The 55311-nt window shown below is 71.3% G+C and carries 46 protein-coding genes and 4 pseudogenes (1 of these 50 cut by a window edge); 26 read left to right on the top strand and 24 right to left on the bottom strand.

The genetic code is table 11. From position 1 onward, the window contains the following. The 3 genes from uvrA to NGK70_RS01255 form a co-directional block, all read left to right on the top strand. Positions 1-5217, top strand: partial view of an excinuclease ABC subunit UvrA gene (gene uvrA, locus NGK70_RS01265; protein ID WP_251971575.1) — the 3' portion only. The gene continues 702 nt to the left of window position 1, outside the view; only the last 5217 of its 5919 coding nucleotides appear in the window; its start codon lies beyond the left edge, outside the window; the stop codon is at positions 5215-5217. Between the two features lie 132 nt (positions 5218-5349). After that, positions 5350-6006, top strand: coding sequence for a PEP-CTERM sorting domain-containing protein (locus NGK70_RS01260; RefSeq protein ID WP_251971574.1), 657 nt, complete (start codon positions 5350-5352; stop codon positions 6004-6006). A gap of 183 nt (positions 6007-6189) precedes the next feature. Then, on the top strand, positions 6190-6480 hold the full coding sequence (locus tag NGK70_RS01255) for a cupin domain-containing protein (protein WP_251971573.1): 291 nt from the start codon (positions 6190-6192) through the stop codon (positions 6478-6480). 28 nt (positions 6481-6508) lie between these two features. On the opposite strand, the gene NGK70_RS01250 is transcribed toward NGK70_RS01255, so the two are convergent. Continuing rightward, entirely contained in the window at positions 6509-6874 is a 366-nt protein-coding gene (locus NGK70_RS01250; RefSeq protein WP_251971572.1) for a c-type cytochrome, read from the bottom strand. Between the two features lie 213 nt (positions 6875-7087). Between NGK70_RS01250 and NGK70_RS01245 the strand changes: the two genes are divergently transcribed. The 3 genes from NGK70_RS01245 (at position 7088) to NGK70_RS01235 (ending at position 12446) form a co-directional block, all read left to right on the top strand. Beyond that, positions 7088-8815, top strand: coding sequence for an MBL fold metallo-hydrolase (locus tag NGK70_RS01245; protein WP_251971571.1), 1728 nt, complete (start codon positions 7088-7090; stop codon positions 8813-8815). Positions 8816-8876: 61 nt separating this feature from the next. Further along, the gene (locus NGK70_RS01240; protein ID WP_251971570.1) at positions 8877-10670 is read left to right on the top strand and encodes a hypothetical protein; all 1794 of its coding nucleotides are present in this window, start codon (positions 8877-8879) and stop codon (positions 10668-10670) included. Positions 10671-10748: 78 nt separating this feature from the next. Further along, on the top strand, positions 10749-12446 hold the full coding sequence (locus tag NGK70_RS01235; RefSeq protein WP_251971569.1) for a hypothetical protein: 1698 nt from the start codon (positions 10749-10751) through the stop codon (positions 12444-12446). 22 nt (positions 12447-12468) lie between these two features. On the opposite strand, the gene NGK70_RS01230 is transcribed toward NGK70_RS01235, so the two are convergent. The 6 genes from NGK70_RS01230 to NGK70_RS01205 form a co-directional block, all read right to left on the bottom strand. Continuing rightward, positions 12469-12852 (bottom strand): type II toxin-antitoxin system VapC family toxin, encoded by a 384-nt coding sequence (locus NGK70_RS01230; RefSeq protein ID WP_251971568.1) that lies wholly within the window; start codon positions 12850-12852, stop codon positions 12469-12471. Next, entirely contained in the window at positions 12849-13058 is a 210-nt protein-coding gene (locus NGK70_RS01225) for a type II toxin-antitoxin system VapB family antitoxin (RefSeq protein ID WP_251971567.1), read from the bottom strand. The genes NGK70_RS01230 and NGK70_RS01225 overlap by 4 nt, the downstream gene beginning before the upstream one ends. A gap of 82 nt (positions 13059-13140) precedes the next feature. Beyond that, on the bottom strand, positions 13141-14937 hold the full coding sequence (locus tag NGK70_RS01220) for a T6SS phospholipase effector Tle1-like catalytic domain-containing protein (protein WP_251971566.1): 1797 nt from the start codon (positions 14935-14937) through the stop codon (positions 13141-13143). An 11-nt stretch (positions 14938-14948) separates the two neighbouring features. Then, positions 14949-15401: an acyl-CoA thioesterase gene (locus NGK70_RS01215; RefSeq protein ID WP_251971565.1), complete on the bottom strand. Its 453-nt coding sequence runs from the start codon at positions 15399-15401 to the stop codon at positions 14949-14951. A gap of 46 nt (positions 15402-15447) precedes the next feature. After that, a complete protein-coding gene (locus NGK70_RS01210; RefSeq protein ID WP_251971564.1) occupies positions 15448-16632 on the bottom strand; it encodes an iron-containing alcohol dehydrogenase in 1185 nt (394 codons plus the stop codon). Beyond that, entirely contained in the window at positions 16629-18947 is a 2319-nt protein-coding gene (locus NGK70_RS01205; RefSeq protein ID WP_310742570.1) for a tetratricopeptide repeat protein, read from the bottom strand. Before NGK70_RS01205 ends, NGK70_RS01210 begins: the two co-directional genes overlap by 4 nt. A gap of 284 nt (positions 18948-19231) precedes the next feature. Between NGK70_RS01205 and NGK70_RS01195 the strand changes: the two genes are divergently transcribed. The 3 genes from NGK70_RS01195 (at position 19232) to NGK70_RS01185 (ending at position 22437) form a co-directional block, all read left to right on the top strand. Next, positions 19232-19939: a response regulator gene (locus tag NGK70_RS01195; protein ID WP_251971563.1), complete on the top strand. Its 708-nt coding sequence runs from the start codon at positions 19232-19234 to the stop codon at positions 19937-19939. Then, positions 19936-21558: an ATP-binding protein gene (locus tag NGK70_RS01190; protein WP_251971562.1), complete on the top strand. Its 1623-nt coding sequence runs from the start codon at positions 19936-19938 to the stop codon at positions 21556-21558. The genes NGK70_RS01195 and NGK70_RS01190 overlap by 4 nt, the downstream gene beginning before the upstream one ends. A 183-nt stretch (positions 21559-21741) precedes the next feature. Beyond that, positions 21742-22437 (top strand): hypothetical protein, encoded by a 696-nt coding sequence (locus NGK70_RS01185; protein WP_251971561.1) that lies wholly within the window; start codon positions 21742-21744, stop codon positions 22435-22437. Here NGK70_RS01185 and NGK70_RS01180 read toward each other — a convergent pair. From NGK70_RS01180 to NGK70_RS01150, 7 genes are all read right to left on the bottom strand, one after another. Beyond that, positions 22403-23359, bottom strand: a complete 957-nt coding sequence (locus NGK70_RS01180) for an alpha/beta fold hydrolase (protein WP_251973645.1) — start codon at positions 23357-23359, stop codon at positions 22403-22405. The genes NGK70_RS01185 and NGK70_RS01180 overlap by 35 nt on opposite strands. A 22-nt stretch (positions 23360-23381) precedes the next feature. Continuing rightward, positions 23382-24221 carry a pantoate--beta-alanine ligase gene (gene panC / locus NGK70_RS01175; RefSeq protein ID WP_251971560.1) on the bottom strand — a complete coding sequence of 280 codons (840 nt, stop codon included), beginning with the start codon at positions 24219-24221 and terminating at the stop codon, positions 23382-23384. A gap of 43 nt (positions 24222-24264) precedes the next feature. After that, entirely contained in the window at positions 24265-25137 is an 873-nt protein-coding gene (gene panB / locus NGK70_RS01170; RefSeq protein ID WP_251971559.1) for a 3-methyl-2-oxobutanoate hydroxymethyltransferase, read from the bottom strand. Positions 25138-25283: 146 nt separating this feature from the next. Beyond that, complete coding sequence (gene ribA / locus NGK70_RS01165) at positions 25284-25904, bottom strand: GTP cyclohydrolase II (protein WP_251971558.1); 621 nt, start codon at positions 25902-25904, stop codon at positions 25284-25286. Positions 25905-25966: 62 nt separating this feature from the next. Continuing rightward, a complete protein-coding gene (locus NGK70_RS01160; protein WP_251971557.1) occupies positions 25967-26776 on the bottom strand; it encodes a pseudouridine synthase in 810 nt (269 codons plus the stop codon). Between the two features lie 15 nt (positions 26777-26791). Beyond that, positions 26792-30964 (bottom strand): PAS domain S-box protein, encoded by a 4173-nt coding sequence (locus NGK70_RS01155; protein WP_251971556.1) that lies wholly within the window; start codon positions 30962-30964, stop codon positions 26792-26794. A gap of 12 nt (positions 30965-30976) precedes the next feature. Next, positions 30977-31723: a substrate-binding periplasmic protein gene (locus NGK70_RS01150; protein ID WP_251971555.1), complete on the bottom strand. Its 747-nt coding sequence runs from the start codon at positions 31721-31723 to the stop codon at positions 30977-30979. 312 nt (positions 31724-32035) lie between these two features. On the opposite strand from NGK70_RS01150, the gene NGK70_RS01145 reads away from it, so the two are divergent. Continuing rightward, positions 32036-32224 carry a hypothetical protein gene (locus NGK70_RS01145; RefSeq protein ID WP_251971554.1) on the top strand — a complete coding sequence of 63 codons (189 nt, stop codon included), beginning with the start codon at positions 32036-32038 and terminating at the stop codon, positions 32222-32224. Positions 32225-32271: 47 nt separating this feature from the next. Continuing rightward, positions 32272-32802 carry a flavodoxin family protein gene (locus tag NGK70_RS01140; protein WP_251971553.1) on the top strand — a complete coding sequence of 177 codons (531 nt, stop codon included), beginning with the start codon at positions 32272-32274 and terminating at the stop codon, positions 32800-32802. Here the strand turns inward: NGK70_RS01140 and NGK70_RS01135 are convergent. Beyond that, positions 32788-33463: pseudogene (locus NGK70_RS01135) on the bottom strand (LysR family transcriptional regulator). The gene NGK70_RS01140 and the pseudogene NGK70_RS01135 sit on opposite strands and share 15 nt — an antisense overlap. A gap of 124 nt (positions 33464-33587) precedes the next feature. On the opposite strand from NGK70_RS01135, the pseudogene NGK70_RS01130 reads away from it, so the two are divergent. The 3 pseudogenes from NGK70_RS01130 to NGK70_RS01120 form a co-directional block, all read left to right on the top strand. Further along, positions 33588-34358: pseudogene (locus tag NGK70_RS01130) on the top strand (isocitrate/isopropylmalate family dehydrogenase); the annotation flags it as partial. Beyond that, positions 34355-35149 (top strand): annotated as a pseudogene (locus NGK70_RS01125) (tripartite tricarboxylate transporter substrate binding protein); the annotation flags it as partial. The pseudogenes NGK70_RS01130 and NGK70_RS01125, both read left to right, overlap by 4 nt. Beyond that, positions 35149-36307, top strand: a pseudogene (locus NGK70_RS01120) (glycerate kinase type-2 family protein). The pseudogenes NGK70_RS01125 and NGK70_RS01120, both read left to right, overlap by 1 nt. Before the next feature lie 9 nt (positions 36308-36316). On the opposite strand, the gene NGK70_RS01115 reads toward NGK70_RS01120, so the two are convergent. Beyond that, positions 36317-36727: a hypothetical protein gene (locus tag NGK70_RS01115; protein WP_251971552.1), complete on the bottom strand. Its 411-nt coding sequence runs from the start codon at positions 36725-36727 to the stop codon at positions 36317-36319. Between the two features lie 283 nt (positions 36728-37010). On the opposite strand from NGK70_RS01115, the gene NGK70_RS01110 reads away from it, so the two are divergent. Beyond that, complete coding sequence (locus NGK70_RS01110; RefSeq protein ID WP_251971551.1) at positions 37011-37883, top strand: DUF6544 family protein; 873 nt, start codon at positions 37011-37013, stop codon at positions 37881-37883. Positions 37884-37923: 40 nt separating this feature from the next. On the opposite strand, the gene NGK70_RS01105 is transcribed toward NGK70_RS01110, so the two are convergent. The 5 genes from NGK70_RS01105 to NGK70_RS01085 are packed head-to-tail and all read right to left on the bottom strand — an operon-like array spanning position 37924 to position 41519. Further along, positions 37924-38193 (bottom strand): type II toxin-antitoxin system RelE family toxin, encoded by a 270-nt coding sequence (locus NGK70_RS01105; protein ID WP_251971550.1) that lies wholly within the window; start codon positions 38191-38193, stop codon positions 37924-37926. Further along, positions 38177-38404 (bottom strand): type II toxin-antitoxin system RelB family antitoxin, encoded by a 228-nt coding sequence (gene relB, locus NGK70_RS01100; protein ID WP_251971549.1) that lies wholly within the window; start codon positions 38402-38404, stop codon positions 38177-38179. The genes NGK70_RS01105 and relB overlap by 17 nt, the downstream gene beginning before the upstream one ends. Positions 38405-38452: 48 nt before the next feature. After that, positions 38453-39958, bottom strand: a complete 1506-nt coding sequence (locus tag NGK70_RS01095) for a LutB/LldF family L-lactate oxidation iron-sulfur protein (protein WP_251971548.1) — start codon at positions 39956-39958, stop codon at positions 38453-38455. Then, positions 39955-40689 (bottom strand): LutC/YkgG family protein, encoded by a 735-nt coding sequence (locus NGK70_RS01090; RefSeq protein WP_251971547.1) that lies wholly within the window; start codon positions 40687-40689, stop codon positions 39955-39957. Before NGK70_RS01090 ends, NGK70_RS01095 begins: the two co-directional genes overlap by 4 nt. Positions 40690-40715: 26 nt before the next feature. Continuing rightward, complete coding sequence (locus tag NGK70_RS01085; RefSeq protein ID WP_251971546.1) at positions 40716-41519, bottom strand: (Fe-S)-binding protein; 804 nt, start codon at positions 41517-41519, stop codon at positions 40716-40718. Positions 41520-41656: 137 nt separating this feature from the next. On the opposite strand from NGK70_RS01085, the gene NGK70_RS01080 reads away from it, so the two are divergent. Next, positions 41657-42382: a FadR/GntR family transcriptional regulator gene (locus NGK70_RS01080; RefSeq protein ID WP_251971545.1), complete on the top strand. Its 726-nt coding sequence runs from the start codon at positions 41657-41659 to the stop codon at positions 42380-42382. Between the two features lie 24 nt (positions 42383-42406). On the opposite strand, the gene NGK70_RS01075 is transcribed toward NGK70_RS01080, so the two are convergent. Further along, positions 42407-43396, bottom strand: coding sequence for an alpha/beta fold hydrolase (locus tag NGK70_RS01075; RefSeq protein ID WP_251971544.1), 990 nt, complete (start codon positions 43394-43396; stop codon positions 42407-42409). Positions 43397-43575: 179 nt separating this feature from the next. Between NGK70_RS01075 and NGK70_RS01070 the strand changes: the two genes are divergently transcribed. Further along, positions 43576-44169: a class I SAM-dependent methyltransferase gene (locus tag NGK70_RS01070; RefSeq protein WP_251971543.1), complete on the top strand. Its 594-nt coding sequence runs from the start codon at positions 43576-43578 to the stop codon at positions 44167-44169. Positions 44170-44203: 34 nt separating this feature from the next. Here NGK70_RS01070 and NGK70_RS01065 read toward each other — a convergent pair whose 3' ends face one another. Then, a complete protein-coding gene (locus NGK70_RS01065; RefSeq protein WP_251971542.1) occupies positions 44204-45172 on the bottom strand; it encodes a LysR family transcriptional regulator in 969 nt (322 codons plus the stop codon). A 209-nt stretch (positions 45173-45381) separates the two neighbouring features. Between NGK70_RS01065 and NGK70_RS01060 the strand changes: the two genes are divergently transcribed. Together NGK70_RS01060 and NGK70_RS01055 are read left to right on the top strand one after the other, a co-directional pair. Then, positions 45382-45744, top strand: a complete 363-nt coding sequence (locus NGK70_RS01060) for a DUF4148 domain-containing protein (protein WP_251971541.1) — start codon at positions 45382-45384, stop codon at positions 45742-45744. A gap of 93 nt (positions 45745-45837) precedes the next feature. After that, complete coding sequence (locus tag NGK70_RS01055) at positions 45838-46032, top strand: helix-turn-helix domain-containing protein (RefSeq protein WP_251971540.1); 195 nt, start codon at positions 45838-45840, stop codon at positions 46030-46032. A gap of 88 nt (positions 46033-46120) precedes the next feature. Here the strand turns inward: NGK70_RS01055 and NGK70_RS01050 are convergent, their stop codons facing one another. Then, positions 46121-47311 carry a class I SAM-dependent rRNA methyltransferase gene (locus tag NGK70_RS01050; protein ID WP_251971539.1) on the bottom strand — a complete coding sequence of 397 codons (1191 nt, stop codon included), beginning with the start codon at positions 47309-47311 and terminating at the stop codon, positions 46121-46123. Positions 47312-47609: 298 nt separating this feature from the next. Between NGK70_RS01050 and NGK70_RS01045 the strand changes: the two genes are divergently transcribed. The 7 genes from NGK70_RS01045 to NGK70_RS01015 all read left to right on the top strand — a co-directional run bounded on the left by NGK70_RS01045 (position 47610) and on the right by NGK70_RS01015 (position 55295). Further along, entirely contained in the window at positions 47610-48923 is a 1314-nt protein-coding gene (locus tag NGK70_RS01045) for an ABC transporter substrate-binding protein (protein ID WP_251973644.1), read from the top strand. Positions 48924-49094: 171 nt separating this feature from the next. Then, positions 49095-49976 (top strand): carbohydrate ABC transporter permease, encoded by an 882-nt coding sequence (locus NGK70_RS01040; protein ID WP_251971538.1) that lies wholly within the window; start codon positions 49095-49097, stop codon positions 49974-49976. A 131-nt stretch (positions 49977-50107) separates the two neighbouring features. Beyond that, positions 50108-50938: a carbohydrate ABC transporter permease gene (locus tag NGK70_RS01035; RefSeq protein WP_251971537.1), complete on the top strand. Its 831-nt coding sequence runs from the start codon at positions 50108-50110 to the stop codon at positions 50936-50938. A gap of 135 nt (positions 50939-51073) precedes the next feature. Further along, positions 51074-52105, top strand: a complete 1032-nt coding sequence (locus NGK70_RS01030) for an ABC transporter ATP-binding protein (RefSeq protein ID WP_251971536.1) — start codon at positions 51074-51076, stop codon at positions 52103-52105. 33 nt (positions 52106-52138) lie between these two features. After that, positions 52139-52876, top strand: coding sequence for an SDR family oxidoreductase (locus NGK70_RS01025; RefSeq protein ID WP_251971535.1), 738 nt, complete (start codon positions 52139-52141; stop codon positions 52874-52876). A 39-nt stretch (positions 52877-52915) separates the two neighbouring features. Continuing rightward, on the top strand, positions 52916-54334 hold the full coding sequence (gene dalD / locus NGK70_RS01020; RefSeq protein WP_251971534.1) for a D-arabinitol 4-dehydrogenase: 1419 nt from the start codon (positions 52916-52918) through the stop codon (positions 54332-54334). A 22-nt stretch (positions 54335-54356) separates the two neighbouring features. Next, the gene (locus tag NGK70_RS01015) at positions 54357-55295 is read left to right on the top strand and encodes an AraC family transcriptional regulator (protein WP_251971533.1); all 939 of its coding nucleotides are present in this window, start codon (positions 54357-54359) and stop codon (positions 55293-55295) included. The last annotated feature ends 16 nt before the right edge of the window (positions 55296-55311 follow it).

Below are 55311 nucleotides of genomic sequence, written 5' to 3'. Positions count from 1 at the left end.
GTGATCGAGGCGCTGGAGGCTGCGCTCAAGCGCGGCAGCGGGCGGTGCACCGTCTACGCGCTGGGCGTTCTCCCCCCCTTTGAAAAAGGGGGGCCAGGGGGGATTTCTTCTGCCGGCGAGGAGGGGCAAATCCCCCCCGTCCCCCCTTTGTCAAAGGGGGGAGAAATACCGGCGGCGCAGGATCAACTCTGGCGCTACAGCCAGGGCCTGCACTGCCCGGAGAGCGACCGCCGCTACAGCGCGCCGCAGCCGGCGATGTTCAGCTTCAACTCGGCCTACGGCGCCTGCGAGACCTGCCGCGGCTTCGGCCGGGTGATCGGCGTGGACTTCGGCCTGGTGATCCCGGATGTGCGCAAAACGCTGCGCGGCGGCGCGATCAAGCCGCTGACCACGCCGGCCTGGAAGGAGTGCCAGGACGACCTGATCAAGTACGCCGGTGACGCCGGCATCCCGCGCGACAGCGCCTGGGCGCAGCTCACGCCATCGCAGCAGAGCTGGGTGATCGACGGCTCGCCGAACTGGAACGGCAAGTGGAACCAGCAGTGGTATGGCATCCGGCGCTTCTTCGAGTACCTGGAGAGCAAGGCCTACAAGATGCACATCCGTGTGCTCTTGTCCAAGTACCGCAGCTACACACCCTGCGGTGACTGCGGCGGTGCGCGGCTGAAAACCGAATCGCTGCTGTGGCGGCTCGGCACGAAGGAGGGTGCGGATGCCGTCCTGCCGCCGGGCAAACGCTTCCTGCCCCAGGGTGTGGGCTGGTCGCGCACCCAGCTCGAAGCCCTGCCCGGCCTGGCGCTGCACGACCTGATGCTGCTGCCGATCCACCGGCTGCGGCGCTTCTTCGACACCCTGGCACTGCCCAGCACGATGCTCGACGATGCGCTGGAGCTGCTGCAGGGCGAGATCCGCACCCGGCTGAAGTACCTCTGCGACGTCGGCATCGGCTACCTGACGCTGGACCGGCAGAGCCGCACGCTCTCGGGTGGCGAGGTGCAGCGCATCAACCTGACCACCGCCCTGGGCACCTCGCTGGTCAACACGCTGTTCGTGCTGGACGAGCCCAGCATCGGCCTGCACCCGCGCGACATGCACCGCATCAACGAGGCCATGCTGCGCCTGCGCGATGCGGGCAACACGCTGGTGGTGGTGGAGCACGACCCGGCGGTGATGCTGGCGGCCGACCGCGTGATCGACCTCGGCCCCGGACCGGGCACGCAGGGCGGACGCATCGTCTTCGACGGCACGCCGGAGGACCTCAAGGCCGCCGAAACGCTCACCGGCGCCTACCTGGGCGCGCGCCGCAGCATCAGCCTGGGCATGAGCCGGCCGGTGCTGGACAGCACGCCGCGGCTGATCCTGGAGGGCGTGCGAGAGCACAACCTGCGCAACGTGACGGTGGAGTTCCCGCTGCAGCGGCTGGTCTGCGTGACCGGCGTGAGCGGCTCGGGCAAGTCCACGCTGATGCAGGACGTGCTCTACCCGGCACTGGCCCGCCACTTCGGCCAGGCCACCGAGAGCCCGGGCGAGCACGACCGCCTGCTGGGCGCGGACTGGCTGGCCGATGCGGTGTTCGTCGACCAGAGCCCCATCGGCAAGACGGCGCGCTCCAACCCGGCCAGCTTCGTCGGTGCTTTCGACGCGGTGCGCGAGCTGTTTGCCGCGCTGCCCGCCGCGCGCGAGCGCAGCTACACCGCGGGCATGTTCAGCTTCAACGCCGGCGACGGCCGCTGCCCGACCTGCGGCGGCTCGGGCTTCGAGCACGTCGAGATGCAGTTCCTCAGCGACGTCTACCTGCGCTGCCCGGACTGCGACGGCACCCGCTACCGCGCTGAGCTGCGCGAGATCAAGCTCAGCCGCGGCGGCAAGGAACTCAGCATCGCCGACGTGCTGGAGCTGACCGTAGCCGACGCGGTGCGGCTGTTCGCCGCCGATCGCGAGGTGGTGCGCGCGCTGCAGCCGCTGGCCGATGTGGGGCTGGACTACGTCAAGCTCGGCCAGCCGGTGCCCACGCTGTCGGGCGGCGAGGCGCAGCGGCTCAAGCTGGCCGGCTTCCTCGCCGAAGCCGCCAAGAGCAGCAGCGCCAGCCGCCAGAGGCTGGCGAAGAAGGGCACGCTGTTCTTGTTCGACGAGCCCACCACCGGGCTGCACTTCGACGACATCGCCAAGCTGATGCGGGCTTTCCGCAAGCTGCTGGAGGCGGGCCACTCGTTGCTGGTGATCGAGCACAACCTGGACGTGGTGCGCGCGGCCGACTGGATCGTCGACCTCGGGCCTGAGGGTGGTGAGGACGGTGGCGAGCTGGTCGCCGAGGGCACGCCGGCCGACCTGCGGGCTCACCCGCGCAGCCACACCGGGCAGGCGCTGCGCGAGTACGACCTCTCGCTGGGCAGGGGTGGTCTGGCGGTGGAAGAATGCCGAGAGGGCCGGCCGCTGCAGGCGCTGCTGCGGAAATCCCCCCCCAACCCCCCCTTCTTCAAAGGGGGGGAGGCGCATGGCGCAGGGTGTGGGTGCATTTCGATCGTGAATGCGCGCGAGCACAACCTGAAGGGGTTGAGCGTGGACATCCCGCGCGGCCAGTTCAGCGTGGTGACGGGCGTGTCCGGCTCGGGCAAGTCCACGCTGGCCTTCGACATCCTCTTCAACGAGGGCCAGCGCCGCTACCTGGAGAGCCTGAACGCCTACGCGCGCAGCATCGTGCAGCCCGCGGGCCGGCCGGAGGTGGACGCGGTCTACGGCATTCCGCCGACGGTGGCCATCGAGCAGCGTCTGTCGCGCGGCGGGCGCAAGTCCACCGTGGCCACCACCACCGAGGTCTGGCACTTCCTGCGCCTGCTGTATGTGAAGCTGGGGCTGCAGTACTGCCCGAAGTGCAGCGACTTCCATGCCGATCCGGACCAGTGGGTGGCCGTGCAGCCGCAGACGCCCGAGCAGATCGCCGCGCAGCTGCTGCGCCCGGTGGAAGAAGGCGGCTACCGCGGCCAGCACATCGGCCTGCTGGCGCCGCTGGTGATCAACCGCAAGGGCCTGTACACCGACCTGGCCAAGTGGGCCAAGGGCAAGGGCTACACCCACCTGCGGGTGGACGGCGAGTTCCTGCCCGTGGCGCCCTGGCCCAAGCTGGACCGCTACAAGGAGCACACGCTGGAGTTGCCGGTGGCCGACCTGGTGGTGGACGTGGCCAACGAGGCCCTGTTGCGCGCCAAGCTGGCCGAGGTGCTGGAGCACGGCAAGGGCGTGCTGCACCTGCTGACCCCGCTCAAGGGCCTGCAAACCGCGATGGCCGCCGGCCAGAGCGGGCGCATCGGCCGCACCAAGGTGTTCTCGATCAAGCGCGCCTGCCCGGCCTGCGGCAGCAGCTACCCCGAGCTGGACCCGCGCATGTTCAGCTACAACAGCAAGCATGGCTGGTGCCCTGACTGCGTCGGCACCGGCCTGACGCTGACGAAGGAGCAGCGCCGTGCGCTCGACGACAGCCAGGCCGAACGTGACCCGGGTGGCCGCGAGAAGACCTTTGCCGAGCCCGAGGTGGAGGACGTGGCCGACACGCCCTGCAGCAGCTGTGGTGGTGCGCGGCTCAACCCCGTCTCGCGGGCGGTGCGCTTCCGCGGCGAATCCATCGCGGCGCTGGCGGCGCTGTCGGTCAACGACGCGGCACGCTGGATTGCCAAGCAGAAGCTCGACGGCCGCGAGGCCGCCATCGCCCGCGACGTGGTCAGCGAGATCCGCAGCCGCCTGAGCTTCCTCGACGAGGTCGGCCTGGGCTACCTGACGCTGGACCGCGCCGCGCCCACGCTCTCGGGCGGCGAGGCGCAGCGCATCCGCCTGGCCGCGCAGCTGGGCAGCAACCTGCAGGGCGTGTGCTACGTGCTGGACGAGCCGACCATCGGCCTGCACCCGCGCGACAACCAGGTGCTGCTGGACGCGCTGCACAAGCTCGGCGCGGCCGGCAACACGCTGGTGGTGGTGGAGCACGACGAGGACACCATCCGCCGCGCCGACCACATCATCGACATCGGCCCCGGCGCCGGCAAACGCGGCGGCCGCATCATGGCCGAGGGCACAGCCGCGCAGCTCATGCTCAATGCCGACTCGATCACCGGCCGCTTCCTGAACGCGCCGCTGAAGCATCCGCTGAAGGCGCGCCGCCCCGTGGAGGCCGACTCACCCAGCCTGACTTTGCGTGGCGCCAACTTGCACAACCTGCAGGGCGTGGACGTGGAGGTGCCGCTGGCCCGGCTGGTGGCGGTGACCGGCGTGTCCGGTTCCGGCAAGTCCACGCTGGCGCGCGACGTGCTGCTGGCGAACGTGCAGGCCATCGTCGCGCACAAGATGCTCGGCCGGAAGGCCGAGACGACACCCCGCCCCGCCTGGGTCGGCTGCACCGGGCTGGAAGGCTGGAGCAACGTCGACCGTGTGCTCGAAGTCGACCAGACCCCCATCGGCAAGACGCCGCGCTCCTGCCCGGCCACCTACATCGGCTTCTGGGACCCCATCCGCAAGCTCTTCACCGAGACGCTGGAGGCCAAGGCGCGCGGCTACGCGGCCAACCGCTTCAGCTTCAACACGGGGGCCGGTCGCTGCCCGGGCTGCGAAGGCCAGGGCCTGCGCACCATCGAGATGGCCTTCCTGCCCGACGTGAAGGTGCCCTGCGACCTCTGCCACGGCGCGCGCTTCAACCCCGAGACCCTCGCCGTCACCTGGCGCGGCCGGAGCATCGGCGACGTGCTGCAGATGGAGGTCGATGAGGCGGTGGAGTTCTTCGCCAGCATGCCCAGCATCGCCCACCCGCTGCAACTGCTGCAGGACGTGGGCCTCGGCTACCTGACGCTGGGCCAGCCTTCACCGACGCTCTCCGGCGGAGAAGCCCAACGCATCAAGCTGGTCACCGAACTCAGCAAGGTGCGCGACGACATCACCCGCCGCGGCAACCGCGCGCCGCACACGCTCTACGTGCTCGACGAGCCGACGGTCGGCCTGCACATGGCCGACGTGGAAAAGCTCATCCGCGTGCTGCACCGCCTGGTCGACGCCGGCCACAGCGTGGTGGTGATCGAACACGACCTGGACGTGATCGCCGAAGCCGACTGGGTCATCGACCTGGGCCCGGAAGGCGGCACCGGCGGCGGCCGGGTGGTGGTCACCGGTACGCCGGAGCAGGTGGTGAAGAGCCGGAGCCACACGGGGGTGGCGCTGAAGGGGGTGCTGGCGCGGTGAGTCCGGCTGGACCCGAAAAGAACCTGAGCGTTGTGTCAACGCCAAGGCAACCCGCCCCCAGGATGAGGGCTTGCGGGCCGGGATGATCGGCGTAGAAATGAAAGTCCCACATTTCTTAGGGAGTTTCTTGCCATGAAAACCCACCTCCGCCCTGTCATTGGTGCGGCGCTCCTTGCCGTTGCCGCGCTCGGGTCCGACGCGATGGCCTCGGTGCTCGCCGTCGGGCTCTATGACACTGGTGTTGACAACAGTGACGTCGTGCTGGCCAACGGGACGACGGACGCGCACTACCTCCTGGGCAGTAGCCCAACCTATGCAGTCGATGACGCCGAGGGCTACGGTGGCGTCTGGATGGCCCCCAGCGCCAATTCCAGTTGGATCACCCCTCTGGTGGGGCCTGGCAACACGGGTTCAGGCACGACGGCGATCGGGGACTACACCTACTCGACGACGTTCGACCTCACCGGGTATGAGACGGGCTCTGCCGTCATCAGCGGCTTGGTCAGCGCCGACAATTCGGTCACCAGCGTCCTGATCAATGGCAACGCGATCTCCTTTTCCGCCCACTCCGACTACAGCTCGTTCGCGTCGTTCACGGTCTCGTCCGGGTTCGTTGCCGGCTTGAACACGTTGTCCTTCGTGGTGAACAACAGCGGGGGTCCGACCGGGCTACGCGCCGAACTGGATGGCAGCTTCACTGCCGCGGTTCCTGAACCCGAAACCTACGCCATGCTGCTCGCCGGCCTGGGCGTGCTGGGCTTCGTGGGACGGCGCCGCAAGGCCGGTTGATCCGCCCAACGCATCAACTCATCAACGCTTCAAGGCCGGCACTGCCGGCCTTGGTCGTTCTGGCGGCTCCCCATCATGAACCAGGCGGCGGTCGGCATTTCCCCAGGTCGGTGTGGCTGGGTTTCTGGGTTCACACTCCGACTGTTGTACTTGCCCACCGGATCCATCGCCTTGACCGCTGCCATGCCCGACACCCCCACCGATTTCCAACGCTTCCAGCAGGCTGCCCTCGCCCGCGGCTTCGACGAAGTGACCGAGCGCCGCTGGGCGCCGGATACGGTGCTCGACACCCACACCCATCCCTTCGCGGTGGAGGCGGTGGTGGTGCAGGGCGAGATGTGGCTGAGCTGCGGCGATGAGACCCGCCACCTGCGGCCGGGCGACCGCTTCGAGCTGGCGCGCGAGGTGCCGCACGCCGAGCGCTACGGTGCCGAAGGCGTCACCTACTGGGTGGCGCGGCGGCACGCTGGCTGAACGCCGGCGACCGGGCCGGAGCGTGCGGTCAGGGCACCAGCACCAGCAGCCAGTTCACCAGCATGCGCGCTTCGTCGGCGCTGATGGTGGCGGCGTTGGGCGGCATCGTGGCCGCGCCAACGCGGCCGGCCCAGTGGCGTGCCTTGGGGTCGGCGCCGGTGATGACCGTGTCGGTGAGCTTGCGGTAGGCCACCGGGTCGTCGCGGTATTTCAGCGCCACTTCGCGCCAGGACGGGGCGATCGGCGGCAGGCCGTCGGCGCGCTTCGGCTTGGGGTCGATGCTGTGGCAGGCCATGCAGCCCTTGTCGGTGGCCAGTTGCAGCATCGCCGCGTTGTTCTCGGCCGGATTGGCGTGGGCGCTCGCAACGAGGCCGGCGAACAGGGCGGCGGACAAGGGCGCGGACCAGCGCGCGGAAAACAGGGCGTTCAGACGAAGAGGGCGCATGGGGGACGACGGTTCGGCCGGGGCAACAGGCCCGATGGTACGTGCCGCGGCCGGGGGGACCGTCACGACGCAGCCGCGATGCAGCGGCGACGCAGCGGCGACTGCGCGTTTGCCGGCCCGGTGGAAGAATCGCGCTCCCCGCCTGCTCCTCCGCTCGCCCCGATGACCCGCTCTGACGCTCCCACGCCGGCTCCGCTGCGCCCCTCCGCGACCCTGCTGCTCGCCCGCGACACCGAGGCCGGCCCGCAGCTGCTGATGCTGCGGCGCGCCGACCGGGGGGACCAGAACAGCCACGCCTGGGTCTTCCCCGGCGGGCTGCTGGATGCGGCCGATCGGGCGGCGCACCCGCACTGCGCCGGGCTGGACGACGTGGCGGCGAGTGAGCGCCTCGGGCTGGCCGCCGGCGGGCTGGACCACTGGGTGGCGGCGCTGCGCGAGTGCTTCGAAGAGGCCGGCCTGCTGCTCGCGGTGGAGGCCGATGGCGGCGAGCCCGATCCTGGCGAGCTGGCGGTCCTGGCCGATGACTGGCGCCTGGCGTTGCAGCGCGGTGAGCGCACGCTGGCGCAGCTCTGCGAGGCGCTGGGTTGGCGGCTCGCGGTGGACCGGCTGCACTGGATCGCCCACTGGGTGACGCCGCTGGGCATGCCCAAGCGCTTCGATGCGCGCTTCTTCCTTGCCCGCGCACCGCAGGGCCAGGAGGCCCGGCACGACGGCAGCGAGATGGTCGACCTGCGCTGGCTGGGCGCGGCCGAGGCGCTTTCCGGGGCGGCGGGTGTGCAGGTCACCGGCCCGGCGCGCTCATTGCTGGACCAGCTGGCCGGCTTTGCCGATGTGGCCGAGATGCTGGCCTGGGCGGGGCAGCTGGGCCCGATCAGCCCGATCCAGCCCCGCCTGGGCCGGCTGGGGCCGCTGGATCCCCAGGGGGGCGGTCGGCTGGCGCCCATCCCGCCGCAGCACCCGGCCTACCCGGAGATCGGCCGCATCGACCCGCAGGGCGCCGGGCATGCGCTGGCCCACATCGCGCCGGGCGTGGCCGTGCCGCTGTCGCCGGATCGGCGCGTGCTGCGTGTCACCGCGCCCAACGGCAGCGTGATGACCGGCCCGGGCACCAACAGCTACCTCTTGCGCAGTGGCGGCCGCGGCCCGGCGGACGAGGCCGGCTGGGCGGTGATCGACCCCGGTCCCGACGACCCCGCGCACGTGCAGTCGTTGCTCGCGGCGGCGCCAGGGCCGATCCGCTGGATCCTGGTCACGCACACCCACATCGACCACTCGCCCGCCGCCCGCGCGCTGCAGGCCGCCACCGGTGCGCAGGTCCTTGGCCAGCGGCCGGCGCACCCGGAGTGGCAGGACACGGCCTTTGCGCCCGATCGGCCACTGGCCGGCGGCGAGCTGCTGGAACTCGGCCCGGAGCTGACGCTGGAGGTCATCCACACCCCCGGTCACGCCGCCAACCACCTCTGTTACCGCCACGTGCAGGAGCGCCTGCTCTTCACCGGCGACCACGTGATGCAGGGCTCCACCGTGGTCATCAACCCGCCCGATGGCGACATGGCGGCCTACCTGGCCTCGCTGCGCGCGCTGGCCGATCGGGTCGAGGGGCCGCAGGGCTTCGAGTGGATCGCGCCGGGCCATGGCTTCCTGATCCCGCAGCCGGCGCGGGCGCTGGAGCTGCTGATCCGCCACCGCCGGCGCCGGGAGGCCGCCACGCTGGCCGCGCTCATCCGGCTGGGGTCCAGCCCGCTGGAGGCGCTGCTGCCGGTGGTCTACCACGACGTGCCGCCGCAGCGGCACCCGGTGGCGGCTCGCTCGCTGCGCGCCCACCTGCTGCACCTGCAGGGTCAGCTGCGCGTGGCCGAGGCGCAGGGCCGATGGCACGTGCTGCCTTGACGGGCGAGGCCGGGAACCAGGCGTGACAAGCCGTTGCGGAACGCGTCGTTACAATTTAACGATGCACCGCGCGCTGTTTCGCTGTCTGGCCCTGGTCGCGGCCCTGCTCTGGGCTGGCCCGGGGGTTGCCGCTGCCAAGGCGAAGGATCCGTCGGCGCTCCGGCTGGCGCAGAAGGCCGCCGCCAGGGCGTCCGCCCCAGCCCCCGCGCTCCCCGCCACGCCGCGCACGGTCTGCACCATCACGGTCAACTCGGCCGATGAGAAGGAGGCCTTCCGTCGCCACCTGGGCGAGCCGGGATTCCGCTTCGTCGAGCTGGTCGAGCGCGGCCGGCGCGACTGGCTGGCCTCCGCCTGCCAGGCCGGGGTGCGCTGCGACGTGCTGGTCGTTTCCGGCCACTTCGACGGCCGCAACGAGTTCTTTGCCGACGACCCCGACCTGCGCGAGAACCTGACGGTCGACGAGCTGGAGCGCGTTTCCTGCAGCGCCTCTTGCCCCGGCCTGTTCGAGCAGCTCAAGGAGGTCTACCTCTTCGGCTGCAACACCCTCAACCCCCACGCGCTCGGCAGTGCCGCGGGCGAGGTGATGCGCGAGCTGGTGCGCGACGGCCACTCCCGCGCCGAGGCCGAGCAGTACCTGCGCAGCCTGGGCGAACGCCAGGGCGAGAGCAGCCGCGACCGCATGCGCCAGGTCTTTCCGGGCGTGCCGGCGATTTTCGGCTTTGCCTCTTTCGCACCGCTCGGCCCGGTGGCCGGCGAGGTGCTGGAGCAGGTCTTCAAGGCCGGCGGTGCGCGCGAGATCGGCCAGGGCCGGCGCAGCCCGAAGCTGCTCAGCGCCTTTGGCGGCTACGGCCTGACGGCGGTCTCTGGCGTCAGCCCGCAGGACGCCCGGGCCGGTTCGCGCCAGGACATGTGCCAGTTCGCTGACGACCGCCGCAGCGTGGCCCAGCGCCTGGCCTTCATGCAGCTGCTGCTGCAGCGGCCGATCGGCGAGCTGCGACTGCACATCGAGCGTGTCGAGCGCACGCTGCAGCAGCTCGACGATGCCACCCGCCGGGACCCCGAGGTGGCGCGGCGGCTGGACGCCATCGCCAACGACCTGGGCGCGCGCTCGCGCTTCCTCACGCTGGCGCGCGACAGCAGCGCCTACGAGCGCGTGCGCCTGCTCGACCTCGGTCGCGGCCTGGGCTGGTTGACCGACGAGCACCGCTGGCGCGAGCTGGCGCTGATGCTTGGCGAACTGCAGGACCGCAGCGAGATCGGCCCCGGCGACGTCGACCTGGCCTGCACGCTGAACCGCTCACATGACCTCGATGGCGCCTTTCACCGCCGCATGGCGCCGGGCACCGACGACGTGGCCCACGCCGCACTGCGTGCCTGCCTGGCCAGTGGCGAGGGCCGCCAACGCACCCTGGCCGGCCTGGCCAGCCCGGCGCTGGCCGACGTGCAGGCCGCCCAGGCCTACCTGCGCCACCACCCGATCACCGACCCCGCCGAGCTGCGCAGCGTCGCCGAGGCCATCGCCGCGATGGCGCCCTCCGACGCGCAGGCCCACGCAGTCGAATCGCTCGGCCGGCTCTACCTTTCCGATCGCAGCGTGCTGAACCGGCTGGTGCGGCTGTACGCCGAGACGCCCTCGCCTGCGGTGCAGGCCGCCGTGGCCGGCACCCTGCTGCGCGCCGATCCGCGCGTGATCCGCTCGGCCAGCGGCAGCGACCGGGCCGAGCTGCTGCGCCTGCTGCGCGAGCAGCGCCGCCCTCTCGGCAACGGTCACGGCAAGGGCGGCGCAAGCAACGGTGGTGCAGCCAACGGCGGCGGCATCATCGACGCGCTGATCCGCCAGCTCGAGAACTCCTGACGGAGCGTGCCGGCAAGCCGCCGGCCGCGCATTCACAACCCGTTGCAGCGCCTTGCGCGGCTGTGAAACACTGGCCGGATGCGCCGCAGCCGTATCCCGACGCCCTTGCCTGATCGCACGCCCCGCTGGGTGGGGCTGGCCCTGTTTGCTGCCGCGCTGGCGATCGCCGCCCCGGCCCGGGCCGCCGAGCCGCGCACCGTCTGCGCCATCACCATCAACTCCTCCGACGAGAAGGAGGCCTTCGAGCGGAACCTGCCGCGCGACCAGTTCCGCGTCGTCGAGCTGGTGCAGCGCGGCCGAAAGGACTGGTTCGAGGCCGCCTGCCGCAGTGGTGTGCGCTGCGACGCGCTGATAATCTCCGGCCACTTCGACGACGGCAGCGAGTTCTACGCCGACCAGTCCGATTTCCGCGATTTCCTCACCGTGCCGCAGCTGCAGCAAGCCGCCTGCAGCGCCTCCTGCAGCGGCCTGTTCGCCCCGCTGCGCGAGGTCTACCTGTTCGGCTGCAAGACCCTGGGCACCGAGCCGCGCCAGGTGGCTGCCGCCGAGGTGCGCCGCAGCCTGCAGCGCGACGGGCGCAGCCCCGAGGAGGCCGAGCGCATCGCCAGCCAGCTCAGCGCGCGCTACGGCCAGAGCAACCGCGACCGCATCCGCCACATCTTCAAGGACGTGCCGGTGATCTACGGCTTCTCCGGCCAGGCGCCGCTGGGCCGCTACGCCGGCCCGCTGGTGGAGCGCTACTTCCGCAGCACCACCGGCAGCATCGAGATTGCCAGCGGCCAGCCCAGCCCCACGCTGCTGGCGCTGTTCGCGCCGGTCTCGATGGTCAGCGCCCCCGGCCTGACCGATGCGGACCCCCACGCCAGCTTCCGCGCCGAGCTCTGCCGCCTCGCCGACGACCGCGCCGGCCTGGCCGGCAAGCTCGCCTTCGCCCACGAGCTGCTCAGGCGCGATCCCACCGAGGTGCGCATGCTGCTCGACCACCTGGAGCACCTCGCCAGCCAGTTGAGTGCCAGCCAGCGCCTGCAGCCCGATGTCGAGGGTGCGCTGCTGGCCATCAGCCGTGATGCGCCGGCCCGCGCGCGCTACCTCGACTTTGCCCGTGACGCCGACGAGGCCGGCGTGCACACCCGCATGATGGCGCTGGCGCGCCAGCTCGGCTGGCTCAGCCCCGAGCAGGAGCGCGACGAGTTTGCCCGCATGGTCGAGCAGCGCCTGCGCGAGGGCCGCCTCGGCAAGCATGAGATCGACCACCTCTGCGCCGCCCGCCCCGAGCCCGATCTGCCGCTGGCCGGCCAGCTCGTCGCCAGCGGCGCCGCCCGGCCCGGCGTGGTCGCCCACAGCGCCGTGCTTGCCTGCCTGGGCGACCCAGCGGCGCACCAGCGCACCGTGCTGGCCCTCACGTCCAGCCAGGACACCGATGCCGAGATCGCCCAGGTCTACCTGCGCCACCGCCCGCTGGCCGACGCCGCCGAGCAGCGCGCCCTCGCCGAAGCCATCGCCCGCCTCAGCGCCCCCGGCCCGCAGCTGCGCGCCCTCCAGGCCCTGGCCCGCCAGCGCCTGACCGACCCCGCCAGCCTCCAGGCCATCGCCCGCATCTTCCCGCAGGCCCGCTCGCTGGAGGTGCAGCGCACCATCGCCGGCATCCTCCTGCGCGCCGACACCCAGCCGCTGGCCCGCGCCGACCTGGCCCGCAGCCTGCGCAAGCACCGCCTGAAGTCCCCCGACGGCAGTGACGTGATCGACGCGCTGATCAGGGTGTTGCAGGCGGGGTGAGAGGCTGGCCGAGCGCCAAGCGTCAGTGCAGCGTGTCTGCGTAGGCGACTTGCAGCCGCAGTGCCAGGGCGTGCAGCTTCTTGTCGAGGGTCCAGAGCCGTGCCCCCGCCGTCAAGCGCGCCGACGCAAGCAAGGCGACGTCCACTGCGCCACAGCCAGCGTCGTAGAGCCGCTCCCGCTCCACCATGGCCAGGGTTTCGTCGATGGTGGCCACCGCTGCTCGCTCCAACGAACGCAGGTGGGCGAGCGAGCGATCCCGCGGTGCGGGAGGCGTTCCGCAAGCCAGTTCCAGCACGACCAACGGATGGCAGAGCACTTGATCCGTGGCCAGCAAGGCCTGCAGGGCAGGCAACGCCTGCCGGAAGTGGGCCACCCAGACGGAGGTGTCGACCAACACCCCGGTCATGACTGAGGGGATGGCTCAGGCTGGCGGCGAGGCACCTCGGCCATCTCCGGCGCGGCTCCGCCCAACGCCGCCAAGCGCTTGCCGGCCTGTACTCGCACGAAGGTCCTCATCGCTTCCCGGATGAGGTCCGCCTTTTCCGTGCCCGGGTCGGCCAGCTCCAGGGCCCTGTCGTAGAGATCGTCGTCAATGGTGACCGTGGTGCGCATGCCGACTCCTGCGTCAATATAGATGCCAGTATGCATCAATTGGCGCATCAATGCGGTTGTGGTGCATGGCCTTTCGCAGAGGTCAGAGTGGGCCTCTCGTGTCTTCAGAACGCACCCGCATCACCATCCCCCAACCCACCAGCACCGTGCACCCAGCCAACCCCGCCCACTTCAACGCACTCGCCCCGCTCATCAGCAGGCCGAACAGGTACTCCGCGCCGGGCAGGTCGTCGCTGCCGGCGCTGAGGTGGACGAGCCAGGTGACGAGGTTCTCGGCCAGGTCGGCCGCCACCGCGATGCCGGCGGCACTGCCCAGCCCGTTCAGCAGGCGCGCTCGTTTCGGTGCGGGGCCGGCGCGGCGCAGGCGGGCGGCGCGGGCGAAGGCCCAGCTGGTGGCGCGGGCGAGCAGGTAGGCGTAGCTGGTGATCAGCAGGCCGTCGGCCAGCAGGGCGCGGCCGAGGTGGCGCATCGGGACGGGGGCGGTGGCGGCGGCTTCCAGCGGGGCGGGCCAGGGCCATTGGGAGAGGTGGCTCCAGGGGATCCAGCCGAGCTGCCACTGCGCCAGGGCCAGGTTGGCATTCCAGGCGGCGGTGAGCTGCTCGCGCAGGCTGGCTGTGAAGGCCGCCATGCTGGAGAAGTCCAGCGCAGCGGTCCTGGGGGCGAGCATCAGGCCGGCCAGCAGGTCGAACACCAGCAACCCCAGCAGGGCCCAGAGCAGCGGGCCAGGGGCGCGATGGCGCGACCAGACGGTGTTGGCGGCGAAGTGCAGCGGCTGCTGGCCGACGCTGGGGTGCTCCACCGGCTGCACGGGTTCGGCGAGGCGGTTCCAGTCCGGGTTGGCCGTGGGGTCGCGCAGCTTCAGGCCGGCCAGGGCCCACCAGGGGGTGTCGTAGGTTTCGCTGTGCAGCTGCCGGCAGGGGGCAGCGGCCGTGCTTCCAGCGCTCGTGCTGGCAGGGATGGAGCGCTGCGCGAGGCGTTCGCCCAGGGCGAGGTCATCGAGTTCGCCGCGGGCGTTCAACAGGGCGGGGTCGATGCGCAGGCCGCAGGCAACGGACTCCTGCAGCATCCAGCGCAGCGCGTCGTTGGCCAGGCCGGCCTCGGCATGGAGGTAGCCGCCGCCCACGTCGCAGTGCGAGCCGCTGAACCAGGCCTGGCCGATGCTCTGGCCGTGCGCGGCGTAGTCGTGGCCGGGCTCGACGATGTAGGGCCGCGGCTCGAAGGCGCGGCGGTGCTCGTCCAGCGCCAGGGCCTGGCGCACATGGTGGCAGCGCTTGCCGGCGATGCTGGGCCGTGCGGTGATGGTCTGCTGGCTCAGCAGCGGGAAGCCCACCGAGGCCACGGTGTCCCACACGCCGACGAACCACACCGGCACCTCGCGGCGGTCCTGGCTGCAGAAGAGGGCGCTGACCTGGGCGGTGACGTCCCGGTAGCGCTGGCTCTCGCGCCGGTCGGCGAAGTAGGTGTGCAGCAGGGAGGGCAGCAGCGCCTGGTTCTCGGGCCGCAGCAGGCCGAACTGGGCGACGAGCCCGCCGATGCTGCGCGCCGTGAAGGCGCCGCGCGAGAAACCGTAGAGGAAGATCTGGTCGCCTTCCTGGTAGTGCTGCATCAGGAAGGCGTAGCCCTCGGCGATGTTCTCGAAGATGCCCTGGCCGAAGGCCAGCCCGGTGAGGCGCTGGACTTCGCGCTTGATGCTGTCCAGCCGGGTGGTGCCCGGCAGCTGGCCGGGGTTCCCGACGCCGGGGTCGTAGTACAGCCGCTGGTGCTGGCCGTCGGGGTCGAGCAGCTCGCAGAGCTTGGTGACGTTGGTGTCGTTGAGCCGCCCGGTGAGGTTGTTGTTGGTGCCGTCGCAGCAGACGATCAGTTGCCGGGGCGCGCTCATCGGGCCGGCCCTCAGCCGCCCTGCGCCGGCCGCACCAGCCGCACCAGCGCGGCGCGCAGCGGCGCGGGGATCGGCACCGGCCGGTTGGTGGCGGTCTCGACGAAGACGTGCACCATGCTCGCCAGCGCGCAGGGGGCGTCCTCGCCGGGCTTGAACAGGCCGACCGCGTAGGTCACCGAGGAGTTGCCCAGCTTGGCCACGGCGACGCCGATGTCCACATCGCCCGGGTAGGTCACCGGCGCGAAGTAGTCGCACTCCGAGCGCACGATGAAGCCCACCACGTCGCCGCGGTGGATGTCCAGGCTGCCCTCCTCGATCAGGTAGCGGTTGATGACGCTGTCGAAGTACTGGTAGTAGATCGCGTTGTTGACGTGGCCGTAGATGTCGTTGTCGGTCCAGCGGGTGCTGACGGGGCGGACGTAGCCGAAGTCGGCGCGGGTCGGGCGGGCGGTGGGTTCGGTCATGGCGGGAGCGATGCAGGGGAGCCGGTGGCGCGGCCGGTAACGAGGGTCACCAGGCGGCCTGGTAGATGGCCAGCGCGTCGGCCTCGGTGACGGGGCGGGGGTTGTTCTGGAGCAGGCGCTGCTGGCCCATGGCCTGGCGGGCCAGTTCGGGCAGCGCGTCGGCGGGGATGTGGCAGTCGCGCAGGCGTGCCGGCAGGCCGGTGCGCGCGCACAGGCCATCGGCGTAGGTGAGCAGGGCGTCGCAGCGGCTGGCGTCGTCACCTCCTGCGCCGGGCAGCAGTACCTCGGCCAACTCGGCGTAGAGCGGCTCGGCGGCGGGGCGGTTGAAGCGCAGCACGTGCGGCAGCACCAGCGCGTTGCTCAGGCCGTGTGGCAGGTGGTAGACGCCGCCCAGCGGGTAGGCCAGGGCGTGCACCGCGGCCACCGGCGCGTTCTCGAAGGCCATGCCGGCCAGCATCGCGCCGATCAGCATCTGCTCGCGCGCGGTCACGTCGCTGCCCTGTTCGACGGCGCGCAGCAGGTGGGCGCCGAGCAGGCGCAGGGCCTCGCGGGCGAGCAGGTCGGACAGCGGGTTCTTCTTCAGCGCGCTGGTGTAGGCCTCGATGGCGTGGACCATCGCGTCGATGCCGGTGGCGGCGGTCACGGCCGGCGGCAGGCCCAGCGTCAGCGTGGCGTCGAGCAGCACGTGGTCGGCCAGCAGGGCGCTGTTGACGATGCCGGCCTTGGTGTGCTCGCCGGTGGTCAGGATGGCGATGCGGGTCACCTCCGAGCCGGTGCCGGCGGTGGTGGGCAGCTGGATCAGCGGCAGGCGCTCGGCGCGCACGCTCTCGACGCCGTAGAGCTGGGCCAGCGTCAGCGTGTTCCCGGGGCGGGCCAGCACGGCGACGACCTTGGCGGTGTCCATGCTGCTGCCGCCCCCAAAGCCGATCACCAGGTCCACGCCCCGGGCCAGCTCCGCGGCGGCGAGCACCACGGCCTCGGAGGGGTCGGGCAGCACGCCGTCGTACACGCGCACCTGCCAGCCGGCGGCGGCGAGCGACTGCAGCGCCGGGGCGAGCAGGCCGCTGCGGTGCAGGAAGGCATCGGTGACCACCAGCGCCTGGGCCGGGCCGCTGGCGGGCTTCCAGGCTTGGGCGGTGTCGCCGAGGCGGGCGCTGGCGCCGGCGGCCACTTCGAGGCGGCGCACGGCGTTGAAGAGGAAGGACGGGCTGGGGCTGCTGCGGCTGCTCATCGGGCTTGTCTCCGGCGTGGGCGGGGCACCCGGACGGCGGCCGGGCTTCGAGGGAATGGCCGCATCGTAGCGAGGCGGCGGCCGCCGGCCTGTCGCACGCTGGTCACGGGCGGGCCGCAGGGGCCGCGCCCAGGTGGTTGTAGTTTGCGGGCTTCGTTGCTGTCGTCGTGGCGGGGGCCGTAGGCGCGTTCGAACAGGCGCAGGGCGGTGGCTGCCTCCTTCCTGGCTTCGGCCGGGCGACCCTCGGCGCGCAGCGCCTCGGCCAGGCGCAGGCGGGCACGCGCCATGAACGGGGTCTCGCGCAGGTCGTCGCTGCGGTCGAAGACCGCGATGGCGTGGCCGAGCCGCGCGCGCGCCTCCTGGGGCTGGCCCATCGCGGTCAGGATCCGGGCGAGGGCGGTCTCGACGATGGCCGTCTGGCCGGACTCCGTGCCGAGCGCCTGCTGGCGCACCTGCAGCGCCCGTTCCACCAGGGCCCGCGCGCCTGCGAAATCCCCCTTGCGGCGCAGGTTGCCGGCCTGGCCGACCAGCAGGTTGGGGATCCGAAACGGGTCGGTCGGGTTCAAGGCCTCGGCGCTGGCAATGGCCTCGCGCAGCATCGCCTCCGAGGCGTCGAGCTTGCCGGACAGGCTCCAGACGCCGGCCAGGTGGCCCTGCACCGTGAGCACCGCCGCGTCATGGCGGTGGGTCGCCAGTTGCCGCCGCAGGGCCAGGGCACGCTGCAGGATCTCCTCGGCGCGTGCGAGGTCATCGGCATCCATGTAGACCTGCCCCAGCCAGCCGAGCGTCTCGGCCACCTGCGCCGGTACGGGGGGCTGCTGGGCCTCACGGATCACCAGCGCCTGGCGCAACAGCACCGCCGCATCGGCCAGCCGGCCCTGGCGCATCAAGGCAATGGCCAGCTGGGACTGGGTGGTTGCCACCTCCGGGTGACGGGGCCCGAGCCGGGCCTGAACGGCCTGTAGTTCGGCGCGGAAGGTGCTCGCGGCCGCCCCGAAGCGGCCCCACTCCAGGTACATGTTGGCCAGCTGCACCCGCAGGCGCGAGACCGGCTCGCTCACAGGCCCCACGGTCTGTGACAGCGACTGCAGCGCGCGCTTCAGCAGCCGTTCACTGTCGCCATAGCGCTGCAGGTCGCTCAGCGCGCTCGCCAAGTCGGCCTCGGCCAGGGCGGTCTCCGGGTGCCGGGGGCTGCGCAGGCGGGTGGTGGCCGCAGCCACCTGGCGCAGCAGTGCTTCGGCTTCGGAGCCGCGTTCCAGGTCGATCAGCAGGAGGCCCAGGCGGCGCTGCACCGGCCACAGGCGCGGATGGAACTCGCCGCGCACCTGGCCCGACAGCCGCTGCAACTCGATCCTCAGCAGCTTCTCGGCCTCCGGCAGACGCTCCTGGTGGGCCAGCGCCTCGGCCAGCTGCAGCGGTGCGCCGTGCAGATCGGCCACGCGGCTGCCGAGGCGGGTCCGCTCGAACTGATCCACCGCCTGGCGCAGCGCCTGCTCTGCAAGGGTGTAGCGCCCCTGGCGCATCTGCACGCGGCCCAGCAGCACGTGGGCGCGCAGGCGTTCGCTGTCCGGCATGGCGGCCGGGTCGGCCTGGGCGCGTTCGAGCAGCCGCAGCAGCACCGATTCGGCGTCGCTGGGCCGGCCCTGGTTCAGCTGCAGGCCGGCGAGCGTCACCCACTCGGCCACCAGCTGCTCTTCGCGAAAGCCTGGCACCTGGCGGCGCCAGGCGATGGCCTGCTGGAGCACGCTCTCTGCCTCGGCCAGGCGCCAGCGCGGCTGCAGGAAGTGCTCCACCAGCAGGCGGTGGTCGGTGGCTGCCGCCGCAGCGTCCACCGGCTGGGCACGCAGCCGGTCGGCCAGCACCTGGCGGAAGTGGCGCTCGGCCTCGTCCTCGCGCTGCACGTCACGCAGCGACAGGGCCAGCAGCCGGCGGGCATCGAGCGTGCGGCGGTCCTGCGCGCCCACGGCGGTGGTGAAGGCGGCCACGGCCTGGCGGTGCGCGGTGTGGGCCGCATCGAAGCGGCCACAGCGCTCCTGCCCGGTGGCGAGCAGCTCCCAGGCCTGCGCGCGCAGCAAGGCCTCGGCAGGCGCTGCACCCACATTCGGCGATTTCAGCAACGGCTCCAGGGCGGCGGCCACGGCCTCGGGGCGGTCGAGCGCCAGGTGCTGGCGAGCCTCGCCGACGGCCCGTTCGAGTTGGACGGCGGGCGGTGCAGCCGTTGTGGCTGACTTGGCTGGTGTGGCCGTCGGGGCCGCGGCCCCTGGCGTGGCGGCCCAGCCCGGTGTCAGCGCCACCGTACAGGCGAGGAGTGCCATGCCGACCCCTGCGGTCCTGCATCGGCCCGAGTGCCTGTGCTGCCTGCCGACCATCCCCGCCCCTCCTGTCGCCCGAAGTGTGACGATTTTCTCAGCGACGGCGCCTCGGTGGCCGGCGGCGCGTGCGGGTGTGGTGACGATCGGTGGCCAATCATGATGAATCGTGGCGATTCATCGTCCGGTCATGGCCGGGTGCGGCAAACCACTGCGGCGGGGCTGTGGTGCCGGTGGGTGGCTGCTAGCATGGCCCGAAACGATCTGCCACCGCTGCTGCAGCCGCCACCATGCCCGCCAGGACCATCGCCATCGTCGAGGACGAACAGGACATCCGCGACAACTATGCCGATGCCTTCCGGCGCGCCGGCTACCTGGTGGAGGGGTATACGAACCGGGCCGAGGCGCTGGCGGCCTTTGCCCGCACGCTGCCGGACCTGGCGCTGCTGGACATCCACCTGCCGCCCGATGCCGAGGGCGGCATGGAGCTGTGCCGGGCGCTGCGCGCGCGCTCGGCCACGCTGCCGATCATCTTCCTGACCAACTACGACAGCGAGCTGGACATCATCTCCGGGCTGCGGCTGGGCGCGGATGACTACCTGGTGAAGGCGCACATCACGCTGCGGCACCTGCTGGCGCGGGTGGCGGCGCTGTTTCGCCGCCAGGAGGCGCTGCAGCAGGCGGCGGGCGGCGAGGAGGAGGTCGAGGTGGGCGCGCTGCGGCTGCACCCCGAGCGTTTCGAGGCGCGCTGGGCCGGGCGGTTGGTGGACCTGTCGGTCACCGAGTTCGAGATCGTGCGGGCGCTGACCCGCCACGTCGGCCACATCAAGGACCGTGAGCAGCTGATGAAGTCGGCCGGCATCTACGTCGAGCCCAACACGATGACCTCGCACATCAAGCGCATCCGCGCCAAGTTCGAGGCGGCGGATGCGACCTTCTCGATGATCGACACCGTCTACGGCAAGGGCTATCGCTGGAACGGCGCGGCGCAGCGATGAGCGCTGCGCGCCGCTGGCGGCCGGGCCTGAACCGCTGGCGCCCCGGCCTGCGCCTGCAGTGGCTGGCACTGGCGCTGGGTGGGCTGCTGCTGCTGCCGCTGCTGCACGAGCGCTACGTCGGCGAGCTGCACCAGACCCTGCAGGAGGCGCAGAAAGCCACGCTGCTGGGGGTCGCGCCGGCCTACGCCGCGGCGCTGCAGGGCCGCCGGGCCGACGCGGTGGGCTCGCCGCTGCCGCAGGCGCAGATCGAGCGCAGCGGCTACCAGGTCTGGTGGCTGGGCGGCGACCTGCAGGTGCTGCAGCGCTGGGGCAGCCTGGTGCACAAGGATCCGCTGTTCATGGCCGACACGGGCGGCAACGGCAGCAGTGGCGATGAGGCCCGCGCGCCGGACTGGCTGGACCGCCTCGCGCTGCAGGGGCTGCACCCGCTGCTGCAGCGGCGCTCGCCTGCGCTGGCCGATGCCGAGCGGGCCAGCGCGCCGCTGATCGACGATGTGGTGCACGCCGCCCGCCAGGGCAGCATCGGCCTGCGTGCGCCGGGTGGCCGCGGTGAGGGCGCGGCCCCGGCGGCTTACGCGGTGGCTGCGCCGATCTGGTCGGCCAACGGCGAGGTCGCCGGCGTGCTGCTGGTCGAACAGGGCGACGAGCTGACGGGGCGCGTGGCGCAGCACCTGCGCGAGCGCCTGCTGCTGACGACGCTGCTGGGCTTCGGCCTGATTGGAGGCGCGTTCGTCTGGTACGCCGGGCGGCTGGCGCGGCGCATCCTGCTGCTGCAGCGCGGCACCGAGCAGGCGCACGACGAACGGGGCCGGCTGCAGCGCGCGGCGCTGCCCGAGGACCCGCGCCGCGACGAGATCGGCGAGCTGTCGCGCAGCATCGTGCGCCTGCTGCTGCGCCTGGACGCGCAGCGCGAGCACCTGCAGAAGTTCGCCCGCCTGCTCACGCACGAGCTGCGCACGCCGCTGACGATGATCCGCGCCTCGCTGGAGAACCTGGACGAGCAGCAGGCCTCGCCCGCGCAGACGGTGTACTTCGACCGCGCCCAGCGCGGCATCGAGCGCATCAACCTGGTGCTGTCGTCGATGAGCGAGGCCTCGCAGCTGGACGCGCAGCTGGTGCGCACGCCGCGCATCCACTACGACCTGGCGGCCTTCCTGCGCGACTACGTGGACGCCTTTGCCTGTGCCCGCCCGGACCGCATCTTCGAGATGCGCGTGGCCAGCCAGCCGCTGCCGGTGTGCGGCCACCCGGAGTGGGCCGCGCAGATGGTGGACAAGCTGCTGTCCAACGCCTGCGACTTCGCCACGCCGGGCACCGCCATCGTCGTCGAGGCCCTGGCGCAGGGGCCGGTCCCCAACACCCAGGTGCGGCTGCGCGTGTGCAACCAGGGCCCGACCATCGAGGCGGGCCGCTCGGCGCGGCTGTTCGAGCCCTTTGCCTCGGAGCGCCCGCCCGAGGCGGGCGGCGGCGCCGGTGACGCGCCCCACCTGGGCATCGGCCTGCACGTGGCCCGGCTGGTGGCGCAGTACCACGGCGGCGAGATCCGCTGCGTCGACCGCGACGATGGTGCTGGCGTGGTGTTCGAGATCACGCTGCCACGCAGCGCGCAGGCGGGCTGAATCGCAGGCGGGCTGATGGGCCGCCGGGCGGGCGGCGCATTGCCACTTTGTTGCCATGTTTGCGCCGGGATTGGCCCGCAATCGTGCAGTGCGTCACCACTTTCGCTTCCTAGCATGACGTCATGGCAGCAAGGTGCTGCCCGGTCTGCAAAGACCTCCCTGTCCTTCGCCGGAGCCCCAGGCATGACATCCCTGATCTTTCGCCCCCTCGGTGGCCCTGCTGGCCAGGCGAGCCAGGAAGCGGTGTTCACCGAAGCGCAGTTCGATGTCCCGCTGGACATTGGCTGCGATGGCGCCGATGCGCTGCGGTTCGTTGCCGGTGGCGCTGCTGGCGAGGCGGCCGGCCGGCTGGCGGCGCGGGTGGTCCGGGCCGGCGGGGGCTATCGCCTGATCGACCTGGGCGACGGGGCTGGCCGTGCTGGCGCCGGTGATGCTGGTGGCGCTGGCCTGCTGTGCAACGGCGTGCGCGTGACCCGCTCGGTGGACCTGGCGCATGGCGATGTCCTGCGCTTCGGTGCCGGCGGGCCGGCGGTGGCGCTGCGGCTGGACCCGCCGCCGGCACAGTGGGCCCGGCCCGCGGCGCCGGTGCTCCGCAAGGGTCGACGCGAGGGGCTGGCCAGGGCGTTGGCGCGCAGCCTGTCGCAGGGGCTGGCGCTGGGCCTGGCCATGGGGCTGGCGCTGGTGGCCGGGCAGGTGACCGGGGCGGTCTTCCCGGAGGTGGAGCCTGTCAGCCAGGTCGGGGCAGGGATCGGGGCAGCGTTCGGTGCAGAGTTGGCTGGCCGCTACGCGCAGGTGCTGCCCGACCAGATGCCGCCGGACCAGGCGCTGTCGGGGGTTACCCGGGTCAGCCAGCGGCGGCCGCACGCCGCGCCACGCTGAGCAGGTCCGCCACGAAGCGGGGCCAGAGCGCCTCGGGAAAATCGTGGCCCATGCCCGGGATCTCGTCGAGGACGGCGCCCTGGATGCGCTTGGCCAGGTCACGCCCCGCGGCCGGCGGCACGAGCGGGTCGGCGCCGCCGTGGATGACCGCGGTGGGCGCGGTGATGTGCCGCAGCAGCGCCGAGCGGTCCCCGTCGGCCATCACGGCCACGGCCTGGCGCTCCAGCGCCTGCGGCCGGTAGGCGCGCAGCAGGCCCGTGCGCACGCGCGCCTCCAGTTCCTGTTCGGGCTCGGGCCAGTTCGGGCTGCCGATGGAGCGGTGCAGCCGGGCGAAGTGGGCCACCAGCTCGTCGAAATGGGCACGCGGCGGTGGCCGGCTGAACATCTGCTGCAGCACCTGCGGGTGGCCGCGGGGCAGCCAGGGCGAGCCCGAGCTGCTCATCATCAGCGTGAGGCTGCGCAGGCGCTGCGGGTGGCTGGCCGCGAGGTGCTGCGCCACCATGCCGCCCATCGAGGCGCCGCAGACGTGGGCGCGCCCGATGCCCAGGGTATCGAGCAGGTGCACGGCGTCCTGGGCGAGGTCGGCCAGCGTGTAGGGCACGCGCGAGCGCAGCCCGAACATCTGCGTGAGGACGGTGGCATGCACCGGCGCGCGGCCGAGGTCGTCCATCGGCTGGCTCAGGCCCAGGTCGCGCGGATCGGCGCAGATGACGCAGAAGCCTGCGGCGCCCAGCTCGGCGACCAGGCCGGTGGGCCAGTCGGTCAGCTGCATGCCCAGGCCGGGCACGAGCAGCAGGGGCTCTCCGCCGGGCGGCCCGGACAGCTCCACCGCCAGGGTGATCCCGCCGGCCTGCACCGCCCAGGTCTGTGCCCCCGGCAGCGCCCGGGCCGATGGCAGCGCCCGGGCCTCGACGGGGATCATGGCCACGTGGCGCGCCGTGTCATCAGCATTCCAGGTTGTCGATCAGCCGCGTGGCACCCAGCTTGGCGGCGGCCAGGGCCACCAGCGGCGCGCCGCCCAGGCGCTGCGCATCGCTGGGGGGCAGCAGGTCGCTGCGGCGGCGCAGGGTGAGGTAGTCCGGCGCCCAGCCGCGCTCACGCAGCACCTGGGCGCCGCGGGCTTCCACGTCGGCGAGCGTGCAGCCGGGGTCACGGGCATGGCCGGCCATGCGGGCCAGCACCTGCTGCAGCGTGGGCGCCTCGGCGCGCTCGGCGGCCGAGAGGTAGCCGTTGCGCGAGGACAGCGCCAGGCCGTCGTCGGCGCGCACGGTGGCGCCGGGGACGATCTCGATGGGCATCGCGAACTGCCGCACCATGCCCTGGATGACCTTGAGCTGCTGGTAGTCCTTCTGGCCGAACACGGCCACCGCCGGCTGCACGCACTGGAAGAGCTTCATCACCACGGTGCACACACCGGTGAAGAAGCCGGGGCGGAACTCGCCCTCCAGGATGTCACCCAGCGCCGCGGGCGGATGGACCTTGTAGGCCTGCGGCTCGGGGTAGAGCTCGTCCTCGGCGGGGGCAAAGACGAGGTCGCAGCCGGCCGGCGCGAGCAGCTCGCAGTCGCGCGCCAGGGTGCGCGGGTAGCGGTCGAAGTCCTCGTGCGGCAGGAACTGCAGGCGGTTGACGAAGACGCTGGCGACCACCGGGCCGCCGCGGCGCGCGGCCTCGCGCACCAGCGCCAGGTGGCCCTCGTGCAGGTTGCCCATCGTCGGTACGAAGGCGGTGCGGGTCTGGCCGGCCAGGGCGGCGCGCAACTCGGCGAGGGTGTGGATGACTTGCATGGCGGGTCGATCGGCAGGGGGTCAGAAGGCGCTTGAAAGGCGCTCAAAAGGCGTGGATGCGCTCGTCCGGGAACCGGCCGGCCTTGACGTCCTGGACGTAGCGGGCCACCGCAGCGGAGATCGGCAGGCCCGGCGCATCGGCGCTACTGCCGGGCTCGCGGGTGAAGTCGCGCACGAAGCGCGGGCGCCGGCCGGCGGTGAGGCCCAGCAGGTCGTGCAGCACCAGCACCTGGCCGGCGGTGCCGGCCCCGGCGCCAATGCCGATGGTGAGCATCTGCGGGTGGGCGGCGGTGATCTCGCGCGCCAGTGCGGCAGGCACCAGCTCCAGCACCAGCATCGTGGCCCCGGCGGCGGCCATCGCTGCGGCGTCGGCCCGCAGGGCGTCGGCCGCGGCCTCGTCCCGGCCCTGGACGCGAAAGCCGCCCAGCGCGTGCACGCGCTGCGGCGTCAGGCCGAGGTGGGCGCACACCGGGATGCCGCGGTCGACCAGGAAGCGCACCGTCTCGGCCAGCGCACCGCCGCCTTCGAGCTTGACCATGCGGGCGCCGGCGCGCATCAGCGTGGCGGCGGCGTCGAAGGCCTGCAGCGCGCTGGCCTCGTAGCAGCCAAAGGGCAGGTCGGCGATCAGCCAGGCCGCGGTCTGGGCGCGCGCCACGCACTCGGTGTGGTACGCCATGTGCGCCAGGCTGACCGGCAGCGTGCTCGGCTGGCCCTGGATGACGTTGCCCAGCGAGTCGCCCACCAGCAGGGCATCGACGCCCGCGGCGTCGAGCACCTTGGCGAAGGTGGCGTCGTAGCAGGTCAGCATGGCGACCGGCTCGCCGCGCGCGGCCAGCTCGCGCAGGCGGGGCAGGCTGACGGTCGGGCGGGCCGTGGCGGCGGTGCTGGCCGCCGGGGCGCTGGGGTGGACACTCATCGCGGGAAGCCTGAGATGTGCTGAAGTGCTGAGGTGGAAAAGGCGGGGGCGCGACTGTACAAGCTCAACCACCGGCACCGCCTGACGCCGCGGAGCCCTGCCCGTGGGGGCCGCCCACCCAGGCGCCCGCCCGGCTTGTTGAGCGCTCAGTTGCTCAGCAGGTGGCCCAGGCGCAGGCGCTTGGCGTTGAGGTAGCTGGCGTTCTCGGGGTTGGCGTCGATCTCGTGCGGCTCGCGCTGCACGATGGCGATGCCCTCGTTGCTCAGCGCCAGCAGCTTGAGCGGGTTGTTGCTCATCAGGCAGACCGAGGTGACGCCCAGGTCCTTCAGGATCGCCGCTGCGGCCTCGAAGCGGCGGCTGTCGGCCGGGTGGCCGAGCGCCAGGTTGGCGTCCACCGTGTCCAGGCCCTGGTCCTGCAGGGTGTAGGCGCGCAGCTTCTGGTCGATGCCGATGCCGCGTCCCTCGTGGCCGCGCATGTAGATCACCAGGCCGCGCCCGGCCGCGCTGATGCGCTGCATCGCCATGTGCAGCTGCGGGCCGCAGTCGCAGCGCAGCGAGCCGAAGATGTCGCCGGTCAGGCATTCGGAGTGCACGCGCACCAGCAGCTCCGCGCCGGCCACGTCGCCGCAGTGCAGCGCCATGTGCTCGATCTGGGTGGTCTGGTCGAAGTAGCTGGTGATCGTGAACTCGCCCCAGGCCGTCGGCAGGCGCGCGCTGGCGCCCTTGACGATCTGGACGGGGTTCGGTCGAGCCGGTTCTGGCTTCATGTCTGGCAGGGGCGTGCGGCACGGGGGAGGGTGCCGCCGCCATCGGTGTTCAGGATTGATGTCTATTGTGCGGCTTGCGCGGGGGGCGGTCCGGGCGAGTGGCTTCCCGCATTGGGCGTCCAGCCGGCGACGGCCTGCCAGGCCAGCCAGTGGTGCAGATCCGCCGCAGCCCCTTCGTCCAGTGTCAGCGCCGCGCCGTCCCAGCGCAGCCCGCTGTGCAGCGCCACTGCCTCACCGGTCAGCGGATGGGTGAAGTCCAGCGCCTGGGCGTGCAGCCACAGCCGCTGCAGCCGCAGGCGCTCGGCCCACCAGCGGTTGAGCGGGCCCTTGCCGTGGGTCGCGTCGCCCAGGATCGGATGCGCCAGGTGCTTCAGGTGGCGGCGGATCTGGTGGCGCCGGCCGGTGCGGGGCTCGGCCAGCACCAATGAGGCACGCGTGCTGGCGAAGCGGGGCTCGCTGGCTTCGGCGTGCTCCAGCCGGGCCAGGCGGGTGAAGTGGCTGTGTGCCGGCTGCGCCGGGGCGTCGGGCGGGCTGTCGTCGGGGCGCAGCGGGTGGTCCACCTCCGCCTCGGCGGGGGCCCAGCCGCGCACCACCGCCAGGTAGCGCTTGTGCACCGCATGGCGGGCAAAGGCCTCGCCCATCGCCCGGGCGGCCTCGGCGTGCAGCGCCAGCAGCAGCACGCCGCAGGTGCCCTTGTCCAGCCGGTGCACCGGCCAGACGTGCTGCCCGCCGAGCTGGCCGCGCAGGGTCTGCACGACGAAGCGGGTCTCGCCTGCGTCCAGCCCGGTGCGGTGCACCAGCCAGCCGCTGGGTTTGTGCACCGCGATCAGGTGCGCGTCGCGCCAGAGGATGGGCAGGTCGACGTAGGCCATCGCGGCGCGGGCCTGTCAGCGCTCGCTGCGCAGCGTGTGGCGGGCGGCGTCGAAATCGAAGCCGCCGATCTGGGCCCGCAGCTCGGCAAAGCGGGACCCCAGCGTGGCGTGCAGGGCGACGGCGTGGGTGTCGAGGAAGGCGGCGGCGGCGATGTCACCCTGGTGCAGCAGGGCGTCGAGGGCGTCCAGCAGGCCGGGATCGGCCGGCGCCGTGCCCGTGGGTGGGAGCGGTGCGGCCTGAGGCGTGAGCGGCAGCACCTGCGTCAGGCGCTGCAGCGCCTCGCGCAGCTGGGCACTCAGGCGGCGCACCAGCGCGGCGACGGAGCCCGGCGTGTCGCGCTCGCGCAGCAGCGTTTCCAGTCGGGTGGCAATGTCGGCGATCGCCGTCAGACCCAGCGTGCTGCCGGCGCCGCGCAGGCGGTGGGCCATCTGACGCAGGGCCTCGCCGTCGTCGTCGGCCAGGCCGGCCTCCAGGGTGGCGTGGGCCTCGCGCAGCGAGTCGACGAAGCGCTGCAGCAGCGCCAGGTAGCGCGGCACCTGGTGGCGCACCGCGCCGAGGCCGAAGTCCACGTCCACGCCCGGCAGCGCGCGCAGCAGCGCCAGGCGCGGGTCTTCGGCCTGGGCAGGCAGTGCGTCGACGTGCAGCGGCGGCTTGGCCACACCTGCCCGGACGGTGCGCAGGCTCGATATGCTGCGGCGCGACTCGGTACGGCCGTGGTGGTGATGCAGCCAGGTCAGCAACGCCGCGTAGAGCAGCGCCGGGTCCACCGGCTTGGTCAGCATCTCGTTCATGCCAGCGTCCAGGCAGGCCCGACGGTCCTCGGCAAAGGCGTTGGCGGTCAGCGCGAGGATGGGCACGTCGGCCCAGCCGGGCAACTGGCGGATCTGTCGGGTGGCCTCGATGCCGTCCATCTCCGGCATCTGCATGTCCATCAGCACCACGTCGAAGCGGCACTCGCGCGCCTGTTCAAGCGCCTGGCGGCCGTTTTCGGCGACGGTGACGTCCAGCCCCACCGCGTGCAGCAATTCGAGAGCGACCTCGACGTTGATCAGGTTGTCCTCGGCCAGCAGCACCCTCGCGCCGCGGTGTTCGCCGCGCAGGAGGGTCTCGGCATCGGCCATTGGATCGGCCGCGGGCTCGGCCGGCAACGGGCCGTGGCCGCATTGCAGCGGCACGTCGAACCAGAAGTGGCTGCCCTCGCCCGGCGCGCTGCGCACGCCGACCTCACCGCCCATGATCTCGATGAGGCGCCGGGTCAGCGCCAGGCCCAGGCCGGTGCCGCCGTAGCGGCGCGCGGTCGAGCCGTCGGCCTGCTCGAAGGGGCGGAACAGCCGGGCCTGCTGTTCGGCCGTCAGGCCGATGCCGGTATCGGCGACCTCGAAGCGCACGCGCAGCTCGTCGCCACGCTGCGCCAGGAGCAGGGCCCGCAGCGCGATGTGGCCGGTGTCGGTGAACTTGACCGCGTTGCCGGCGAAGTTCAGCAGCGCCTGGCGCAGCCGGGTGGCATCGCCGCGCAGCCACAGCGGCACGCCGTCGGGGTCGATCTCCAACTGCAGCCCCTTGGCCTCGGCGGTCTCGCGCACGATCGAGGCGACGTTGTCCAGCACCGCCGAGAGGTGGAAGTTGCGCCGATCGAGCTCCAGCCTGCCGGCCTCGATCTTGGAGAGGTCGAGGACGTCGTCGATGATGGACAGCAGGTGTCGCCCGGCGTTCTCCATCTTCTCCAGGCGTTCGGCCTGCAGCGGCTGGAGGATGTCGCGGCGCAGCAGGTGGTTCAGGCCGAGGATGGCGTTCAGGGGGGTGCGGATCTCGTGCGACATGTTGGCCAGGAAGCTGCTCTTGGCCAGGCTCGCGGCCTCGGAGGTTTCCTTGGCCTCGATCAGCGCACGCTCGGCCTCGCGTCGGTGAGCAATGTCGGAGGTGAAGGCGATCAGCCGGGGCGAGGCATGGGCGTCGCCCGCGTGGAAGTAGACCGTGGTTTCCACCGGCCGCATGCGTGCGTCGCGGGTGCGCTGCTCGGTCTCGCGCTGCAGGTGGCCCTGCTGGCGCACCTGCGCGGCAAAGCCAGCGTAGGCCCCAGCGGCCAGGGCGGGGTCGATGTCCCAGAGGTGCAGGCGCAGCATCTCGTCGACGCTGTAGCCGAGGAATTCGGCCGCGTACCGGTTGGCGTAGGTGAGCGTGCCGCTGGCGAAATCGACCCAGGTGATGCCGATGCCCACGCTCTCCATTGCGAACTGGATGTCCAGCAGCTTGCGGTGGGTCTCCTGCAGGTCCTCGGTGCGTTCGGCCACGCGCGCTTCGAGGTCCTCGTTCAGGCGCTGCAGGGCGGCCTCGGCCTGCATGCGCCGCGAGATGTCGCGGGTGATGGTGACGAACACGTCGCGCCCGCCGATGCGCGCGCTCTGCAGGCTGACCTCGGCGTCGAAGTCGCTGCCGTCGCGGCGGCGATAGTGGGTCTCGTAGACGACCTCCTGGTGCTGCCCGGCCGGCAGGAGGCGCTGGAGTTCGTCCTGTGGCCGGGCCGTGTCGATGTCCCAGAGGTGCAGCGTCAGCGCCTGCTCCATCGTGCAGCCCAGCATCTGGACGAAGCGCTCGTTGGCCTCGATGAGGCGATGCCCGGCATCGAAGATCGCGATGCCTTCGACCGCATTGCGGACCAGCGCGCGGTGCCATTGGGCCTCGTTCTCCAGCGCCTCCCGGGCGGCCTTCTCCGCGGTGATGTCGCGCCACACGGCCACCAGGCAGTCCTTCCCAGCCAGGCGCATCGAGCGGACGTTGATGTGAACGTCGAAGATCCGGCCGTCCTTGGCGCGGTGGTGCAGCTCCATGCTGGCGCTGCCTGCGGCGAGGACGCCGGCAATGCGTTCGCGCATTGACGCCTCGTCCAAGTCCGGATGGATGTCGGGCAGGCGCAGCTTCAGGTACTCCTCGCGGGAGTAGCCCATCATCTCGCAGGCGGCATCGTTGACCTCGAGGATCCGCAACGTCTCGACGTCCACCAGGTCGATGCCATCGCCAGCCCTGCTGAGGATGGTGTGGTACAGCTCGTCGCGTTCGCGCAGGGCCTCGGCGTTGCGTTTGCGCTCGGTGACGTCCTCCGAGATGCCCAGCAGGAACTCGGCCTCGCCGTGCTCGTTGCGCAGCGCCAGCTTGCGGGTGCGCAGCAGGTGGCACGTGCCGTCGCGGGTGGTGATCTCCTCCTCGACCTCCAGCACGTCGTGGCTGGAGAGCACCTCGCGGTCCCGGGCGATGAACTGGTCTGCCTGCCGGGCCGGGAAGAAGTCGTGGTCGTTCTTCCCCAGCAGGTCGGCGCGGTCCCAGCCCAGCAGTTGCTCGCCGGCCTGGTTGAACAGCACGAAGCGCAGCTGCGCGGCGTCCTTCAGGAAGATCATGTTCGGCATGTGCTCGACGATGGAGTCGAGCAGCCGGCTCGTGGCCTGCAGCCGGACCGCCTTGTCGTCGGCATCGCGCAGCGCCTGGTGGCCGGTGGCCTTCAGCGCGACGATGGCGGTGGCCAGCTCGTCGAGTTCGTCCGGCTCGTCCGGCAGCTGGGCCAGCGCGGCCGGCGGGGCCTGGCGCAGGTCCTCGGGGGTGACGTTGCGCAGCTCGTCGGCCAGCGCCAGCAGCCGGCGCGTCAGCAGCCCCTGGTAGACCAGCGACGACAGCAGCGCGATCAGGATGATCACCAGCGCGTGCCCGCCGAAGGCCAGCGCCAGCTCGCGCACCCAGCGCTGGCGCAGTCCGCCCAGGTCGGTGACCAGGGTGATCGAGCCCAGCTCGTGGCGGCGGCCCTCTTCGACGTGCAGCAGCGGCAGGGAGACCGAGAGCGTGTCGGCCGACAGCGGGCCGGAGCGCAGCTCCAGCGTCTGCAACCCCTTCTGCTGCAGGCGCACCGCGGCCACGTCGGGCAGCGCCTCCAGACTGCGCAGTTGCAGCTCGACCTGCTTCTGGTCGAAGGCCCACACGCTCTGTTCCAGGGCGGGCAGCACGAGCTGGGCCATCGCCCGCAGGGTGGTCTGCAGCGTCGCGACGCGGTCGCGGTAGGTGTGCACCGCCATCGCGGTGGCCACCAGCAGCGAGCACAGTCCGCCCACCAGCAGCGTCCACAACAGCAGTCGGCGTGCGACCCGGCTGCGCAGGCCGATGCGGCCGATCCAGCCCCCGCCCGTGCGCCGCGCTGTTGCCACTGCCCGGGTCCGTCAGTCGGCGGCCTGGGCGGCGGCGAGCAGACGCTGGTAGCTGCCGTCCGCCTTCATCTCGCGCAGCGCTTGGGCCACCCGGGTAGCCAGGGCCTCGTGCCGGCGGTGCAGGTACAGGTACATGTCCACGTCCTTGAGCGCTGGCGACAGCGGTGCGATGCCGCGCAGGCCCAGGCTGCGCACCAGCGCGGTCCCGTCGGCCCGGGTGTACAGCGCGAGCTGGATGCGGTCCCCCTCCAGCATGCGGAACATCTGCTCGGGCTGGTCCACCTTGTTGACCACGCGCGCACTGGTCGCGTTGGCCTCGAACATCTTCCAGCCGATGATGAAGGCCACGCTGTAGGACTTGAGGCTGTCCCAGCCCTGGTCGAGGCGGATTGACGGGTCCTTGGCGAAGGCGACAAAGCTCACGCCAAGGAAGCGCTCGGGGACCTGCACGAGGTTCGGGTACTGCGCGCCCAGGCCGGCCACACGCAGGCCCTCGCCGTCAATCTCGCCCAGGTTGGCCGCGTGCAGCGAGCGCTCCGAGGGCAGGCCGACCAGCTTGAACTCCAGGCCGACGCGGCGAAAGGCCTCGCCCGCCAGCGCCTGAAGTGCCCGGCGGTCCAGCGGCGTGTTGTTGGTGCTGACGGTGATCGTGGCGGCGGGCGCTGCCGGCGCCGCTGGCTGGGCCTGCGCGGCCGCCATGGGCAGGGCACTGGCCAGTGCCAGCCTCAGTGCGAGCGTCAGTGCTCGGGTGGCTGCCATGCGGCAGGCGATGCGACGGGCAAGGAACATGGGGCCGGAGGGTAGGTGAAAGCAGGCAGGCAGACAGCGGCAGCACGGCAGGGCACCAACCACGCGCTAACCGCGGCTATTGTGCGCCAGCCACTGCGTGCCGGTGGCTGGAACAGCCGGGTCAAGCGTGTGCTTTGCGACCGACTCAGCCCCTGGTCCCTTGTGCCCAGGGCCCGCGGTGTGTCCTGCCGCTGACAGGGCCCCACGATGGCACCCCAGCCGGGCGATCCTCCCGGTAAACTAGGGTTAATGCGGATTCCACACGTTGACGAGGGTTTGGCGATGCCATCCGGGGCTTTTCCGCTGCGACCGTCCGTCGCCTTTTCCTTCCGCGCTGCGCGTCGGCGCCTGCCGGGGCGCAAGGCGCCCCTGCACATCCAGGCGACACGCTGGGCCGCTCGCGCCGGGCTGGCGCTGGTCGAGCGGGCCGAGCGCGTCTGGCAGGCCCTCGGCCACCCGACGGGGCGCTGATCGCCTCACCGGTCCTGGCCGGGTCCCGTCCGGGGCACACTGCAAGCATGCCCCACACCAGGACCTTGCTGATCGTCTGGCACTCGATGACCGGCGGCACCCGCCAGATGGCCGAGGCCGCCGCCGCCGCGGCCCGGCTGGAAGCCGAAGAGCCCGCGCCCGACGCTGCCACCTGGCCCCTGCAGGTGCGCCTGGTGCACGCCCGTGAAGCCGGCCCCGCCGATGTGCTGGCGGCCGACGGCTATCTCTTCGCCACGCCCGAGAACCTGGCCGCGATGAGCGGGCTGCTGAAGGACTTCTTCGACCGCAGCTACTACGCCGTGCTCGACCACGTGGCCGGCCGGCCCTACGCCAGCCTGGTCTGCGCCGGCAGCGACGGCCAGGGCGCGGCGCGGCAGATCGCGCGCATCGCCACCGGTTGGCGCCTGGCGCAGGTGGCCGAGCCGCTGATCGTCTGCACCCGGGCGCAGACAACCGCGCAGATCCTGGCGCCCAAGCACATCGCGCCGGACGAACTGCTGCGCTGCCAGGACCTGGGCGCGGCCCTGGCCGCCGGGCTGCGGCTAGGCGTGTTCTGACGCCGGGGGTTCCTGCTGCACCGGCTGCGGCGCGCCGAAGGACTCGGCGATGAAATCGACGAAGGCCCGCACCCGCGTGGACAGCTGCAGCCGCTGCGGCCAGACGGCGTAGATGTCCGCCTCGGGCGTTTCCCACTGCGGCAGCACCGGCACCAGCCGGCCGCTGGCGAGGTGGCGGGCGATGTCCCACTCGGCGCGTATCAGGATGCCGTGCCCCTCCAGCGCCCAGGCCACGGCGATCTCACCGTCGTTGGTGGCCAGGTTGCCGCGCGTCTTCACCGTCTCGCTGCGTTGGCGCGCGCCCCGGCCGGTCGACAGCCGCCAGGTGCCGTAGGCCTCGTCGCCCTGGCGGATGCCGATGCAGGCGTGGCCGACCAGCTCCTGCGGCGCCTTTGGCGTGCCGCAGCGCGTCCAGCTCCTCGATCTCGCCGAGGATGCGCCGGGCGCGCTCCACCACCGCCTCGCCCTCGGGCGTCAGGCTCATGCGCCGGGTGCTGCGGTTGACCAATGCCACGCCACTGCGGGACTCGATCAGCGCCAGGCGCTTGCTGACTGCCGCCTTCGACAGGCCCAGCTCACGCGCCGCCGCGCTCAGGCTGCCGCTGCCCGCCAGGCTGACCAGGAAGGCCAGGTCGGCACTCTGAAGCGCGGGCTGGGTCATGGTGTCCTCATCGTCGTGTCCTGATCGTTCACCTCGGGTTGACGATGCTTTCACTTTCACCCTGATCCGGCAAGCCCCGGGGTTCCTAGAGTGCGGGCATCGCCACCGACACAGGAGAACCGACATGAAGACCTACGCCATCGCAGCCATCCCCGGAGACGGCATCGGCAAGGAGGTGGTCCCCGCCGGCCAGCAGGTGCTGCAGGCCCTGGCCGCGGCCGATGGCGGCTTTGCCGTCGAGTTCGAGTCCTTCGGCTGGGGCGGTGACTGGTACCGCGAGCGCGGCGAGATGATGCCGGCCGACGGGCTGGAGGCCCTGAAGGGCAAGGACGCCATCCTGTTCGGCTCGGCCGGCGACCCGCACATCCCTGACCACATCACGCTCTGGGGCCTGCGGCTGAAGATCTGCCAGGGCTTCGATCAGTACGCCAACGTGCGGCCCACGCGCATCCTGCCCGGCATCGACGCACCGCTCAAGCGCTGCCGGCCCGAGGACCTGAACTGGGTCATCGTGCGCGAGAACTCCGAGGGTGAGTACTCCGGCGTCGGCGGCCGCGTGCACCAGGGCCACCCGATCGAGGCGGCCACCGACGTGTCCATCATGACCCGCGTGGGCGTGGAGCGCATCCTCCGCTTCGCCTTCGAGCTGGCGCAAAGCCGCCCGCGCAAGCTGCTGACGGTGGTCACCAAGAGCAACGCCCAGCGCCACGCGATGGTGATGTGGGACCAGATCGCCGCGGAGGTGGCCGCCGACTTCCCCGACGTGACCTGGGACAAGGAACTGGTGGACGCCGCCACCGCCCGCATGGTCAACCGGCCCGGCACGCTCGACACCATCGTCGCCACCAACCTGCACGCCGACATCCTCAGCGACCTGGCCGCCGCGCTCGCGGGCAGACCGTGATCGTCGAGAACAAGCCCGGCGCCGGCGCCACGCTGGGGGCCGATCTGGTCGCCAAGTCCAGGGCGGACGGCCACACCCTGCTGGTCGGCGCGGTGCACCACACCATCGCCGGGGCGGTCTACAAGAAGCTGCCCTACGACCTGCAGAAGGACTTTGCGCCGCTCACCACCATCGCGCTGGTGCCCAACGTGCTGGTGGTCAGCGCCGCGTCGCCGGCCAAGACCGTGGCCGAACTGGCGGTGCTGGCCAAGACCGCCAAGCCCGAGCTGAGCTACGGCTCCAATGGCAACGGCACCGCACAGCACCTGATCGGCACCCAGTTCGAGAACATGATCGGCGCCAACCTGCTGCACATCCCCTACAAGGGCAGCGGTCCGCTCACCACCGACCTGCTGGGCGGGCAGGTGACGATGGGCTTCGACACCATCACGCCGGTGTTGCAGCACATCAAGGCCGGCAAGCTGCGCGCGCTGGCGGTGACCACCGGCAAGCGCTCCTCGGCGCTGCCCGACGTGCCCACCCTGGCCGAGGCCGGGCTGGCGGGCTTTGACCTCGGCACCTGGTTCGGCGTGCTCGCGCCGGCGGCCACGCCCAAGGACGTGCAGGCCAAACTGGCTGGCGAGATGGTCAAGATCATCCGCTCGCCCGAGTTCAAGAAGCGCATGGACGAGATCGGCGCCGAGCCCATCGGCAACACGCCCGATCAGATGGCCCGCCAGATCCGTGACGACAGCGAGAAGTACGCCCGCCTGGTCAAGCAGGCCCACGTGGTCATCGAGTGATGCGGCCGGTGGACACCGCTGCTGCACGCGACCTGCTGCGCGCGATGTTCGACGCCGCGCTGCAGGCGGCCCTGCCGGCGCACAGCCTGCCGCGCCACCTGCCGCCCGTGCCCCGCGGGCGCACCGTGGTGATCGGTGCCGGCAAGGCTGCGGCGTCGATGGCGCAGGGCCTGGAGCGGCACTGGCCGGCGCCCCTGAAGGGTCTGGTCGTGACCCGCTACGGCCATGCTCTACCCTGCGACCGCATCGAAGTCGTCGAGGCGGCCCACCCCGTGCCGGATGCCGCCGGCCAGCGTGCCGCCGAGCCTTGGCCGCGCGCTGCTGGCCAGCGGCGCGACCATCGGCGAGATCAACACCGTGCGCCGCCACCTCTCGGCCATCAAGGGCGGCCGCCTGGCCGCTGCCTGTGCGCCGGCCCGGGTGGTCAACCTGGTCATCTCCGACGTGCCCGGCGACGCCGTGGTGGACATCGCCTCCGGCCCCACCGTACCCGACCCGACCACCTGCGCCGACGCGCTCGCCATCCTGCGGCGCCACCGCATCGACGCGCCGCCGGCCGCGCTGCGCCTGCTGGAGGAAGCGACGATCGCCGAATCCCTCAAGCCCGGCGACCCGCGCCTGCCGGCCATCGAGACGCACTGGATCGCCACCCCGCAGCAGGCACTGGAGGCCGCGGCCGAGGTCGGCCGGCGCGCCGGGCTGGCGGTGCACATCCTGGGCGACGCGCTGGAGGACGAGGCCCGCTCGATGGGCCGCACCCTGGCCGCCATCGCCCAGCAGGTAGCCCGCCGTGGCCAGCCCTTCACGCCGCCCTGCGTGCTGCTCAGCGGTGGCGAATCGACGGTGCAGGTGCGCGGCACCGGCCGCGGCGGGCGCAACGTCGAGTTCCTGCTCGCGCTGACCCTGGCGCAGCAGGGCGACCCGCACATCCACGCCCTGGCTGCGGACACCGACGGCGTGGACGGCATCGAGCCCATCGCCGGCGCCCTCACCGGGCCGGACACTCTGGCGTGCGCCGAGGCGCTGGGCCATCGCGCCGCCGATGCGCTGGACCGCAATGACGCCCACCGCTTCTTCGAGGCCCTGGGCGATCAGGTCATCACCGGCCCGACGCTGACCAACGTGAACGACTTCCGGGCGATCCTGGTGACCGGGTGACCGGCTGCCTTACGCGGCAGTCAGTACTGTCAGCGTGACGGGGTTGCTGGTGATGAATTGGTCGTCGTAGTTCGACACCTTGATCTTGTACTGATAGCCATTGAGGGCGGTGCTGGTGACGAAGAAGCCCAGCGCCAGCGAATTGCCGGTGTAGCCCAGGCTGGTCCAGGTCGTCCCCCCATCACGGCTTTCGAACCACTCGGCTGTCTTGACCGAGTCAGAGACGGCGGCCTCGAAATCCACGCCCACGGCGCTGCCGCGGTAGGTGACCGTGACGTTGCTGGGTTGCTTGGTGAAGACAAACGGGGTCGACTTGTCGTCTCCCCCGCCGCCGCAGGCAGCCAACAGCGTGCTGGCGCCAGCCAGCAGGGACAACAGTGCAACGCGGCGCGATGCCAGCGAATGGGGTGGCTTGTTCATCAACTCTCTCCCTGGGTTCGACACGCCCCGCGCGCGCCGGAATTGGAAATATGGTGAACGGACCCGGCCCTGGCGTCAAATGCCGTTGGTGTCCGTGTGCCACCGACAACGCATTCGTCTTTTGGCGTATGGACACTTCTCCTCTCTTGCCAAGCAGATTGAGCGGGTCGCCGCGGATGCGAGTGCGCGTGTCGCCACGCGCCCCCTTGTGACCCATCAACCCGCCCCCGCGCACCCGGTGCCAGACTGACCGCCTGGACCGGATGTCCGTTGGAGGCAGTCGATGCGCGTCGTCCTGTGGGTGGTGGCCGGCCTGCTGGTGCTGGCGGGCTTGGCGGCTCTGTGGGTGTCGAAGCGGCCGGGGGCGGATCTGGGCGCCGTCTTCCAGCAGCGCCTGGCCTCGCTGCCGGTGCTGCCACCCGCGGCGGCGCCGGTCAGCGAGGCGGACCTGGCCCGCGTGCCCGAGCCGGTGCAGCGCTGGCTGCGCAACGCCGGTGTGGTTGGCCGCCCGCCGGTGCGCGCGGTGCACGTGACCTTCGACGCCACGCTGTACGCCGCGCCGGACCAGCCCGGCATGCGCGGCCCGGCGCATCAGGTGGACGTGCTCGATCCGCCGCGACGCCTGTTCCACATGGCCACCCGCATGCCGATGCGGATGGCCGGCCTGCCGGTGCAGGTGCTGCACGACTACCGCGGGCACGAGGCCACGATGCGGGTGCGCCTGGCCGGGTTGGTGGATGTGGCGGACTTTGCCGGCCCGCTGCTGTCGCGCACCGAGACGGTGACGCTGCTCAACGACCTCTGCGCCTACGCGCCCTCCGCGCTGCTGGGGCCGGCGATGCGCTGGGAGGCCATCGACGCGCAGCACGCAAGGGTGGTGTTCATGAACGGGCCGCACACGGTGGGCGCCGAGCTGACCTTCGACGCCGAGGGCTGGCTGGTCGACTTCCGCTCCGAGGACCGCGGCGATGTGAAGGCCAACGACCGTGTCGAGCGCATGCCCTGGACCACGCCGCTGGGCGAGTTCCGCAGCGCCGAAGGTGGCCGGCGCGTGCCCGGGCGCGGCGACGCCATCTGGCACCGGTCGGACGGGCCCTTCGTCTACGGCCACTTCCGGGTCGAGCGGGTGACCTACGACGAGGCGGCGCTGCGGTGATGGGAGGTACCACTTCGAGGCGCTGGGTCGATGACCCCGCTCAGCGATACACCTCGCGCCGGTGCCCGATCTCGATCACCAGGATGCGCAGCACCCCATCCTGAACGTCGCAGATCAGCCGGTAGTCGCCCACCCGGTAGCGCCAGAACGAACCGAGCTGTGGGCCGGTCAGCGCCTTGCCGGCGCCTCGGGGATCGTCCAGCGTGGCCAGCCGCTGGCGCAGGAAGGTGGTGATCCGGCGGGCCTGGGCCTTGTCCAGTTTGCCCAGTTGCCTGGCGGCGGTGGCCGTCAGCTCAATCCGCCAGGCCAAGGTCGCGCTCCACCTCGTCGAGCGAATACACCGCTTCCGTGCCCTCGCGCACCCGCTGCGCGGTGGCGGCGGCCAGGTAGTAGTCCTCCAGGTCGTCCAGCCCGTTGGCGATCAGCTCGCGCAGGTAGAACGCCTTGCTGCGGCCGGTCGCGGCAGCCAGGTGGTCCAGGCGCTGCTCGATGGCGGGGTCGAGCCGGATGGAGGTGGGCATGGCGTGGGCCTGGAGCTTGCGATACGTGTATTCGCGAGTGTACGGCGGTCAGCGCCGGTCAGGCGTGGGTCGCCGTCCTTCCTGCTCCGCCAGCCGCTCCCTCAGCCCCTTGGCCGCCAGCTTCATCGGCGTGCGGTGCGCCGTCCAGCCAGCCTGCCAGTTCGGCGTGAGGCCGCGCAGGCGGCGGCCGATCGACACGGCGTGGCGGTACAGCGCGGGGTGCTCGTTCAGCCAGGCCCAGGCCTTCCACGCCAGGGCCTCCTTCCAGTCCTTGGCGCTGGCCTGGCCACCGAGCGGTTCGTGGCCCGGTTCGGGGTCGTGCTTGGCGGCGCGGCGCAGCTGCATCAGCAGCTCGGGGATCGGGATGCCCACCGGGCAGACCTCGGCGCAGGCGCCGCACAGGCTGCTGGCGGTGGGCAGGTCCTGGGTGGGTTCCAGGCCGAGCAGGTGCGGCGAGATGATCGCGCCGATCGGCCCCGGGTAGGTGGTGCCGTAGGCCAGCCCGCCGATGCGCGCGTAGACCGGGCAGTGGTTCATGCAGGCGCCGCAGCGGATGCACTGCAGCGTGGCGCGGAAGTCCGCATCGCGCCAGGCCTGGCTGCGGCCGTTGTCCAGCAGCACCAGGTGCACCTCCTTCGGCCCGTCCAGCTCGCCCGGGCGGCGCGGGCCGGTGATGGCGTTGAAGTAGGTGGTGACCGCCTGGCCGGTGGCCGAGCGCGTGAGCAGGCTGAACAGCGGCAGCACGTGCTCGAAGCGCTCCACCACCTTCTCGATGCCGGTGATGGCGATGTGCACCTCGGGCACGGTGGTGCACATGCGGCCGTTGCCCTCGTTCTCGACGAGACACAGCGTGCCGGTCTCGGCGACCAGGAAGTTGACGCCCGAGACGCCCACCTTGGCATCGCGGAACTCATTGCGCAGCACGCGCCGGCCGATGGCGATCAGCGCATCGACGTCCTCGGTGTAGGGCGTGTCGGGGATCTCCTGGGCGAACAGCGCGGCGATCTGCTGCTTGGTCTTGTGGATCGCCGGCATGATGATGTGGCTCGGCCGCTCGCCCGCCAGCTGGACGATGTACTCGCCCATGTCCGACTCCAGGCAGTCCACGCCCTGCTCGGCCATCCGGTGGTTCAGCTCGATCTCCTCGCTGACCATCGACTTGCCCTTGATCATCCCCTTGGCGTCGTGCGCGCGGGCAATGGCCAGGAAGATGGCGTTGGCCTCGGCTGGCGTGGCGGCCCAGTGCACCTGCACGCCGCGCGCGATCAGGTTGCCTTCCAGCCGCTCCAGCAGGTCGGGCAGGCGCGACAGGCTGTAGCGGCGGATCGCCTCGCCGACGCCGCGCAGCGCGTCGAAGGCCGCGGTGTCGCTGAAGTGCCCGGCGCGCTTGGCCTGCAGGAAGTCCATCGCGCTGCGGAAGCTCGCGCGCAGGTGGGCGTCGCCGACCGCCTCGGAGGTGTTGGCCTTGAAGTGGCGCGGGTCGACGAAGTGCAGCGTGGACGTGGTGCCCGCGGCGGGGTGGGTGGCGTGAGTGGCGTGGGTTAGGGCGCTCATGCGGCATCTCCTTGCGCGGCGGCAAAGGTCAGCGGGGCGGCCTGGTCGTCCACGATGACGATCACCAGTTCCTTCGGCCCGTGCGCGCCGAAGGCCAGCACCTGCTGGATGTCGGCGGTCTTGGACGGGCCGGTGACCAGCAGCAGGTTGGTCGGCATGGCGGCTTCGGGGGCCAGGGCGCGCAGGGCGGCGGGCAGGCCGGCGTAGAGCGTGCTGGCGCGCAGCAGCGCCACGTGCAGCGGCGGCACGAGCGAGAGCGTGCGCGGCTCGTCGGCGCCCGGGCGCAGCAGCAGCGTGCCGGTGTCGGCGATGCCGGCCTCGGTGAAGGTGAAGCCGGCGTCGACGCGGTCGAACAGCTCGCCCTTCCAGGTGTCGATCGGCTGGTCGAACACCGTCCGCTCCAGGCCCTGCAGCGCGGCGGTGAGGTCCGGCCGGGCCGCCGCAGCGCGGCCCAGCACGAGGCGGCGTACGCCCCGCGCATCGAGTGCCGCGCGCACCGCCTGCGGCCAGTCGCCGGGGCGGGCGTGCAGCACGTCGGCCCGCCAGCCGCGGGCGGCGGCCTCGAAGGGCGCGACCAGCGTGGCCGGGTCGATGCGTGCGCCCACGCTGCCGCGGCCGAAGGGGCCGTGCAGGTAGGCGTCCAGGCTGGGCGTCGGCAGTGCGGTGGTGGGCACGGCGCGCAGCCGGCCGAGGATCTGGCTGCGCGCGGCGAGGGTGTTCGGGATCGTCATCGTGGGGTCCGGTCAGATCGGCGGGTTCAGTCGGTCACCACCCGGGCCGCGTCGGCGGCGCCGAGCACGCGCTCGCGCAGGAAGCTGGCCAGGTGCACGCAGCGGGGCAGGGCCTCGCCGTCGGCGCGGCGCTTCTCGGCGGCATGGTGCAGGTTGAGCAGGCAGCCGCAGTCGGCGCTGACCAGCACCTCGGCGCCGGTGGCCTTCACGGCGTCGAGCTTGTCGCTCACCATCGCGCCGGAAATCGCCGGGTGCCGGGCCGAGAAGGTGCCGCCAAAGCCGCAGCACTCCGCCACCCGCGCCGGCTCCACCACCTCGACGCCGGGCAGCGCGCGCAGCAGCGCCTCGCTGGGGGCGTGCGTGCCCATCTCGCGCCGGGCCGAGCAGGAGGTGTGCAGCGCCACCTTGACGGGGCGCTGCTGCCGGGCCGAGGCGACGAAATCGGCCAGTCCCAGGGTGTCGCGGGCAAAGGCACTCCACTCCACCACCCGCGCGCCGATGGCCGCCGCCTTGGCCGCCAGCGCCGCATCGCCGGCAAACAACTTCGGCCAGTGGTGCACCAGCATCCCGGCGCAGGAGCCCGAGGGCACGACGATCGGCCAGGGTTCGGGGAACAGGTCCAGCTGCGCCGCGGCCACGCGCCGCGCCTCCTCGGTGTAGCCGCTGGTGTAGGCCGGCTGGCCGCAGCAGCCCTGGTCGGGCGGAAAGACCACCTCGATGCCCGCGGCGCGGATCAGCGCGAGGGCGTCCAGGCCGGCCTGCGGCGCCATCAGGTCGACCACGCAGGTGGCGAAGAAGTAGACGTGGGAGGGGCGGGTGACCGTGGGCATGGCAGGAAGGGCAGGGTGGGTCGGGTGGGCTGTCGGGACCCGCGCATCCTGCGCCCGGGCGGCGCTGGCGCTACAGTGGTCGGACCACTTTTGAGCGATGGACTGTCGAGCCGACGCGCCAGACGAGGAGACCGACGATGAAGCACCAACTGGCTGAACGCCTGCCCGACCAGCTCGCCCGCCGGCTGGAGCGCTCGATCCTGCTGGGTGAATGGCGCCCGGGCCAGCGCCTGCCGGCCGAGCGCGCCTGGGCGCCGGCGCTGGGGGTGTCGCGCGGTGCACTGCGCGAGGCGCTGCGGCTGCTCGCCGAACGCGGGCTGGTGCAGCAGCGCCACGGTGCGGGCAGCTTCGTCAGCGAGCGGCCCGACGACCGCCGTGCCGACCCCTGGACCCAGCTGCTGCAGCGCCAGCCGCTGATGCAGGCCGACCTGCTGGAGTTCCGCGCGATGCTGGAGATGCGCAGCGCCGAGCTGGCCGCCGAGCGGGCCGACGCCGCCGACCTGGCCCGACTGGCCGAGCGCCACGCCGCCGTCGCAGCCGCCTACGCGGGCGCCGACCGCGCCGAGCAGGTGCGCGCCGACGTGGCCTTCCACCGCGCGATCGCCGACGCCACGCGCAACCCGGTGTTCAGCTACCTGGTCGCCACGCTGCTGGAGCTGCTGCACGAGCACGTGCAGCTCAGCATTGCCGACCTGGCGCCAGACTCGGCCGAGGCGCGCGACCTGGCCGCCCAGCACGCCGCCCTGTGGCAGGCGCTGCGCTCGCGCGATCCGGCAGGGGCGGCGGCGGCGGCGCGCCAGCACATCGGCTACGTGCAGCAGCGCTGGGCGCGGCGCATGGCGGGGACCGACGACGCTGCTTGAAGCGGGTCGCGCCGCCTCCGCCGTTCACAGCCCGCGCAGGAACTCCAGCAGCAGCGCATTCACCTCGTCGGCCCGCTCGCGCTGGATCCAGTGGCCGGCGCCGGGCAGCAGGTGGCAGCCGCGCAGGCCGGGCAGGGTGTGCGCGTAGGCGTCGATCTGCGAGCGGGAGGCGGGGAACTTCAGCACCGCATCGCGTTCACCGGCGATGAACAGCGCGGGCTGGTGCACCGGGCAGCCGTACCAGGGCGCCAGCAGCTGTGCGTTGCGGCGCAGGTTGCGGTACCAGTTCAGCCCGCCGCGGAAGCCGGCGCGCTGGAACTCGGCGGTGTAGTGCGCCAGGTCCGCCTCGCTCAGCCAGCCCGGCAGCACCTCCGGGTCTACCGAGTGGTGCAGGAAGCCGCGGCCCGGCTCCATCAGCCCGAAGGCCAGGCCGGCGGGCGCGTCGCCCGAGCCGCTGAAGTAGGTGCGCCGCAGCGTGGCGGCCACGTCCTGCTCGAACTCCGCCTCCGCCACGCCCTCGGCCTGAAAGTACTGCATGTAGAAGGTCGAGATGCCACGCCGCTCCAGCGCGCCCAGCAGGTCCAGCGGGCCGGGCGGCGCGTAGGGCACGCTCATGCCGGCCACGGCGCGGAAGAGGTCCGGGCGCAGCAGCGCGCAGTGCCAGGCCACCGGCGCGCCCCAGTCGTGGCCGACCACCACGGCCTGGGTCTCCCCCAGCGCGTGCACCAGCCCCACCATGTCGCCGACCAGGTGCAGCAGGGTGTAGCGGTCGACCTCCGCGGGCGCCTCCGAGCCGCCATAGCCGCGCATGTCGGGCGCCACCGCGCGGAAGCCCGCCGCAGCCACCGCGGCCATCTGCGCCCGCCAGGAGTACCAGGACTCCGGCCAGCCGTGGCAGAACAGCACCAGCGGGCCGCTGCCCTGCTCGGCCACGCGCAGCCGGATGCCGTTGACGCTGTACTCGGTGAACTCCGGCGAGGCGGTGCGTTCGTCGGGGCAGGGCGGGGGGGGCATCGCAGGCTCCTCGGCTGGCGGCAGAACCGTGAATCATCCGCGAGCAGCCCCGGCTTGGCCGACGCGAGGGTGACAGGCCGCTGGCCGGCGCAGGCATCGGCATCGGCATCGGCATGATGCCGGGCGGCGAGAATCGCCCGGCCCACCCGCCCGATGCGGCCGCCCCTGAGGAGATTCCGATGCCACTGTCCCCGCCCTCGCTGCCGGCCATGCCGCGCAAACTCAACCTGGGGTGCGGCTTCGACAAGCGGGAAGGGTTCGTGAACGCCGACGGCTTTGCCGAATGCCGGCCCGATGTGCTGATGGACATGGAGGCGACGCCCTGGGCCTTCGCCGACAACGCCTTCGACCTCGTGCTGATGAAACACGTGCTGGAGCATGTCGGTGCCGACTTCAAGGTGTTTGCCGCGGTGATGCGCGAGCTGTGGCGGGTGACCGCGCCGGGCGGCATCATCGAGATCCACGTTCCGCACTACCGCCACGACACCTGGTGGTCCGACCCGACGCATGTGCGCGCTTTCACGCCGCTGACCTTTCGGATGATGTCGCGCGCCCAGAACGACGAGTGGATCGCGCAGCGGGCCAACTACACGATGCTGGCCTACGTGATGGGCGTGGACTTCGAGCTGGTGCAGGCCGTCCAGGTCTACGACCCGCAGTGGCGCCAGCGCGTCGACCAGGGCGAGCTGACCATGGAGCAGCTCCGGGTGCTGGCGCAAACGCAGTGGGGCGTGGTCAAGGAGCTGCACGTGAGGCTCAAGGCCGTCAAGTGAGGGCCGCTCGGCCGGCGCCGCCGGCCCGACCCGCTCAGTTGCCGTTGCAGGTCTCGCAGCCGGCCGCGGCCAGCCAGGGGTCGCGGTCCTCGCCGCCGAAGATCTCGATCAGGAAGTCCAGCACCGCCCGCGTGCGCACCGGCAGGTGCTTGCGCGAGGGCATCGTCGCCCAGAGCGTGGCGCTGAAGAGGCGCCACTGCGGCAGCACGCGCTCCAGCGCGTGCTCCATCAGCGCATCCTCGACCACGTAGGAGGGCAGCCCCGTCACGCCCAGCCCGGCCAGTGCGGCGGCGTAGTTGGTGTCCACGTGGCCGGAACTCAGCAGCGGCCGGCGCGGTACGTAGACCACCGACTCGGCGCCTGCCGCGTCGTCGTCGCCCCAGGGCCCGCGGTGGAAGGTGACGCCGCGCTGCAGCTCACTGAGTGGCGGCAGGATGGCGTCGTGCTCGGCCAGGTCCTGTGGGTGCTTCGGCCGGCCGCGCCGGTCCAGGTACTCGGGGGCGGCGCAGAGGATCGTCTCGGTGCGGGCCAGGCGCCGCGCGATGTAGTCGCCCGCCAGCGGCTCGCGCGACCAGACGATGGTGAGGTCGTGCGTCTCGTTGCCCGCCTCCACCGGGCCGAAGGCGTCGATCTCCAGGCGCAGCCGCGGGTAGCGCGCGTACAGCCGCGGCAGGTGCTTGACCAGCTGGTGCACCGACACAGCCGGCGGCATCAGCAGCCGCACCAGGCCCTGCGGCTCCTGCGTGTCGGCCGCGGCCATCGCCGCGGCCTCGTCGATGTCGGCCAGGATCTGCCGCACCCTGTCCAGGTAGTCTGCGCCCACCTCGGTCAGCGCCAGGCGCCGCGTGGTGCGGTTCATCAGCCGCGCGCCCAGCTGCTCCTCCAGCTCCGCCACCAGCCGCGTCACCACCGCCGGCGCCAGGTCCAGCGCGCGCGAGGCACCGGCAAAGCTGCCCTCGTCCGCCACCCGGGCGAACACCCGCATCGCACGCAGTTCATCCATGGGGTCTCCTGTCCATGCCTGATTATTGCTGAATCAGCAATGGATTGTTCTTGGTGTCCTGGTTTGTTCCTTGGTCGTCAATGCCTAAAGTTCACCCCATCGATGAGCAACGACTCAGACAGACGACGACTCACCGACGCAAGCGGTCCGGGGCATCCCGCCCCCACCGCCTTCTCCTCGGAAACCGTGCTTCAAAAGGAACCCACACCATGTTCAACCGCCAAGCCCTCATCGCCGCCGCCAGCCTGATCGCCGCCCTGGCCAGCCCCCTCGCCATGGCCCAGGAAGGCGTGCAGAACGACTTCGGCAACCTGCAATTCACGAAGACCCGCGCCGATGTCCTCGCCGAACTCCAGCAAGCCCGCACCGACGGCACCATCAACGCCTGGACCTCGCGCTACATGGAGCCGGTGCGCACCCACCTGACCCGCGCCGAAGTGCGCACCGCCACCCTGGTGGCCATCCGCAACGGCGAGTACGACGCCCTGAACCGCGAAGGCTCCGACGGCACCTGGAAGGCCCGCCAGCCCGCCGGCCGCGTCGAAGTGCTGGCCTCCGCACAGGTCCGCTGATCGACTGAAGCAGAACGCTCGGCTGCCGATTCAGCAGGCCGAGCCCCATGGCCGCAGAACCGGCCGGGAGGCGAGGGGCTGCGGCCACTTTTCATGTCCATCGCCGAAGTCCGCACACAGGCCGGATTGACCCAGGATGAAGTGGCTCAGCGCATGCAGACGATGCAGAGCAACATCGCCCTTCGGGAAGCCGGTCGGACCACGCCATCGACCCGCACGCAGGAGACGTTCGCCTGCGCCGTCGGGGCGCGGCTGAAGATCAGCTTCGAGTTGGCACACACGTCCTGACTTTGTCGCATTGGGATCAAGGCGCCGTCCCCGACCTCAGGCCGTGCAGTTGGTCAACGGCGTTGAGTCTGGCTGATGGGCGGTGCTTTCACCGCGCCACCACCACCAACCCCTTCAAATACTCCCCCTCCGGAAACCGGATCGTCGTCGGGTGGTCCGGCGCGGCTTCCAGGCGCTGCAGGATGTAGCCGTCCACGCCGGCGTCGATGCCGGCGCCGGCGACGATCTTGTGGAAGAGTTCGGCGCCGATGCCGCCTGAGCAGCTGAAGGTGAGCAGCAGGCCGCCGGGGTTCAGGAGCTTGAAGGCGAGGCGGTTGATGTCCTTGTAGGCGCGGCTGGCGCGTTCGGCATGCGCGGCGCTGGGGGCGAACTTGGGCGGGTCGAGGACGATGGCGTCGAATTTGCGGCCGTCCTTGATGAACTGGCGCAGGCTGCCGTTCACGTCCGCGTCCATCGCGCTGTGGTGAGCGGGGTTGAAGCCGTTGAGCTCGACGTGGGCGCTGGCGCGGGCCAGCGCGGGGCCGGAGGAGTCGACGCTGATGACCTCGGTGGCACCGCCGGCCAGGGCGCTGACGCTGAATCCGCCCGTGTAGCTGTAGCAGTTCAGCACGCTCTGGCAGCCGAGCTGGCGCACCAGGCGGGCGAAGAGGGCGCGGTTCTCGCGCTGGTCGAGGTAGTAGCCGGTCTTGTGGCCTTCCTCGACGTCGACCGTGAGCTTGATGGCGTGCTCGTGCAGGGTGATCGTGGTCGGTCCCTCGCCGCGCAGCCAGCCCTTGGCGGGCTCCAGGCCTTCGAGCTGGCGCACGCCGGAGTCGCTGCGTTCGTACAGGCGGGTGCAGCCCAACGAAGCCGTTTCGGCCAGCAGGGCGTCGGCGATCACTGCCTTCCAGCGCTCGGTGCCGGCGCTGAGGAACTGGGCGCTGAGGATGTCCTCGTAGCGGTCCACGATCAGGCCGGGCAGGCCGTCGGCCTCGCCGTGGATCAGGCGCACGCCGTTGCTGGCGATGCCCAGGCGGGAGCGTAGCGCCACCGCGGCGCGGATGCGGCGGGCGAAGAAGTCGGCGTCGACGCGCTCGGCCTCGTCAAAGCTCCAGGCGCGCACACGGATCATGCTGCTGGGGCTGAAGCTGGCCCAGGCCAGGAAGCGGCCGTCGGCGGCTTCGACTCGCACGGTCTCGCCGGGGTCGGCTTTGCCCTTGTCCACGGAGCCCTGGAACACCCAGGGGTGGCCTCGCAGCAGCGAGCGCTCCTTGCCTTCGCGCAAGCGGATCGTTTTCATGGGGCCGGATTGTCGCCGCAGGGCGAGGCCAGCTTGCCATGCGCAATTTCTTCGCCAAGGGCTCACTTCAATACGATCTGGCACCTGTTTATGGAAAACACCTAGTCAATGGTGCAATGAAGTATTGTTTCCATCGAATCCGTATCAAGCGGCGCACGAGAGGACCTCTATCGTTGTGTCCGTCGACAAACCAGCGCCCGCAATGCGCAGCGGGCGCCTCCCTTCCCCACCGGCCGTACCGTTCCACCGGTCCCACCTGACCCGTTCCGTTCCCACAAAGAGGAGATCCGTGATGTTGATGAAGTCCCTGAAGCTCAAGGCGTCCCTGGCACTGGCCTTCGGCCTGGCTGCCGCTGGCGCGAATGCGGCCACCGAGCTGGTGGTCGCGACCGTGAACAACGGTCACATGATCGAGATGCAGAAGCTGACCAAGCATTTCGAGCAGGCCAACCCGGACATCAAGGTCAAGTGGGTGACGCTGGAAGAAGGCGTGCTGCGCCAGCGCGTGACCACGGACATCGCCACCAAGGGCGGCCAGTTCGACGTGATGACCATCGGCATGTACGAGACGCCGATCTGGGGCAAGAAGGGCTGGCTGCAGGAGCTCAAGACCGATGCCGCCTATGACGTGGACGACCTGCTGCCCGCCATGCGCAACGGCCTGAGCGTGGACGGCAAGCTGTTTGCCGCGCCGTTCTACGGCGAGAGCTCGATGCTCATGTACCGCAAGGACCTGGCCGACAAGGTGGGCGTGACGGTGCCGGAGCGTCCCACCTGGACGCAGATCGCGGATCTGGCCAAGAAGATCCACGACCCGAAGGCGGGCGTGTACGGCATCTGCCTGCGCGGCAAGCCGGGCTGGGGCGACAACATGGCCTTCCTGTCGACGCTGGTGAACACCTTCGGTGGCCAGTGGTTCGACATGAGCTGGAAGCCTCAGCTGGAGTCCAAGCCCTGGAAGGACGCGATCACCTTCTACGTCGACCTGCTGAAGAACTACGGCCCCCCGGGCTCGTCGGCCAACAGCTTCAACGAGATCCTGGCGCTGACCAACTCGGGCAAGTGCGGCATGTGGATCGACGCCACCATCGCGGCCTCCTTCGTCAGCGACCCGAAGCAGTCCAAGGTGGCTGACAAGATGGCCTTCGCCCAGGCGCCCACCGCCGTCACGCCCAAGGGCGCGAACTGGCTGTGGGCCTGGTCGCTGGCGATTCCCGCCGGTTCCAAGAAGGTCGATGCGGCGCAGAAGTTCATCTCCTGGGCCACCTCGAAGGACTACATCACCCTGGTGGGCAAGACCAACGGCTGGGGCACGGTGCCCACCGGCACGCGCAAGAGCACCTACGCGAACGCCGATTTCCAGAAGGCAGCGCGCTTTGCCGCAGCCGAGAAGCTGGCCATCGACACCGCCAACCCGAACGACTCGACGCTGCCGAAGTCACCGTACGTGGGCGTGCAGTTCGCGGCGATTCCCGAGTTCCAGGCCATCGGCATCGCGGTGGGCCAGCAGATGAGCGCGGCCCTGGCCGGCAAGACCTCGGTCGACGCCGCCCTGAAGGCCGGCCAGGTGGCCGCCGACCGCGAGATGAAGAAGGCCGGCTACTACAAGTGATGCCGCACTTGATGCCGTGAAGTGACGCCAGGCCCCTCTCCCGGTGTCTCGGGAGGGGGTTGGAGCTCGGGCGGCGTGCCGTCCGGTGCGCGCCGCCCGGCTCCTTTCCTGTACGAGGCCGCCCCGTGCCGTGCACGCGGGCGGTCCGGCCAAGCCCTGCCTGCTGCTGCCATGTCGACCCCAGCTGTACGAACCGCCTCGCGCTTGCTGCCGCGTCTGCTGATGACGCCGGCGGTGGCCACGCTCTTCCTCTGGATGATCGTGCCGCTCGTGATGACGATCTATTTCAGCGTCATCCGCTACAACCTGATGCAGCCCGACCAGACCGGCTTCGTCGGGCTCGCCAACTATGAATACTTCGTCACCGACCCGTCGTTCACGGTGTCGGTGGTCAACACGCTGCTGCTGCTGGGCAGCGTGATCGTGATCACGGTGCTCGGCGGCATCGCGCTGGCGCTGCTGATCGACGAGCCCTTCCCTGGCCGCGGCCTCGTGCGCCTGCTGCTGATCGCGCCCTTCTTTGTCATGCCCACGGTCAACGCGCTGCTGTGGAAGCACATGATGATGAACCCCATCTACGGCGTGCTGGCGCAGGTCTGGCAGTTCTTCGGCGCCACGCCGGTGGACTGGCTGACCGACTGGCCGCTGTGGTCCGTCATCGTGATGGTGGCCTGGCAGTGGCTGCCCTTTGCCACGCTGATCTTCATGACCGCGCTGCAGAGCCTGAACCGCGAGCAGCTGGAGGCCGCGCAGATGGATGGCGCCAACTACCTGCAGCGCCTGCGCTTCATGGTGCTGCCGCACCTGGGCCGCTCGATCGCGGTGGTGATCATGATCGAGATGATCTTCCTGATGAGCGTGTTCGCCGAGATCTTCACCACCACCGGCGGTGGCCCCGGTGACGCGAGCACCAACGTGGCCTTCCTGATCTTCAAGCAGGCGCTGCTGAACTTCGATGCGGGCGTGGCTTCGGCCGGGGCGCTGTTCGCGGTCGTGCTGGCCAACATCGCGGCGGTCTTCATGATCCGCCTCGTGGGCAAGAACCTGGACTGAAACATGGACCACCCCCGTAGCGCCTTCGGCGCTCCCCCTCAAGGGGGCGCCTCCAGTGGACCGGCTGAGCCGGATCCACGGTGGCCGCTGGAAGGGCGTGCACCGAGCCGCTCGTTCTCAAAGGACTGCCGATGAGCCGATCCAAATCCTTCTCCCCCGCGCTGGTCGCGCGCACGCTCATCGCCTGGGCGGTGACGCTGCTGGTGTTCTTCCCGCTGGGCTGGCTGTTCCTGACGGCGTTCAAGACCGAGCTGCAGGCCATCGCGGTGCCGCCGGAGATCTTCTTCACGCCCACGCTGGAGAACTTCCACGAGGTGCAGGACCGCAGCGACTACCTGCTGTACGCCCAGAACTCGCTCATCACCAGCGTGGTGTCCACCCTGCTGGGGCTGGCGATCGCTGCGCCGGCGGCCTACTCGATGGCCTTCTTCCGCAGCCCGAAGACGCGCGACATCCTGATGTGGATGCTCTCCACCAAGATGATGCCGGCCGTGGGCGCGCTGGTGCCGATCTACGTGCTGGCGCAGAAGTCGGCGCTGCTGGACACCCAGCTCGGGCTGATCATCGTCTTCACGCTGAGCAACCTGCCGATCATGGTGTGGATGCTGTATTCGGGCTTCAAGGACATCCCGCCCGAGATCCTGGAGGCCGCGCGCATGGACGGCGCCACGCTGTGGCAGGAGTTCCGCCACGTGCTGCTGCCGCTGGGCCTGGGCGTGCTGGCCTCCACCGGGCTGCTGTGCCTGGTGTTGAGCTGGAACGAGGCCTTCTGGAGCCTGAACCTCAGCAGCGCCAAGGCCGGCACGCTGGCCACGCTGATCGCCAGCTATTCCAGCCCCGAGGGCCTGTTCTGGGCGAAGTTGTCCGCCGCGTCGCTGATGGCCATCGCGCCCATCATCGTGTTCGGCTGGTTCTCGCAGAAGCAACTGGTTCAAGGCCTCACCTTCGGCGCCGTGAAATGAATCCCCCCCGTTGCGGCTGCGCCGCTCCCCCCCAGGGGGGCGCCGCCAGCGGCCCAGCAAAGCCGGTTCCGCGGCGTCCGCTGGATGAATGCGAATGCGCCACCCTGGGCGGTGGCATCTGACTCGGAGAGATCCATGGCCTTCCTGCAACTGAAGGGCGTCGAGAAGTACTTCGGCGACTTGCGCGCGATCAAGGGCATCGACCTGGCCATCGAGCGCGGCGAATTCATCGTCTTCGTCGGCCCCTCGGGCTGCGGCAAGTCCACGCTGCTGCGCCTGATCGCCGGGCTGGAGCACATCGACGGCGGCTCGCTGATGCTCGACGGGCGCGACATCACCGATGCGCCCTCGTCCAAGCGCGACCTGGCGATGGTGTTCCAGAGCTACGCGCTGTACCCGCACATGAGCGTGTACGAGAACATGAGCTTCGCGCTCAAGCTGGCCAAGGAGGACCCGGCGGTCATCCGCGAGAAGGTCGAGCGCGCCGCGCAGATCCTCAACCTCACACCCTACCTGCAGCGCACGCCGCGTGCGCTGTCGGGCGGCCAGCGCCAGCGCGTGGCGATCGGCCGCGCCATCGTGCGTGCGCCGAAGGTCTTCCTGTTCGACGAGCCGCTGTCCAACCTGGACGCCGCGCTGCGCGGCCAGACCCGGGTGGAGATCGCCAAGCTGCACCGCGACCTGGGCGCCACGACCATCTACGTCACCCACGACCAGATCGAGGCGATGACGTTGGCCGACCGCATCGTGGTGCTGCGCGACGGCCAGATCGAGCAGGTGGGCACGCCGCTGGAGCTGTACGACCGGCCGGCCAACCAGTTCGTCGCCCAGTTCATCGGCTCGCCGCAGATGAACGTCATCGAAGGCCGCCACCTGCCCACTGTGCCGGAGGTGCCGGCCGGCGGCTTCGTCGGGCTGCGCCCGGAGGATGTAACCGTTCAGCCGGCCGCCCAGGCAGCGGCGGGCGGCCTGCCGGGCACCGTGGAGCTGGTCGAGTCGCTTGGCGCCGAGACGCTGATCTACGTGGCCACCGACAGCGGCGCGCAGATCGTCGCGCGCCAGGCCACGCGCACGGCGCTGCACAACGGCGACCGCGTCGGCATCTTCGTCGAGGCCGCCAATGCCCACCGCTTTGATGCGCAGGGCCGCGCTGCCCGCGCCGGCTGAGCCACGCCGCCCCAGCCCCGCGAGGACACAACGATGACCCAGACTCCCCAACCCTTTGCTGGCCAGGTGGCCGCCGTGACGGGCGCCGCTTCCGGCATCGGCCGCGCCAGCGCCGAGGCCCTGCTTGCCGGTGGTGCCCGCGTGGTGCTGGTCGACCGCAACGCCCAGGCCCTCACCGCGCTCTGCGAGCAGCTCGGCGAAGCCGCGATGCCGCTGGCGCTGGACCTGCTTGACGCCGCGCAGTGCCGGTCGCTGCTGCCGCGCGTGCTCGAACTCGCCGGCCGGCTCGACATCTTCCACGCCAACGCCGGCCTGTACCTCGGCGGTGACTTGGTGGATGCGGATACCGACGCGATCGACCGCATGCTGAACCTGAACGTCAACGTCGTGATGAAGAACGTGCGCGACGTGCTGCCGCACATGATCGAGCGCGGCTGCGGCGACATCATCGTCACCAGCTCGCTGGCCGCGCACTACCCGACGCCCTGGGAGCCGGTCTACGCCTCGTCCAAGTGGGCGATCGACTGCTTCGTGCAGACCACGCGGCGCCAGGTCTTCAAGCACGGCATCCGCGTGGGCGCCATCTCGCCGGGCCCGGTGGTGACGGCGCTGATCGCCGACTGGCCGGCCGAGAAACTCGCCGAAGCGCGCGCCACAGGCAGCCTGATCGAGCCCACCGAGGTGGCCGAGGTGATCACCTTCATGCTCACCCGGCCTCGCGGCATGACGATCCGCGACGTGGTGATGCTGCCGACAAACTTCGACCTCTGACCTCTGAACTTTCCTGCTTCCTCTCCTCGTCCTTCCATCATGAACGTCATCCTGCACCTCGGCCTGGGTTCGTTCCACCGGGCCCACCTGGCCGTCTACCTGCACGAGCTGATCCAGACCGGCGATGCCTCCTGGCAACTGGCCGGCGGCAACACCCGCCCGGACATGGCCGACACCATCGCCGCATTGGCTGCCCAGGGCGGCGCCTACACGCTGGAGACCATCTCCCCGGCCGGCGAGCACCGCTACACGCGCATCACCTCCATCCGCCGGGTGATTCCGTACACGCCGGACCTGGCCGGGCTGATCGCCCAGGGCGCCAGCGCCGACACCAAGATCATCAGCTTCACCGTCACCGAGGCGGGCTACTACCTCGACGCGAAGAACCGGCTCGACCTGGACACCTTCACCGACCTGCGGGCCGATCTGGATGCGGCCCGCGCGGGCCAATTGGTGCAGACGGGCTCCACCATCTACGGCGCGCTCACCGCCATCCTGCGTGCGCGCAGGGCCAGTGGCGCTGGTCCCGTCACGCTGCTGAACTGCGACAACCTGCGCCACAACGGCGAGCGCTCGCGCGGCGGCCTGCTGCAGTTCATCGAACTCGTCGGCGACGCCGCCCTGCTGGACTGGGTGAAGGCGAACACCTCGAGTCCCAACGCGATGGTGGACCGCATCACCCCGCGGCCGACGCCCGACGTGTGTGAGCGCGTGCTGGCCGCCACCGGCGTGGACGACCCCGCCGCGCTGATGGGTGAGAGCTTCATCCAGTGGGTGATCGAGGAGAACTTCATCGCCGGGCGGCCCGCCTGGGAGAAGGTGGGCGTCGAGATGGTGCCCTCCGTGGACGCCTACGAGGAGGCCAAGATCCGCCTGCTCAACGCCACGCACTCGTGCATCGCCTGGGCCGGCACGCTGGTGGGCACCCTCTACATCCACGAGGGCACGCACGACCCGGTGATCCGCCAGTTCGCCTACGACTACGTCACCGACGACGTGATCCCGGTGCTGGACACGCCCGAGAAGCCCTGCCCGCTGAACCTGCCGACCTACCGCGACGTGGTGCTGGACCGCTTCGGCAACCCCGCCATCCGCGACACCAACCAGCGCGTCGCGATGGACGGCTTCAGCAAGATCCCCGGCTTCATCGCGCCGACCATCCGCGAGCGCCTGGCCCGTGGCGAAACCATCGACAGCGTGGCGATGCTGCCCGCGCTTTTCCTGGCCTACCTGCAGCGCTGGCACGCCGGGCAGATCGCCTACACCTACCAGGACCAGGCGATGGACCCGGCCGTGGCCCACGCGATCTGTGACGCCGCCGACCCGGTGGCCGCCTTCTGCGCCGACCGCCCGCTCTGGGGCGACCTGGCCGGCGATGCCCGGTTGGTCGATGCGCTGCGCCGTGCCAGTGCGCGGGTGGCGCAGTTCGTTGCCACCCATCGCGCCAGCCAAGGCTGACGCCGACCCCGCGCGAGCCGCCATGCCTGCCAAGCCCCGCCACCTGCCCCGCCAGACCCGGCCCGAGCGGGAGCACGACTACGTCCGCTCGCCCGACCTGGGCTACGAGGCGCCGGAAGAGACCGGCGTGGTGCGCTGCCTGTCGCACGGCTTCCCCACCCCGCTGGCGCGCTGGCACTACCACGACGAGTACGAGCTGCACCTGATCGTCGCCACGTCGGGCAAGGCCTTCGTCGGCGACTGGATCGGCCAGTTCCAGCCCGGCCACCTGGTGCTGACGGGGCCGCGGCTGCCGCACAACTGGGTGTCGATGGACATGCCCGAGGGCTGCGTCGAGCAGCGCGACCTGGTGATCCAGTTCCCGCACGAGCCGCTGGTCAACGCCGCGGCGGTCATTCCCGAGCTGGCCGAGGTGCTGCCGCTGCTGGAGCGCGCGCGCCACGGCATCGAGTTCTTCGGCGAGGGCGAGCGTGCCCAGCAGCACTGGCAGCGCGTCAAGGGCGCACGCGGGGCGCGGCGCTTTGCGGCCTTCTGCGACTTCCTGGCCGACCTCGCGGCCTGCACGGACTACCGGCTGCTGTCGATCGTGCAGCTGCAGAGCGAGGACGACGACGCCTCGCTCGACCAGATCGACGCCGTGGTCAGCCGCATCACCGACCACCTCTCGCAGCCCTTCAGCGCTGGCGACATCGCCGCCGAGCTGGGCATGAGCGAGAGCCGCTTCTCGCGCTTCTTCCGCCGTGCCACCGGCAACACCTTCACCGACTTCGTCAACCGGGTGCGCGTCAACCGCGCCTGCCAGCTGCTGATGGAGAGCGACAAGCTCATCACCCACATCTGCTACGAGGTCGGCTTCAACAACGTCGCCAACTTCAACCGCCGCTTCCTGGAAATCAAGGGCATGACGCCCAGCGAGTTCCGCCGGCAGGCGGAATCGCGCTTTGGCACGGTGATGGGGTGAGCGTTGAAATCCCCCC

Source organism: Sphaerotilus microaerophilus, assembly GCF_023734135.1.
Lineage (GTDB): Bacteria > Pseudomonadota > Gammaproteobacteria > Burkholderiales > Burkholderiaceae_C > Sphaerotilus > Sphaerotilus microaerophilus.
The sequence above is the reverse complement of the archived record's forward strand: the minus strand, read 5'-3'. Positions and strand labels throughout refer to the sequence as shown.

Coding starts and splice junctions, on each gene's coding strand:
- NGK70_RS01070 (WP_251971543.1), top strand. CDS start 43,576: ATGCCACTGTCCCCGCCCTCGCTGCCGGCCATGCCGCGCAAACTCAAC.
- NGK70_RS01260 (WP_251971574.1), top strand. CDS start 5,350: ATGAAAACCCACCTCCGCCCTGTCATTGGTGCGGCGCTCCTTGCCGTT.
- NGK70_RS01255 (WP_251971573.1), top strand. CDS start 6,190: ATGCCCGACACCCCCACCGATTTCCAACGCTTCCAGCAGGCTGCCCTC.
- NGK70_RS01195 (WP_251971563.1), top strand. CDS start 19,232: ATGCCCGCCAGGACCATCGCCATCGTCGAGGACGAACAGGACATCCGC.
- NGK70_RS01235 (WP_251971569.1), top strand. CDS start 10,749: ATGCGCCGCAGCCGTATCCCGACGCCCTTGCCTGATCGCACGCCCCGC.
- NGK70_RS01240 (WP_251971570.1), top strand. CDS start 8,877: ATGCACCGCGCGCTGTTTCGCTGTCTGGCCCTGGTCGCGGCCCTGCTC.
- NGK70_RS01090 (WP_251971547.1), bottom strand. CDS start 40,689: ATGACGATCCCGAACACCCTCGCCGCGCGCAGCCAGATCCTCGGCCGG.
- panC (WP_251971560.1), bottom strand. CDS start 24,221: ATGCAAGTCATCCACACCCTCGCCGAGTTGCGCGCCGCCCTGGCCGGC.
- panB (WP_251971559.1), bottom strand. CDS start 25,137: ATGAGTGTCCACCCCAGCGCCCCGGCGGCCAGCACCGCCGCCACGGCC.
- NGK70_RS01025 (WP_251971535.1), top strand. CDS start 52,139: ATGACCCAGACTCCCCAACCCTTTGCTGGCCAGGTGGCCGCCGTGACG.
- NGK70_RS01140 (WP_251971553.1), top strand. CDS start 32,272: ATGCCCCACACCAGGACCTTGCTGATCGTCTGGCACTCGATGACCGGC.
- NGK70_RS01015 (WP_251971533.1), top strand. CDS start 54,357: ATGCCTGCCAAGCCCCGCCACCTGCCCCGCCAGACCCGGCCCGAGCGG.
- NGK70_RS01040 (WP_251971538.1), top strand. CDS start 49,095: ATGTCGACCCCAGCTGTACGAACCGCCTCGCGCTTGCTGCCGCGTCTG.
- NGK70_RS01185 (WP_251971561.1), top strand. CDS start 21,742: ATGACATCCCTGATCTTTCGCCCCCTCGGTGGCCCTGCTGGCCAGGCG.
- ribA (WP_251971558.1), bottom strand. CDS start 25,904: ATGAAGCCAGAACCGGCTCGACCGAACCCCGTCCAGATCGTCAAGGGC.
- NGK70_RS01210 (WP_251971564.1), bottom strand. CDS start 16,632: ATGAGCAGCCGCAGCAGCCCCAGCCCGTCCTTCCTCTTCAACGCCGTG.
- NGK70_RS01215 (WP_251971565.1), bottom strand. CDS start 15,401: ATGACCGAACCCACCGCCCGCCCGACCCGCGCCGACTTCGGCTACGTC.
- NGK70_RS01080 (WP_251971545.1), top strand. CDS start 41,657: ATGAAGCACCAACTGGCTGAACGCCTGCCCGACCAGCTCGCCCGCCGG.
- NGK70_RS01220 (WP_251971566.1), bottom strand. CDS start 14,937: ATGAGCGCGCCCCGGCAACTGATCGTCTGCTGCGACGGCACCAACAAC.
- NGK70_RS01030 (WP_251971536.1), top strand. CDS start 51,074: ATGGCCTTCCTGCAACTGAAGGGCGTCGAGAAGTACTTCGGCGACTTG.
- NGK70_RS01190 (WP_251971562.1), top strand. CDS start 19,936: ATGAGCGCTGCGCGCCGCTGGCGGCCGGGCCTGAACCGCTGGCGCCCC.
- NGK70_RS01150 (WP_251971555.1), bottom strand. CDS start 31,723: ATGGCAGCCACCCGAGCACTGACGCTCGCACTGAGGCTGGCACTGGCC.
- NGK70_RS01145 (WP_251971554.1), top strand. CDS start 32,036: ATGCCATCCGGGGCTTTTCCGCTGCGACCGTCCGTCGCCTTTTCCTTC.
- NGK70_RS01065 (WP_251971542.1), bottom strand. CDS start 45,172: ATGGATGAACTGCGTGCGATGCGGGTGTTCGCCCGGGTGGCGGACGAG.
- NGK70_RS01050 (WP_251971539.1), bottom strand. CDS start 47,311: ATGAAAACGATCCGCTTGCGCGAAGGCAAGGAGCGCTCGCTGCTGCGA.
- NGK70_RS01160 (WP_251971557.1), bottom strand. CDS start 26,776: ATGGCCTACGTCGACCTGCCCATCCTCTGGCGCGACGCGCACCTGATC.
- NGK70_RS01085 (WP_251971546.1), bottom strand. CDS start 41,519: ATGCCCACGGTCACCCGCCCCTCCCACGTCTACTTCTTCGCCACCTGC.
- NGK70_RS01115 (WP_251971552.1), bottom strand. CDS start 36,727: ATGAACAAGCCACCCCATTCGCTGGCATCGCGCCGCGTTGCACTGTTG.
- relB (WP_251971549.1), bottom strand. CDS start 38,404: ATGCCCACCTCCATCCGGCTCGACCCCGCCATCGAGCAGCGCCTGGAC.
- NGK70_RS01110 (WP_251971551.1), top strand. CDS start 37,011: ATGCGCGTCGTCCTGTGGGTGGTGGCCGGCCTGCTGGTGCTGGCGGGC.
- NGK70_RS01055 (WP_251971540.1), top strand. CDS start 45,838: ATGTCCATCGCCGAAGTCCGCACACAGGCCGGATTGACCCAGGATGAA.
- NGK70_RS01225 (WP_251971567.1), bottom strand. CDS start 13,058: ATGCGCACCACGGTCACCATTGACGACGATCTCTACGACAGGGCCCTG.
- NGK70_RS01230 (WP_251971568.1), bottom strand. CDS start 12,852: ATGACCGGGGTGTTGGTCGACACCTCCGTCTGGGTGGCCCACTTCCGG.
- NGK70_RS01205 (WP_310742570.1), bottom strand. CDS start 18,947: ATGGCACTCCTCGCCTGTACGGTGGCGCTGACACCGGGCTGGGCCGCC.
- NGK70_RS01245 (WP_251971571.1), top strand. CDS start 7,088: ATGACCCGCTCTGACGCTCCCACGCCGGCTCCGCTGCGCCCCTCCGCG.
- NGK70_RS01180 (WP_251973645.1), bottom strand. CDS start 23,359: ATGATCCCCGTCGAGGCCCGGGCGCTGCCATCGGCCCGGGCGCTGCCG.
- NGK70_RS01095 (WP_251971548.1), bottom strand. CDS start 39,958: ATGAGCGCCCTAACCCACGCCACTCACGCCACCCACCCCGCCGCGGGC.
- NGK70_RS01075 (WP_251971544.1), bottom strand. CDS start 43,396: ATGCCCCCCCCGCCCTGCCCCGACGAACGCACCGCCTCGCCGGAGTTC.
- NGK70_RS01060 (WP_251971541.1), top strand. CDS start 45,382: ATGTTCAACCGCCAAGCCCTCATCGCCGCCGCCAGCCTGATCGCCGCC.
- NGK70_RS01045 (WP_251973644.1), top strand. CDS start 47,610: ATGAAGTCCCTGAAGCTCAAGGCGTCCCTGGCACTGGCCTTCGGCCTG.
- dalD (WP_251971534.1), top strand. CDS start 52,916: ATGAACGTCATCCTGCACCTCGGCCTGGGTTCGTTCCACCGGGCCCAC.
- NGK70_RS01035 (WP_251971537.1), top strand. CDS start 50,108: ATGAGCCGATCCAAATCCTTCTCCCCCGCGCTGGTCGCGCGCACGCTC.